Origin of the sequence: Geopsychrobacter electrodiphilus DSM 16401 (assembly GCF_000384395.1) — a bacterium.
Taxonomy (GTDB): Bacteria; Desulfobacterota; Desulfuromonadia; order Desulfuromonadales; family Geopsychrobacteraceae; genus Geopsychrobacter; species Geopsychrobacter electrodiphilus.
Genome location: NZ_ARWE01000001.1, coordinates 1670814 through 1727289 on the forward strand (window position 1 = coordinate 1670814; position 56476 = coordinate 1727289).

The following is a 56476-nucleotide window of genomic DNA, read 5'->3' on the forward strand; positions in this document are numbered from 1 at the left end:
GTGAAGACGACGACCGGGGAAGCAACTGAGCTCGGCGACATCCTGGTGCGTGAGGTTTGGTGATGCGTCTGCTGCTTCTGTTTCTTATGTTAATCTTTTGGAGTTCGATGGCTGAGGCCCGAATTATTCGAGGGCTTGAACATTGGCAAGGAGTGGTTCGGCTTTCTGAGAGCTTGCACGTTGAAAAAACCGGACGTTTGATTCTTGCACCGGGAACTCATGTCCAGTCTAACTTTGAGATAGAAGTTTCAGGTGTATTGCAGGCAACTGATGCCGCGTTCAGTGGTGAGGACTGGCCTGGTCTGGTCCTGAAAGGGACCGGTCCAGAGACCAAGCTGATGAATTGTCGCTTTTCTGGAGCACAAACTGCAATTACGGTCATTGGAGGTGCGCCCCAGTTCAGCAGGTTAACCCTTGAAAATAATCGGATCGGCATAGAATTACGTCAGAAGACGGCGGCGTTGGTCGAGAATTCGACTTTTCGCAAGAATAACCGCGTTGGCCTGTTTTTAAAGGATGGCACCACCGCAACGGTCAAAGGGAACCTTTTTACCCAGCAGGGGAAATTTGGCGCATATATTTATCGGGCAAAACCTGCAGTATTTGCGGGTAACCGGTTTACCGAAAATCCAACCGGCTTAATGATCTCTCACTATGGAAGTGATCCGTTGGTTTTTAATAATTCTTTTGAAGGGAATTCTCTTGGCATTATGGTGGATCGGTCAGCGAATCCCAGGGTTCAAAAGAATGTCTTTGATGCTAATGTAACGGCCATAAAACTTTACCGTCGCTCAGATCCCCTGATCGAAAAGAATCAATTTCAACGAAACCATCAGGCGATCCACATCAGTTTTTCTTCCTATCCCCAGATTCACTACAACGATTTTATTTCCAACGGGAAAGCGCTGGTTCTGGAATTTCAGTCTTCCACCTGGGAAACGCAAAAAGGGGCAAGTGCCCGTCAGAAACAGATATCAGGGCAAGGCGCTTTTGGTGGACAGAAACAGGGGCAGGTTACTGAAGAACAGCGTCGCGCCCGCAATCTTGATGGAACCATTGATGCACGACAAAATTGGTGGGGGACTACCGAGACGCACGAACTTTTGAAGCTGGGGGCGGCCGCGAATTTACCCTGGATCGTTGATGGGAAAGATACGCCATTTTTTGAAGAGTCCGGCCAGGAGTTCCCACTTGATCAGGTTCGCTGGAGTCCTTACGGAAGCCATGCCTATTCTTCAGAGGGTTTGCCATGAGAAAGTTTCTCTTTATTTTTGTTTGTCTCCTGTTTCTCCCGTCAGTTTTGTTGGCCGCTTCAGGGGTTAAGGGGCGGGTTGCCTGGCGCGGTGAGTTGATCCCCGGAGTGACGATAAAGGCTTATCATTCAATTGATGCAATTGCGTTAAAAAAGGTGTTTGCTGTCTCGGGACCAACGGGACAGGACGGTACTTATCAACTTGAACTTCCCCCTGGACGTTATTATCTGACCGCCGGTAATGGGTCCCAGCCTGGAGACTACTTCTGTTATTACAGTGGGGCACCGATTGTGGTTCCTGCAACAGGTTTTCGTCAGGTCGGTTTTAATCTGATCCGTATTCCCCAACCCATCGAATCACGGACAGGAAAGCGTTCAGGGCTATGGGGTGAGATCAGCTTTCAGGGTCAGCCGCTAGAGCGCACCTATCTCTATGTTTACAAGTCAACCGAAACTGACTTTAAAGGACCGGCATGGTTTCTCCAGCCTGTCGCAAAGGGAAAGTTTCGCATGTTTTTGCCCCCTGGTGACTATTGGCTCCTTGCGCGTAAGCGGATAAAAGGTGGACAGTATGGTCCGATTGAAATCGGGGATTATTTTAATTTCTACTATGGGAACCCGATCCATATTGATAAGAACCAGCAACGTAACATCCAGCTGGAGACCATTACCCGGTTGTCGATGTTGGAAGAGGACTCGAGTGCCCCATTTGTCGGCATTTCAGGTCAAGTTGTCGGTTTTAAAGGTCAGCCCGAGGCCGGATTGAGGGTTTTTGCTTATCGCAGTAATAAAATGACAGGGACCCCGGCTTATATCTCTGCAACTACCGGCGAAGATGGACAGTTCAGACTTTCGATTCCCGAAACGGGTAAGTACTGGTTGCTGGCCCGTCAGGAACTCGGTGGTCCCGCTAAAACCGGCGAGTTATACGGCAAACTGACAATGAATCATGGGGAAGCTGTGGTTTTATCAGATTCTCAAATGAGCAGAGAGGTGCGAATTAATGTTGTCCCGCATCCTTAAACTTCTGATCGGCTTGCTTTTTCTGCCAGTTTTGGTGATGGCGCAGCCCATGAAGATTGACGCAGACACCCTGTGGCAAGGGACCGTCAAGGTGACAGCCCCAGTCGAGGTAACGGCTACCGGGACACTGCGCATCGCCCCCGGGACGCATATCGAGGTATCCAATATTGCTGCGACTATCTCGGTACAGGGTCAGCTCCTAGTTGATGGAACCGCCCAAAAGCCGGTCATTTTCAAGACAGTTAAAGGTTGGCAGGGGATTAGTTTTGTAGAAGCCCGGCCTGGGAGCCGGATCAGTTTTGCAGAATTTAAAGACTGTGCTCAAGCTCTGGGAATTATCGCCACATCGCCAAAAATTAACAATAATTCATTCACTGATTGTGATGTCGCGATAAAGCTGCTGCGGGAATCGAGCGCTGAAATCATTAATAATCACTTTGTCGATAATGGCCTGGGGCTGGGGATAGAGATGCGTTCGGCGCCCAGGGTTGTCGGTAACAGTTTCAGTGGGCAAAAAAAGAGTGGCATTACTGCATCAAATAGTAGTCGCGGGCTGATCGAGAGCAACACCTTTACCAAAAATGAACAGGGTGTAAGCCTTTTACAGCAATATCCTGACAAGATCCGCAAAAATAGTTTTCTTGATAATCGGGTTGGTCTCTACTGCTATCAGACGCAAAACACTCCGGTGGTCGAGGAGAATCTTTTCGTCAATAATGAATACGCTCAGGTTAATTTTTCATTTTCCTTCCCTGTCGTTAAAAATAACCGGTTTATTAAAAACAAGACGGCTCTGCAGAACGATCAGTTCGGCTCTGCGCTGGTGGAAAATAATCTGTTTCAAAAAAACGCAACCGCTATCTTTAATAACCGCAAGTCAAATCCCAGGGTTCATTTGAACAGTTTTGTCGAGAATAAACTTGCACTGTTTGTTGATTATTCGTCCTATCCCCTTGTCCATCAGAATAATTTCGAAAAAACTGGCGAAGGTGCTCACCTTGGGATTTACCAGAGTGCCGATTGGGAAAAACGCTCAGGCTCCAAAAAGTTGGTCATGAAAAATGCTCAGGCACGCGGTAGCAAAAATGCCATGCTGGGTAAGGCCCCGACCGAGTATACCGATATTGTTGACCTTTCTGATAACTGGTGGGGTGACCAGACCAGCGCGCTCAAGAATGCGGCAAACGGTCAAAATTTAAATTTCTTTTATGATCGCAGGGATAAGCCATCAGTCGTTTATACTGACTTTGGTCCTGACAGTTATCAACTTGATATAATTAAATTCAAACCGATTCTGCTGGAGCCTGTGCCTGGGGCAGGACTCTTGCCATGAACATTATACGTGCAATACTGTTTTTACTTTGTTGTTCAGGTAGCGTCATGGCGACGCAGGTCGAAGGCCGAGTAGTTTTAAACGAAAAGCCTCTCGCCAGCATGCAGGTTCAAGCTTACTCCGATCTTGACCCCTCGGGGAAACCGCTCGGTTCTATAGCAACAACTGATACAGAGGGTTTATTCAGCCTGGACCTTCCCCCTGGTTTTGTCGCGCTTTATGCCCGTTCGAAGGATGGTCGCTACTTCGCCTTTTGTGGGCGGAATCCTCTGCAGGTCGGCTCTCTGCGGGTATGGGCTGGATTGCAGGCTGTTGAGGTGACTGATCCTGTTTTTTCAGTCTATGATGACCAGTATACGGCTTCCCTTGAGGGTGTAGTTACTTTTGAGGGTAAACCGATATCAGACGCTTTTGTTTCGCTGTATCTTGATGTCGCAGATGATCTGAAGGGCCAGGGGTATCGGCACTCGGCTGGTACCGGTGCGGATGGCTTTTTTGCTTTTGATGGCTTGCCGGAAAGTAATTACTTTTTGGTGGTGCGCAAAAGGCAGAATCTCGAACCTGTAGGGCCTTTGGTTGATGGTGATTTTATGGGTGTTTATGCAGGCAATCCGATAAGTCTGAAATCCGGGAGGACGGCCGTTGTCACTCTGCCGATGGTTGAACGTAAATCAGGCTCCCGAAAAGGAGCACTTCCTGATCGCCCAGGCCCGATCAAATTGGCGGGACGCATAGTCGATATTTCAGGGAAGCCTCTGGCCAACCTACATTTTTTTGCGTATCGCGATCCTGTGATTGGACATCAGCGACCGGACGTTTTAAGTGCACAAACAGGCGCTGACGGTCAATTTGAGGTCAGTTTCCGTGAGCCGGGTATTTACTATGTTGGTGCTCGTGAAGCATATGGCGATTCGCCCGCTCCTGGGGAACTCTTTGGTCTTTATTCCGGTCGTGCTGATCATGGGTTGCAGATTGTCGTTGGAAATAATGATCCGGTCGTGATTCAGGCGACCCCGATCCGTCTTGATTAACAGGGGAATTCTCATGTCCACTAGTAAATCCAAGCCTGCACTTGAAATTCAACTGGAGAACGATGTCGCTCAGGGCATTTACGTCAATCTTGCTGTCGTAAATCATACTGATACCGAGGTCACTCTCGATCTAATTTATGTTCAGCCGCAAGAGTTGCGGGGCACTGTTCGCTCCCGCGTGATCGTATCACCGAGGCATGCAAAACGGTTGTTACGTGCATTGCAGGAGAATCTCGACCGTTACGAGCAGACTTTTGGAGAAATTAAAATAGAAAACACCCTCATAAAGCAGGATGTCAGTCCTTACCATTGATGAAAAATCTTCTTCTAACCCTTCTGTTTTTGTCGCTGGCTGTCTCCTGCGCGCCGCTAAGACCCCTTGAAGTTTCCGATCTGGTGATTTCCGACGCGCAGGTCTGGCAGGGGGATATTTATATCTCCGGGGTTGTTCGGGTTACTCGTGAGGGAAGTTTAACCCTTTTACCCGGAACTAAACTTGTTTTTAAGCGCATGGATCTTGACGGTGATGGGATCGGTGACGCAGCACTTGTTGTTGAAGGGAGTTTTGAGGCACGAGGAACGATCGAACGGCCCATTTTACTGACCAGCGGTGAGCCTGAGCCTAAACCGGGGGATTGGAAATTTTTGTATTTTGATTATGCGCGTCAGGTCGAAATTTCACATTTGGTTTCAGAATATGCTTACAGCGGGGTCCAGATTCATTTTTGTCGCGCGCTAATTACCTCGAGTGAATTTCGTAATAATGTGGATGGGGTGCGTTTTTCGACTGCGAATATTACGCTTCGACACAGTTTTCTTCATCACAATCGGCATGGTATTCGCTTTGAAGAACGAGGAGGACGTGGGATTATACGGCAAAACAGGATCAGTAATAATCAGATCGGGGTCTTTGTCGTCACCCGTGGCGCAGGGCGGACCCATTTTGAGCAGAATGATATTGTCGAAAACCGGCCCTATCAAATAAAAATGGGCCTCGAACAAAAACACCCGCTCGACTTTCCTCGCAACTGGTGGGGAGATGTCAGCGGTCTCTCGGTTGAGACAGTTTTTGATCAGCGTAAAGATCGTGCGTTAGGCCTGGTTTCTGGGACTGAGCCCTTGAATAAGCCAGTAACGGAGTTTTAAGGAAAAGGAGTCGGTAAGGTTATGAAAATTGTGAGCTCGGTATTGGTGTTGCTCCTGTTATTGTTTTGCTCTGTCGTAAACGTTTCGGCCTGTGTCGGAAAAACGCTTAAAATTGGGACCTCCGGTACGGTTCAACAGGAGGTTCTTGCCAACATTATCGCTGAGCTGATCAGCGAACGAACCGGTACGACAGTAAAGGTGGTGCCCTTTAAGGACAGCGCTGATGCGCATGCAGCCTTGCTGAAGGCCGATATTGACATGTTTGTTGAATACACCGGAGTCAGTCAAACACAGATTCTGCAAGCACAACCGCTGAAGGATGCAACCGCCCTTTATAACTCCGTTAAGGATCGCTACAATCAGGATCTGAATCTTATCTGGCTGAAACCTTTTGGTTTTGATGCAGCGCAGAGTCTGGGCGTCTCCTTGCCGGCTGAAGCGGCCCCAGTTGTCCGCAAAGACACCCTGAAAAAGTTCCCGGCTTTGGCCCGCTTGATTAATAAACTCGGTGGTAAAATCGACTTGCAGACTATTGCGCTGTTAGAAAAGGAGTCTGCCTCGGGAGTCCAGCCGAAGCAGGTCGCTCATGGTTTTCTCAAGAACAATCGCCTGATTTAGGTATTGTCTATGCTCGACCGTCGTCAGTTTATTTTCCAGTCCTTACGCAGTGCATGCCTGGCCGCGGTGGCCGGTTCTATCCCGCAACTTATTTTGCCAAGGGCCGTCTATGCTGCTCAGGATCGCGTTCTGGTAGTGCGAACCGGGGAAGATATCCCCCAACTTGTGCGTCAGACAGTCGCCGCCCTCGGAGGGATGGAGCGTTTTGTCAAACCAGGTGAAACCGTGGTGGTCAAGCCGAATATTGGCTGGGACCGCGGGGTTGACCTGGCGGCAAATACACATCCGCTTGTCGTCAAAACGGTTGTGAGTCTTTGTCTTGAAGCTGGAGCTAAAAAGGTTCAACTTTTTGATCGCACTTGTAATGACCCACGCCGCTGTTATGTCAGTAGTGGCATTCAACAGGCCATTTCAGACCTCAATTCGATACAGGCAGAGCTTGTATATATGGACCGGCGCGCGTATAAAGAACTCGAAATTTCCCAAGGTAAGGCTATCAATCGGTGGTCATTTTATCTGCCAGCGCTTGAGGCCGATCGGCTAATTAACCTTCCGATAGCCAAACATCACTCCATTTCAACCCTGACTCTTGGAATGAAAAACCTGATGGGAGTCATTGGCGGGAATCGCGGTATGCTGCATAGCAAGATCGCCGAAGCTCTCGCGGATATCAATACCGTCATCCACTCTGATTTAACCTTGATCGATGCGACCCGTATTCTTGTAGCAAACGGACCGCAGGGCGGGCGTCTTGAGGACGTTGAAGTGAGAAACACTCTGATCGCATCGCCTCAGGTAGTGACAGCCGATGCATTTGCCTCAACCCTCTTCGGCTATCAACCAGATCAGATCGAAACGATCGTTGCTGGTTATCGGAGAGGTCTTGGCGAAATCGATCTGAGCCGGGTTCAGCGGCTCTGATGTCTCTCAGTCGTAAATGGCGAATTTTAGTTCAAAGCCTGACTTTATTGGGTTTTTGTTGGCTTTTCCTGCAAACAGAATATCGTGGGACAGACGAACTAGCCTATCCCGTCAGCCTACTCTTTCGTCTCGATCCTCTGGCTCTTGTATCCGCGTTTTTTGCTTCAGGTAAAACCGACTTTATTCTGCTATGGCCAGCATTTCTGTTGCTTGTCTTGACGATTATTTTCGGACGATTTTTTTGCGGTTGGCTCTGTCCTTTAGGTTCTTTGCTCGACTTTTTAGGGGCTCCTTTACGCCGTTCTCAAAGTCGATTCTCTGGTTGGCCGAAGTTTAAATACTACCTGCTCTCGGCTTTGACTTTAGCGAGTCTTTGCGGCCTGCAACTGTTTGGCTTGTTTGACCCTCTGAGTATCTTTTTACGTAGCCTTACATTAGCTATTAATCCGGTGTGGAACCTCCTGGCTAACACGACCTTTGATTGGCTCTATCAAGCGAAACTTCCGCTGATAAGCTCCACAGCTGATGTTGTTTATCCCTTCTTTCGTGATCATCTGCTGGCTTTCAGACAACCTGTTTTTCTGCTCACGATTTTGACAGCCTTCGTCTTTTTAGCGGTTATTCTACTCGAACGATTACAACCTCGTTTCTGGTGTCGCAATCTTTGCCCGCTCGGCGCTTTGCTCGGTCTTTGTTCGCAACCAAGCCGATTGCAACGAACTCCTCAGTCCGATTGTTCCGACTGCAAGCAATGTTCTCTTCAGTGTTACATGGGGGCATCGGCCGCAGATTCAAGTCATGCCGCAGAATGCATCCGCTGTCTCGACTGCCTCGATTTTTGCCCGAATCAGCGGGTGAAATTTCACTTCAGCAAGAGGGGGGAAAAGCGTTTTGACCTGTCTCGGCGCACCTTGCTGGCTGCTTCAGTTGGTGGGGTTATGTTAGCACCTCTCGCTGCCGCGGCACCGCTGAGCGCAAGCTATCGCAATGATTTAATCCGCCCTCCAGGGGCTACTGGAGAGTCCGAGTTTTTACGTCGTTGTATCCGTTGTGGTGAATGCATGAAGGTTTGTATTGGCGGGGCATTGCACCCGGATTTATTGCGAGGCGGGGCTTTTTCGCTTTGGTCGCCTGTGGTTGTGGCGCGACTTGGATATTGTGAATATGACTGTACCCTGTGCGGGCAGGTCTGCCCGACAGGGGCAATCAAATCGTTGGAAATTAAGCAAAAACGCCAAATAAAAATCGGTTTGGCCGTTATTGATAAAAATCGTTGTCTGCCATTTGCGCGTGGTCAGGAATGTCTGGTTTGTGAGGAGCACTGTCCCACCGGTAAAAAAGCGATCACGTTTGATCGCCACAAGGACCTTGTTGAAAGTGAAGCGCGGGACCTATTGCAACCGCGTGTGCTAAAAGAGCTCTGTATCGGATGTGGCATCTGCGAAACCCGTTGTCCTGTGGCCGGTCGTAGCGCAATTATGATTATCAGTGAAGGTGAAAGCAGAGCTCCGCAGGGCCTTTTGTGATGGCAATTAGTTCTCTGGCCTTGATTTGCGGGATCGTGAAAGAGTGCCAATCTGGGTACTTTTTGAACAAGATCTCAGGCAATGTCGGGGGTGGAGATTTGGGGAAATTCCACTCATTAAAGCTGCCGCCCTCATGAATTAAAGTGACGATATCGGTGAATAAGGGCCTGTTTCGTTCGACTATTCTGAAGTTATTGCGGGGGACAGTTTGTCTCAGGGGCAGGGGGATTGAATTGTTTCAACCCTGTTGCGGCCATTATTTTTAGCGAGATAGAGAGCTTCATCTGCCATTCTGATTAACTCATCTTCAGATTTTAATTTATCTCCTGAAACGGCGGCAACGCCTAGACTAATTGTCAACTTGAGCGGACCGAGGTTGCCGCTGAAATGGTAATTTTCAATGCGCTGGCGGATCCGGTCAGCGACCTCGGCGGCATGGGCAAGATTCGTTTCTGGAAGAACCAGGCAAAACTCCTCTCCTCCATAGCGTGCCGCCAGATCGTAGGGGCGCAAATGCTCCCTCAGCAAATCAGCGACAAGAATCAGGACCTCATCCCCGGCTTGATGACCATATTTATCATTCACGTTCTTAAAGTGATCAATGTCGCACATGATCAGGGCGCAGGGGGATAGATTCCGTTGGCAGCGGTTGAGCTCATTTTCAAGCATCTCTGTTAATGAACGTCGATTGCACAGGCGCGTCAGGGGGTCTGTTTGAGAAAGTTCAAGCAGCAGGCGATTGCTGCGGCGTAATTCATCCTGCAATGTTTTGAGTTGCAGATGTACTTTGAGCCTGGCGATAAGCTCTGCTGGTTCGAACGGTTTTATAATATAATCACTTGCGCCACTCTCGAGCCCACGGACTTTAGAAGCAACATCGTCATGGCTGGTGAGCATGATCACAGGTTTGTCATTTAAATCCTCACGAGACTGGAGCAGGGCAAGAAACTTCAAGCCATCGATTCCGGGCATTTCAATGTCACACAATATAACATCGACATGATTATTGACCAGCAGCTTGAACCCCTCAACACCGCTGTTCGCCTGCAAGACCCTTTGGAACAGGTGGTTTTGGGTTATGGTTTCCATTACTTGCTGACGAATAGCTGCAGAATCATCGATAATCAGAAGTGTGCGTTCCATATCTGGCCTTAATTTAACGTTATGCGTAAATATCAATAGGACGCGAAGAATAAATAGAGATTATTTTAATAAAAAAGTTAAGCAAAGTACGCCTAGTTAGCAGTTGCCACCTCCACCGCAATCGCAGCTGGGTTCGTCTCCGGTGAGCCAACTATGAATAATGGCACTGGCACAACCAACACCAGCGTGGACCGTTATTGCTCCAACGGGGCAGTTGCCGACGCAGGCACCGCATTCCATGCAGTTATCCAGTGCGGTGATCCAGGCTAAATCATCTTCGATCTTGAAAACGGCCCGTGGACAAACGATAGCACAAAGCCCACAACCGACGCATTTCTCCTGCTCAAGTTTGAGGGTCACAACGTTCTTTAAGTATTTTTGATGAGCCATCGTCATTATCCCTGTTTAAAAGGCGGTCCACAGCCAGAGTCCAAGTGCGATAACAACCGCAATTAACTGGCAGGGGATTGCGATTCGCATCTCTTTTTCGACTCCAGAGGGCGATGTGTAGGTCGAGGAACCGGTGAAGTTCATTGCCGCATAACTTGAGATAGCCGTCACCTGTAATAGTAACGCGATATGGATCGTGCTCCCGGCATCGGGGAGAAGACTGCCGCCCAGAAGAATGGCTATCGCCAATCCTGTCCAAATACCTTTGAGGGAGAATGCCCGGCCCGGAAGCCAGGGCAGCAGAACCGGAGTGATGACTGCTCCAGCGACAAGCCCCGAAAATCCCGTCGCGATGGCGCTACCACCACGAATCAAAGCCGCGGAGGTAGAAAAGACCTGACTACCGATGCCCCCCAGCAGCAGGAGAGCTAATGCTGTATAGAAAATTTGACGGTAAAGAATTGTAATTTCAACCGGAGTTAAAACAATGCGGTCCAAAAGAGTGAAGTTGACGCGTCTCATCGCCGGTGTCGCCTGCCGGTTGTACGTGAAAAAGGCAGGAAGATCCTGAGCCCTGACCGGGCCGTAAACAACATTGAAATCGCACCCATTTTTTACCAGATGGGCAGCAACTCCCGGGGCGCCTAACTGAGGAACGATCAGGCGTCGGTGGGTAACCAGTTTTGTGAGGTGAAATTTTTTAACGCAGCGGATAATCTCATCGGTGCCAAACGTTCCCTTGCCGGCAGCGCACCAGACGTTAATCCCTTTGGTATCAATTACCAGGATCCAGGCATTGATGCTGCCCAATGATCTACGCAGAACGTCGAAACTCAGTTTATAGTTGGCCGAAATCAGAACTTCAGCTTCCGCATCTGGTGTGCCGACGGCATAAATTCCGGGAGCGACAGCATAATGGTTACGACCAATGCCCCAACGCATGGCAATGCGTCCAAACTGATCAACCCGGTTGAGTTTGCGTGCAACGACCGGGATCTCTCCAATGGGCGTATCCAGCCAGTTTTCTATAAACCCTTCAAGCTTGTACTCTGGTTTCCTGTGATCAGCCACAGGCGGACAGCAGGATTGTTTACCGGACTTCGGGGGGCAGCAGTTTTGCACGGTGTCGGGCGCATTTACAGGACAACAGCTGTCGGTGGGTGCTACTTTTGGAGTGCAACAGTTTTCTGTTTCAGTCATGTTGCTGCCTTCAGCGGGTGGCCAGACGCTGACGCGCAGATCTCAGCATCTCTTCAGTGGTTGCCCAATCAACACATTTGTCCGTTATAGAGACCCCGTAGCGCAACTGACTTAAGTCTGCCGGAATTGATTGGTTGCCAGCCTCAAGGTTACTTTCAATCATAACCGAATTGAGGGCTGGATTGCCGGCAAGAATCTGGTCAATGACGTCACTTAAAACGGCTCCCTGACGGGTATGGTCCTTGTTAGAATTAGCGTGACTGCAGTCGACCATAATTGAAGTTGGCAGATTGCTTTTTTGGAGTAGTTCGGTAGTTTCGGCGATAGCCTCGGGATGGAAATTGGGCCCACTGTTCCCGCCGCGTAGCACGATATGGACATCCGGATTACCGCGGGTATGAACGATTGAGGTGCGCCCATCAAAGTTAATCCCGAGAAAACTGTGCTCGTGCAAAGAGGCACTCATGGCATCGGTGGCAACATTCAAGCCACCATCAGTGCCATTTTTAAATCCAACCGGAAAGGAGAGACCGCTGGCCATTTCACGATGAGTCTGTGATTCCGTTGTACGAGCGCCAATAGCGCCCCAGCTGATCATATCCGAAAGGTATTGAGGGGTGATCGGGTCGAGCATTTCACTCGCAATCGGTAAACCGAGTTCAGTGATGGCACAAAAAAGCCTGCGCGCAACTCCCAGGCCCTTTGAGATACGGTGACTGCCGTCGAGGTCTGGGTCGTTTATCAATCCCTTCCAGCCAATCGTTGTGCGTGGCTTTTCAAAATATACGCGCATCACGATGAAGATCTGATCTTCAACTTCTTTGGCCAAGACGGCCAGGCGACGGGCATATTCTATGGCAGCTCGCGGTTCATGAATTGAGCAGGGGCCAACAACTGCCATAAGACGTCGATCCTGGCCATGGAGAATGGCTTTGACCTTCTCCCGTGAAAAGTACACAAGTTGAGCACTCTTTTCCGTTAAGGGGAAGACCTGCTTCAGATCCGAGGGTGCGATAATAGGAGTCACTTTATGAATATTGAGATTGTTGGTCTGTACCATTTGGTCACTCCGTCAAGGATATGAAAATTTAAAGGCGCGACAGATTAGCTCTTTTTGTGGGTCAAAGTCAAAACTACCCGGCAGATTTTAACGGGAATAGTTGAGTCATTCCGGTCGATTCTACTATTTTTATAAGCTCAAGCTGTTGCTTCTAAATACCTGATTTGACTAAACGCTCCAATCTCAGTATAAACTCAAGGGATTACAGCAACTTTCAGTGGATGGAGTTTGATCGAATGAATACCGTTTTTATTGCTTTGGCACGACTGGTCGACCTTGTTTTCAACCTCTATATTTTTATAGTGGTTGCCCGTGCACTGGTCAGCTGGGTTAGCCCTGACCCCTATAACCCGATTGTGCGTTTTTTGCATAATGCCACAGATCCTGCGCTTTATCGGCTGCGCAAATTACTCCCTTTTTCGACTGGCGCCATCGATTTTAGTCCGATGATACTTATTTTTTTACTTTATCTTCTGCAGGGGTTTTTGGTGAACATGCTGATTAGCCTCGGCAACACCTTTTAACGCGAAATATGAGCCTGCAATGAAGATCACTCCGATAGAAATTCAGCAACATCGATTTAAAACCCGCGTCTTTGGTTATGACTCGAGCGCGGTTGATCAATTCCTTGAGATGATCGCTGATGAACTGGAGTCCCTGCATAAGCAGAATAACGAATTAAAAGAAGCTCTCGCTCGGACCCGAACGGTTCTTGACCAGATGAAGAGTCGTGAGCAGGCGCTGCAACAGACCCTGATGACCGCGCAGCAGGTGACAGAAGAGCTTAAGAATACCGCCCGAAAAGAAGCTGAGCTGGTCATGGTCGATGCCCGTATGCAGGGTGAGCAGATTGTCCGTAGCGCCGATGAAAGGCGTCTTCAGCTTATACGTGAAATCCAGGAGATTAAACGTCAGAAAATCTCTTTTGAAAGCAGTTTGCGGGCGATGGTTGATGGTCATCTTAAATTACTGGACATGGAGACCTTCACCGTTGAGGAATGCGAAGAAGATGCGCCGCTCCTCGCAACTCAACGCATGCAGCGACCCCTTGAACTTGATCGCTGATGCTAGACTGTCTTAAGGCACATGCCAAAGGAACGGTTCTTAGCCTGCATGTTCAGCCTCGTTCCAGCCGCAACCAGATCGTCGGATTGCATGGCGAAAGGCTCAAACTGAAATTAACTTCCCCTCCGGTGGAGGGTTCTGCAAACAAGTGCTGCTGTGACTATCTGGCAAAACTTTTCAAGTTGTCCAAGTCGGATATTGAGCTGATTTCTGGGGACAAGGCGCGTCAAAAGCGCATCTTGTTACATGGGCTCGATCCACAGAGTGTTGCCGTTATTTTAATGGCCGAACTTTCCAGTTCTTGACTTTTTGATGTCAGAGCCGTAACATCCCGCCGCTGTATAGAAGATTCTTGAGTCGGAGGATATTGAAATGCCCATATATGAATACGAATGTGAATCCTGCGGGATCGTTTTCGAGGCCCGTCAAAAGTTTTCTGATGCCCCACTTGTTGCCTGTCGTGAGTGTGGAGGACGGGTTAGCAAGCAGATTTCCCGCGCCGGTTTCGCTTTGAAGGGTGGCGGCTGGTATGAGCAGGGATACAATAATACCGTCCCCAGTTGCTCAGGAGGTGAGGGTGGTGGCTGTAGCGGTTGCCCCAAGTCGTCAAATGGATAATGGTCTTTTTTGATAAAAAAAGCCCCAAACAATATCAAATTGTTTGGGGCTTTTTTTATTTTAATCTGGAGTGCTGAACATCCCGGGTACAAAAGCTGCCCGAGACGCTTTACATGATGGCTGCTATCCTATATTTTTTCTAGCGTCATCCAGATTTAGGTGGTTCTACTTACTCAATATAATTAAAGGAGACGACGTGGCAGCAAAGATAATTGATGGTAAAGCGATCGCATCAAAGATGCGTGCTGCGATCAAGGCTGAATCAGCAGATTTGCGCGCAAAAGAGATCATCCCGGGTTTGGCTGTTGTTTTAGTGGGGGACGATCCCGCCAGCCGGGTTTATGTCTCAATGAAAGAGAAGGCCTGTACTGAATGCGGTATTTTCTCGGATGAATACAAGCTGCCCGCCGAAACATCTGAAGCCGACTTGCTTGCCGTAATTGAAAAGCTTAATGACGATCCGCAGATCGACGGTATTCTGGTGCAACTTCCGCTGCCAAAACATATCAATGAAAATAATATTCTTGAGGCGATTTTACCGGCTAAGGATGTCGACGGTTTTCATCCTTATAATGTCGGCCGCCTGGTAACCGGAAATCCACTGTTTAGACCCTGTACCCCTTATGGTGTTATGAAGATGTTGGAAGAGACCGGGGTTGATTTAAACGGGAAAAATGTTGTGGTTGTTGGTCGTTCTAATATCGTTGGTAAGCCAGTGGCCTTGATGTGTCTTGCCGCACATGCCACTGTGACAATCTGTCACTCTCGGACGCTTGATCTGCCGGCTAAAGTAGCAGATGCCGATATAGTGATTGCCGCCGTAGGGATTCCCGCAATGGTCAAAGGGGATTGGATCAAAGAGGGTGCTGTGGTTATTGATGTCGGGGTGAACCGGGTCGGTGACAAGAAATTGGTTGGCGATGTCGATTTTGAAGCTGCTAGTAAGCGGGCTTCGGCGATCACTCCTGTTCCTGGTGGGGTCGGTCCTATGACGATCACCATGCTACTCTTCAATACACTGGAAAGCGCCAAACGGCGCGCTAATGGCTGAGGTTGATTGACAAAATCTCTGTTGTTGAAAAAACTTCTTTGGTCCTTCATTGGTGGACTGATAGTCTGTCTTCGCAGAGTTTGATTTTTTTTTACGATTAGGAGGGTAGGTCCGCGTGAAAAAGACAGTACTGAACCAGGTACATCGCGATCTTGGAGCTCGGATGGTCGAATTCGGCGGATGGGATATGCCGGTGCAGTACACCGGGGTGATTGCTGAACATCTGGCAGTGCGCAGTGCTGCTGGTCTTTTCGATGTATCCCACATGGGTGAGTTTGAAGTCAGCGGCCCCGACGCCTTTGCTTTTTTGCAGTATGCCAGTATCAACGATCTGTCCGTGCTCGTTGATGGTCAGGTGCAGTACAGTGCCTTGTGTTATCCCGACGGCGGGATTGTCGATGATATAACGCTTTATCGGTTCGCCGCTGAAAAATATATGCTCTGTGTCAATGCTGCCAATATTGATAAGGATTTTGCCTGGCTGCAGAGCCTCGCGGCTCAAAAAAACGGTAATTTTCAATTAACTAACCGCAGTGCTGATTATGCCCAGTTAGCCCTGCAGGGCCCCACCGCCGCGGTAATCCTGAGTTCCCTGACTTCTGCTGACCTGCTTTCACTCAAGACTTATCATTTCTGCACTGCGGATGTCGCCGGGCTGTCTATGCTGATCTCACGCACGGGTTATACCGGTGAGGATGGCTTCGAACTTTATTGTCAGCCGAAAGATGCTGAATCGCTCTGGCAGAAGTTGATGGAACAGGGGACACCCTATGGGCTGGTTCCTGTCGGTTTGGGAGCCCGAGATACTCTGAGGCTTGAAAAAGCCTATGCCCTTTATGGACATGAACTGAGTGCAGAGGTTCTGCCACTTGAAGCAAGACTCGGATGGATCACCAAGTTGGAAAAGTCCGATTTTTGCGGGAGAAGTGCGCTTCTCAAAGCGAAGTCTGGAGGAATCCGCCGCCAGTTAATCGGCTTGCGTTTAACGCAACCCGGGGTCCCTCGGGAACAATATGTTGTGCGTCTTGCCGGTCGGGATGTCGGTGTCGTTACGAGCGGCACCATGTCGCCGAGTTCACGACAGGGGATTGCTCTGGCGCTGGTTGACACCAATGTTGCTGCGAGCGATGAATCTTTTTCGATTGTGATCCGTGGGCGTGAAGTCTCTGCTGAAAAAGTTAAACTCCCTTTTGTCTGATACCCCTAAATTTGCATGGAGGAGAAAATGGATTTTCCTGAAGAGTTAAAGTACACCGAAGAGCATGAATGGGTTCTGCTGGAAGGGGATCTCGTCAGTATCGGTATTACCGATTTTGCCCAGGATCAACTTGGTGATGTGGTATTTGTTGAGCTCCCAGAAGTTGGCGATCGGGTTGAACTCGGCAAAGCGTTCGGTGTAGTTGAGTCGGTCAAGGCCGTCTCGGATATCTATGCGCCGCTTGCCGGCGAGGTTGTTGAAGTGAATACTGAATTGCCTGATGCGCCGGAAATGATTAACACCTCTCCCTATGAAGACGGCTGGATGATTCGAATCAAGCCTGATGATCCCTCCGAGCTTGAAGAGTTAATGGATGCCTCCGATTACCAGGATTTTGTCGAAGAAGAGTAATGGGTCAAGACATAAACCCGGCGGTGCATGCAAGCGCCGCCGGTTTTTTTTTGCGCTACCTTCAGTGAGGAACTTTCATGCGTTATCTCCCACACAGTGACCTCGAAATTCAATCAATGCTTAAGACCATAGGTGTTGAGCAGCTTGAAGAACTGTTTATTGGTATCCCGGAAAATTGTCGTCTTCCGCGCGCTCTTGATTTGGATGGCCCACTTGCCGAAGCGGAACTGTTGCGTCGCTTTCAGAGTATGGCCGCAGCGAACGCTGCGGATGACAGTTGGAGTCAATTTTTAGGCGGTGGTTATTACGATCATCATATTCCTGCGGTTATCGATCATCTGATCAGCCGAAGTGAATTTTATACCGCTTACACCCCTTACCAACCTGAAATCAGTCAGGGGACGTTGCAGGCTATTTACGAATTCCAGACACTGATTTGCCAGTTGACGGGGCTTGATGTCGCAAATGCTTCCCTGTACGACGGCGCTTCAGCCTGTGCTGAAGCGGTCCTGATGTCGCTACGCTGTGGACGTAACCGCACCAAAATACTTCTATCGCGCGGAGTCCATCCACGCTACCGCGAGGTTATCGCGACATATGTGCGTTATTTAGACGTTGAGTTGATAGAAGTTCCACTAAGGGCTGACGGTCAAACTGATGAAAAATTGGTCGCTGAATTATTAGCTGCTGATGTCGCGGCCCTGGTGGTCGGTTATCCAAACTATCTGGGTGTGGTCGAAGAGATAGATGCCCTGGCTAAATTAGCGCACAGCTCAGGCGCACGGATGCTCGTTGCTGCTGCAGAGCCTCTGGCTATGGCGCTTTATCGTTCTCCCGGTGAACTGGGTGCTGACATTGTCGTCGGCGAAGGGCAGAGTTTCGGTCTGCCTCTCACCTATGGTGGGCCCGGTGTTGGTTTTATCGCCGCACGCCAGCAGGATATGCGTTCTCTACCGGGGCGTTTGGTCGGCGAAACGGTTGATAAAGATGGTGAACGCGGATTTGTTCTGACCCTGGCCACTCGTGAGCAGCATATCCGCCGCGAAAAGGCGACTTCAAATATTTGTTCAAATCAGGGGATCTGTGCAGTCATGGTCAGTATCTACCTTGCGCTGCTGGGGAAAAACGGGCTGCCTCAGCTGGCGCGGGATAATTATTCTCGCGCAGCCTATCTGCGCGAACAGATTGCCGCTCTTCCCGGGTATTCTCTTCCTTTTTCAGCCCCATTTTTCAATGAGTTTGTTGTTTCCTGCTCACAGCCTGCTGCCGAAGTTTTGCAGCGTCTTGAACAGCAAAAAATTCTGGCAGGAATCAGTTTGCTGGATGATTATCCCGAAATCAAGAATGGTCTGCTGATTTGCGTCACCGAGCAGAATGACAGGGCTCAGCTTGATGGACTTGTTTCTGCGCTTAATGGAGGTGCCGCATGAGTGCCATAGGCAGCAAGGGATTAATTCTCGACGAAAACCTGCTCTTCGAGCGTTCAACCGTCGGTCGCTGTGGTTATGACCTGCCAGTGCTTGATGTGCCGGCGACCCAACCCGAGAGTGGCCTGTTGCGCAATTCAATTGAGGGCTTCCCCGAACTCTCCGAAGTCGACGTGGTTCGGCATTATACGCGCTTGTCAACCTGGAATTACGGGGTTGACAGCGGTTTCTACCCCTTGGGTAGCTGTACGATGAAATATAATCCGAAAATCAATGAAGTTGTGGCGCGATTACCAGGTTTTGCTCACCTTCACCCCGCAACACCAGACCATCTGTCACAAGGATCGCTACGGTTGATGTATGAATTGCAGCAAGCCCTTTGCGAAATTTCCGGGTTCCCGGCCCTGACCCTGCAGCCTTCGGCAGGCGCTCATGGTGAATTTGCCGGGATGCTGATGGTTCATGCCTGGCATCATGCGCGAGGTAATAAACGGCACAAGGTGTTGATTCCGGATACGGCGCACGGAACAAACCCCGCCACGGCAGCGCTCTGCGGCTATGAGGTGGTGCCGATCGCATCGGATGGTGTGCTCAGCGTTGAAGCGGTGGCCACGGCTATGGATGATGATGTCGCTGCGCTGATGGTGACAAATCCGAATACCTTGGGGCTTTTTGAAACAAATATCCGAGAAATCTGTGAACTGGTCCATAGCCGAGGGGGGTTGGTCTATTGCGATGGCGCCAATCTCAACGCGCTGTTGGGTGCGTGTCGTCCGGGCGATCTGGGGATCGATGTTATGCACTTTAATCTGCATAAAACCTTTTCCACCCCTCATGGAGGCGGCGGCCCCGGTGCGGGTCCCGTTGGCGTAAGTGAGTCCCTTGAGCCCTTTTTGCCGATCCCGGTAATCGTTAAAGAGGGGACGTCATACCGGCTCGAGACCGATCGAGCACATTCGATTGGCCGCTTGCGGACCTTTGCCAGTCAGTTCGGAATTCTTGTGCGTGCTTACGCTTATCTTTTGGCAATGGGGCCTCGGGGACTTAAAAAAGCAACCCAATTGGCTGTTCTCAACGCCAACTATATCCGAGCACGTCTCGAAGGGAGTTATCATCTTCCGTACAAACAGCGGTCATTACATGAGGTCGTTTTCAGTGACGCAGGGCTACCGAACGATTGTCATACGCTGGATATCGCAAAGCGTCTTTTAGATTACGGGTATCATCCTCCGACGATTTATTTTCCTCTGGTGGTTCATGGTGCATTGATGATTGAGCCGACAGAGACTGAGAGCAAACAAGAGATCGATGAGTTTTGTGACGCGCTTATTGCCATTGCCGAAGAGGCAAAGACGAACCCTCATCTGTTACACGAGGCGCCGATCAATGCGCGAACCCGAAGACTTGACGAGACCCAGGCAGCTCGAAAACCGAAATTGAAGTGGGATAGCCGGGTTGGGTGAGGTGCCTCGATTTCAGGGCTGGCCGTAAATAAAAGACCGGCTCAGATTATATTGGAAATGCGCATATATTTTTAGCTGGTCATACTTGTAGTAGCTCGGTAACGCACCAAACGGGGCAGCGCGGTAAATGGCTTGAATCGCTTCGTAGTCGAGAATATCAGAGCCTGAACTCTCCAGGGGGAGCGCATCAAGCAGCTCCCCCTTTTTATTGACGACTATCTTGATCAGAAGGGTCCCTTGAATTCCTTTGCTCGCAGCCTCAGCCGGATAGTTCCATACAGCCTCGATCCGATCTCGGAACCTGCGGAAAAATGAGATTAATTTATCGTCCTCGCGCAGATTAAGCCAGACCTCATCGCCTTTTAGTTGAATCTCGGGGCGGTCTTGCTGCCGGTCCAGTCGTGCTTGAGTCAGGGGCGAGAGATTCGTCAAACTCTTTAAATCGGGTAAATTTATTTCTGGGCGTAGCATGGGTTTCGCTGCAGTTAGAGGGATATCTCCAGTCCGGTTGTCCTGCGGAAATGGCTGTGTCTCCTTGACCTGAGGTTGTTGTTTTTTAGGTGAAGAATGAGCTGGTTGTTCTCTTTGCGAGATGACTCGTTTCTGATCACGATGGTCGGTCGCCTTGGGGGCAGTCTCCTGCTTAACCTGCTGGTTGGCTTCGGCGATATGAGTTGCTTCTTTAGGGGGGGCTTCCGCAACTTTCAGCGGTTTCTGATCTAATTCGAGCCAATTTTTGCGTTCTTGCAGCGCAACGAGGGTCTCATCGGTTTTTTTCTCGGGGTGGGGGGTAAATAAATTATTCTGCAACACGAATCCTGCAAGTAGGTGCAGCAGCATCGATACGAGCAGGAATAAGCCAAATAAATTCGATTTTTTACGCAATGGTTTGCTGAAGTTGGTTTTCATGTTTGTCGAGTATACCCGTGTTGATATGCATCTTCCAGCGGCATTATAGCCTCTTTATGACTTAGGGGAAGATTAAGTCATTGACCCCTGAAGGGGGCTTTGGCTATAAACGACGCTATCTGGCAGAATTTGAACGTGATCATTTTTTGATGTCGCCTTTTTCAGGCATAAGGTTGAGACATTTTTAGTACGCGAACGGAGGTTAGAAAATGCATCTTGTTGACCAAATTAAAGCGAAGGCAAAACAAAACCTGCAGACCGTGGTGCTGCCTGAAGGTTATGATGACCGCATGGTGGAGGCGGCAGAGCAGATTGCGGCAGAAGGCCTGGCAATCCCTGTCCTTCTTGGAGATGTCGCAAAATTAGAGGCTAAAGCTATCGAACTTAAGGTGTCACTTGAAGGTGTCACACTGATTGACCCAACGAATTCTGCTCTGCTGGATAGCTATGCGGATGAACTGGTCGAGATTCGTAAAAAAAAGGGTTTAACCAGGGGGCAGGCGCTGGAACTTTTAACCGGCACGGATAACCTTTTTTTTGGTGCCATGATGGTGCGTAAAGGGGACGCCGGGGGGGCCGTCGCCGGTGCGTTCAATACTACCGGAGATGTATTGCGGGCAGCCTTTCAGGTCGTCGGCACCGCTCCGGGGATGAAGACCGTTTCCTCAGTCTTTCTGATGGTTACCCAAAACCCTGATTTCGGTGAAAATGGCGTACTCTGCTTTGCCGACTGCGCTGTCAATCCGAATCCTGATGCTCAGGCTCTGGCCGAGATTGCTATTAGTACCGCCTCCAGTTGCAAAAGTTTTCTGGGGGTTGAAGCTCGGGTCGGAATGCTCAGTTTCTCCACTAAAGGAAGTGCCAGTCACGAAGATAGCGACAAGGTTATAAAAGCTCTCGCGATTGTCAGGCAACTGGCCCCGAATTTAGCGATAGATGGTGAATTGCAGGCGGACGCTGCTCTTATGCCCAAGGTTGGCCAAAAGAAAGCCCCGGGCTCCCCTGTCGCGGGAAGGGCAAACACCTTGATATTTCCTACTCTGGATGCCGGGAATATCGGTTACAAGCTGGTCGAGCGGATTGCCGGTGCTGAAGCAGTTGGACCTATCATTCAGGGGTTGGCCAAGCCGGTTAATGACCTGTCACGGGGTTGCTCGGTCATCGACATTGTTAATGTTGCTGCGATAACCGCTGTGCAGGCACAAGGTTGATTTTTCGCATTTTGACGCCTGGATTTATATTCGGCGCTTTGACGTAATGGAATGGCATATTGATCATCCCCCGCTCCTACCATAGGCGGGGCTCTGTTTCGGGAAATCTGGAATGGATTTATCAACTTTGAGCTCTGTTTGAGCTTAAAAAAATATCACCTGACGAAAAGGGAGGTCTGTAAAAAACACTGTCATCTTCTTTAGTTAAGAGATTCTTTTTTTTATGGATTATGGTAATATTCGAGGCTATGGCGAATTTCTTTTGTAAAATAGGCACGGCCGATGGGCGTATCGTAGAACGGTCTTTCGACGCCTCGAGTCGTGAGGCCCTGCGTCAAAACCTCGAAGAACAGGGTTTTTTCGTCTTTCATGTACGTCGTCAATTTTTTGGCCAGACGATTGGCTCCGGACATCGGCATGGCCGCATGACAGGGGCTCGTTTTTTGTCGTTCAACCAGGAATTGTTGGTCTTGATCCGTTCGGGCTTGCCGATCCTGCAGGTGATTGAAACATTGATTGAACAGATGGAAGCCTGCAGCCTGCGAGACGTTTTAGGTGAGGTTCGAGAAGACATAAAGGCGGGGAGCGTGCTCTCCGAGTCTTTTTCCAAGTATCCCCAGATATTCAACCATCTTTATATTGCTTCGATACGCGCGGGGGAAAAAACCGGTGACCTGCCGGTAACGATCAGTCGGTTTATTGATTATCAAAAGCGGGTTGAAGTGATCCGCAACAAAATTCGTAGTGCCGCGTTTTATCCGATCATGCTGACAACGTTAGCCAGCTTTGTTTTATTTTTCATGTTGCTGTATGTGGTACCAAACTTCACCAAGATATTTGCTGATGCCAATATTGAGCTCCCCCTCTTAACTCGCTTACTAATCGCTTTTGCTGATGGTTTGTCCAGCTTCTTACCGTTGCTGATTTTATGTGTGATCATAGGGGTCTTTCTTTTCCGGCGATTTATGCGTTCAATGGGTGGTCGATATTTTATAGATCGTCTCCTTTTGCGGCTCCCCTTTTTTGGTTCATTAGCTCGTGATTATGCGATCTCCAGCTTTACCCGCACGCTTGGAACGACCCTGGCGAGCGGGACCCCCCTGGTTCCTTCCATGACCATGTCGCGCGGAACCTTGAATAATCGTTGCCTTGAGAAGGAACTGGCTGTTGCTGTCCAACGTGTTGAGGAGGGGACGTCGCTTTCAGAATCATTGACGCGTACCGAGTTCTTTCCGCCGATCGCCCTGCGCATGGTTGCCGTGGGTGAAACAACAGGGTCTTTGAATGAAATGTTGCGAGATGTTGCCGATTATTATGAGTCCGAGGTTGAGAAGCGACTGATTAAATTAACTACTATGATTGAACCAATCCTTATGATGGTTATGGGGGTTATGATTGGTTTGATTGTGTTGGCCATGTATATTCCCATCTTTCAGATGGGGCAGACGGTCAGGTAAGGACAACCACTGGCGATGAAATTCGAACGAAAAAAAATTGGGCATATCCTGGTTGAGATGGGGACAATCACTTCAGCTGAAGTCGACATGCTGCTTGAGAAGCTTCCGATTACCGGGAAAAACTTTGGTGAAACCGGGCTCGTGGAAGGGTTTTTCACTGAAGACGAGCTTGCACAGGCGCTGGCCAAACAATTTGGTTTTGAATACATTAATCTCAAAGATATTACCCTTAACCTGGACTTGATGGCGTCTCTTCCTGCCGGGTTGCCTTTGAAGAAGAAGCTGATTCCGCTTGAGCGCGTGGGCGACACATTGTCGATTGCCGTGTCAGATCCGACGGACGTTTTAATGCTTGACGCTCTGGAAATGCAGCTGGGTCTTACTCTTACGCTCAAGATTGCAGCACGCACCCAGATCGAAAAACTGCTCGAAAGGGGGGAGGGCTCTCAGAGGGTTCTGCGTGAGGCATCAGAAGACTTCAAGCTGCAGTTGATCAAGGAGACAGACAAGGGAGACGAAGTCCTTTCGATCGAAAAATTAACGGCCGATACCAGTCCAATTATTCGTCTGATTGATTCGACGCTCTACGATGCGTTGGTGAAACGTGCCAGCGATATTCATATTGAATCAACTGGTGACGGTGTCGTTATTAAATATCGGGTTGACGGTGTTCTATATCAAGCAAACGAAACTATTGATGGTCGTTTCCAATCGCCGATAATCTCGCGGATCAAGGTCATGAGCGAACTGGATATATCAGAACGGCGAGTTCCGCAGGATGGTCGCTTTAAGGTTCGTCTGGGTGATAAATCGATCGATTTTCGGGTTTCAATCATGCCAACCATTTTTGGCGAAGATGCCGTAATCCGGATTCTCGATAAAGAATCCATTGCAGCTGACATGAAGGGTCTGACCCTGGAAGTTCTGGGCTTTGAGGAGCGTGAGCGGGTAAGAGTCAGAGCCAGAATCCGTGAGCCTTACGGTATGGTGCTGGTCACCGGGCCGACCGGTAGCGGCAAAACTACGACCTTGTATGCCGCTCTTTCTGAAATTGACGCCAGCGAAGAGAAGGTTATAACGATTGAGGACCCGGTCGAATATCAAGTCAAAGGCGTTGTCCAGGTCCCGGTCAATGAGAAAAAAGGGCTGACATTTGCCAAAGGGCTGCGTTCAATTTTACGCCATGACCCTGACAAGATCATGGTCGGCGAGATTCGTGACCCAGAAACCGCCCAGATTGCGGTACAGTCTGCGTTGACCGGACACTTGGTCTTCACCACGGTTCATGCCAACAACGTGTTCGATGTCCTTGGCCGTTTTATGCACATGGGGATCGACCCCTATAGCTTTGTCTCATGTCTGAACTGTGTCATGGCTCAACGTTTGATCCGAAAGATATGTACGCATTGTCGTCATGAGGTCAGCTATAGTGATGAGCAGTTACGTGAAGCCGGACTTAATCCTGCACGTTTCGTGGGGAAAAAGCTTTATGAAGGGGCAGGCTGCAAGGAATGTAATGGCCTCGGATATCACGGCCGGAGCGCTATTGTTGAACTGCTTGAAATGAATGATATTCTGCGTGAAATGATTGTTAATAAACGTCCTGTTTCCGAGCTTAAGAAGAAAGCGTTGGAGAACGGCACGATCTTCCTTCGGCAGGCAGCAATCAACAAGCTACTTGCCGGCGAAACGACTGTTCGCGAGATTAATCGTGTGACCTTTGCGGAGGACTGAAATTATCGTGTTCGGCAGAAATTTTATCGGGCTTGAGGTCCGCCGTCAGGGTTTACGATCAGTCTCCTTGAGGCGTAAGGGGAGACGACGTGTTCTTGTCGGAGGCCAGACGCTGCGCTTCAGTGAAGAGGTCATATCTCCGACGGCCCGCGAGCTTAATGTGCTCGTACCACAGGTTTTCATAGATGGGGTCAAGGAAGTCCTGCTCCCCCTTGCAGGGCGTGAAGAGCGAATAGCCCTCTGTTTACCTGATGCGACAGGGCATATTTTTTTGCTCGATGTTGAAACCCCGTTTAAAAATCGCCAACAAGGGATCGATATAGTACGCTGGCAACTTAAAGAAAAACTACCTGATAATTATCGGAACATTGAACTTGATTTCCAGATTATTGGCGAGCGTGAGCCTGGTAGCCGTCGGGTACTGGTCTCGGTGATTGATACGCAGATCCGTAATCAGTATGAAGAACTATTGGCAGCGGCCGGGTTTTCAGTTTCCTTAATTGATTTTCAATCCCTTCAAATATACAACTGCTACCGATCCAAGGTTGATCTTGGGGCCGATTTTATTTTCGTTGCGCTTCATCAGCAGCAAATGAGCATCTTGACGGTTCAAAATGGGGTACTTGATTTTCATCGCGCCAAAGCTGGCATGACTGATGCCGAAACTGTTTTTAGAGAGATCAATCGTTCGCTGGTGACTTATCGTAGTGGACATATTGTTTTTTCTCGTTCGGTGCTTTATTTGCAATCGGATTGGGAAGATCAAAAATCTCTAAATGATGCAATCTCTTCGGCGTTTGATCGGCAGATTCAAAACTTACCCTCACCCCTTACCACTCTTTCAGGGCAGGAGAACTTGATTTTGTCCAGCGCTGAAGCTGCAGGGATGGCCGCTGCAATTGGTTCCGCCGAAAGCCTGATGTGGGATAAAGGATGAAACTGACTCTAAATCTTGCAAGTCGGAGTTATCTCAATAGACGCGCTTTAAATAGTGGATTTATTGTTTTCCTGTGCATTCTTCTGCTTTCGGTTGGTTGGGCAGCAAATACCATGATAGAGAGCAACAAAATGTTGCACCTCATTCAGCAACAGGTTCAAGAGACTCAACAAGAGCTGCTGCGGTTACAAGGAGGCCCCAGGAAAACACTTACGAGCGCTGAACGGGGTTTTCTTGAAAAGGAACACGAAATCGTTGGAGAGCTTCTTGCGCAGGACGCTTTCCGTTGGACCGCGCTTTTGGATCGCATGGAGAAATTACTCCCGGAGGGTGTCAGTCTTACGGATTTTCAGCCCAATTATAAAAAGAAAAGCCTCAGTCTTCGTGGACAGGCAGTGGATCTTAAAGCGATGCGTCTTTTTCTTGATCGTTTACTAAAGAAAAGTGAGTTTGATCAGGTTTATCTTCAAAACCATAGCCGAATTAAAGTACGTGATTATGCAGACGTAGAACGTGAAGCGATCTCCTTTTCTCTTCAGATTGAGGGGGTCTTTTGATGTTGCGTGAACAATTCATACGGGCTTTCTGGGAGGAGAATCGGCGTAAGATTTTTCTGCTTTCGGCCCTTATTTTACTGGTTTTTGCTTTTCATTTTATTCAGATCTTCTGGTTTGATCAGAAAATTGTGGAGATAAATACTCAGCTCCAGACAAATCAGAGCGAATTACAAATTGCACAGCAGCGCCTGGAAGAAGGCGGTGGTGAAAAAATTACTGGAATTGCTGAAGACCTTGAACATTTTTACCAGATTATCCCTCAGCGAAGCGGGCTCGGTAATTTTATCGGGCGGATCTACTCTTATGCTGGGGATGCCGGTATTGATATTGCTCAGATTTCATATGTGGCCAAACCGGTAGAGACAACAAAATTGCTGAGTTATACGCTTAATTTTGGGGTTAGTGGCAGCTATCCTCAATTGAAGAAATTTATATATCTGCTCGAAAATTCTCCATCAGTGCTGATACTCGATAAAATTTCCCTGAATAGCCACCATCAGGAAAAGAATGACGTTGTCGGTTTGCAAATAGAATTGAAGACGTTTTTTCAGGGAGGGGAATGATGAAAAATTCCCGAGCTCTTCTCGTCCTATTTATTCTGGGGGCTGGCTTCTCGCTGTATTACCTCTGGCAGAACATGCCGCATGAAGAACATGTCCATGCCCTGCTACAATCTGAGGCTAAAGCTGGGACAGGTAATGGTCGAGACGCTAAGCAGCAGTTTGATTTTAGTGGTGGAAGCCATCTTAAGTTTAGTCAGCCAAAAATAAATTTATTTAGGCAGTTGTTTCCACCCCCTCCAGTAAAACAAACGCCAAAAATAATTGTGGCGCCAGTGGTGCCACCCGCGCCTGTTGTTATTGTTCAGGCACCACCTCCTCCCGTACCCGTACAAAATGTCAGCTCTCCTATGCCTGGTTTTCGAGTTCTTGGCTTTTTGCAAAAAGGGGGAGAGTTAACTGCCTTTGTTTCGCTGCAGGGGAAGATTTATCTACTAAAGAAAAACCAGCAATTTGCTGGTGAGTTTCGCGTCACTGAACTTGATAGTCAGCAGATTACCATTGGACGCTTAAATGGAGCAGGGGAGGTTAAAATCCCTCTGACGGAAGCCAAAGTTAGAAATGTTTTTTCCTCAGGAAGAAACTCTCGCACAGTGGGCAGGTCGACGATGAGGGTTGTACGCCCAGTACCGGTTGAAACTTCACCATTCCTCTTGCCGACTACACCAGAGACCGAACCATCATCTTCCGGGGTTGAACCACCATCTTCCGGGGTTGAACCACCATCCCCCGGGGTTGAACCACCATCCCCCGGGGTTGAACCACCATCCCCCGGGGTTGAACCACCATCCCCCGGGGTTGAACCACCATCCCCCGGGGTTGGTGCAAACTGATATATGTGGGGTTGATAATGAACAATAGACAGCGAGGTTCAGAATTAATGAAATTTTTTTCAATGGGACTTCTGTTCCTGATGCTGACTGGTTGTGCCGGCTCTGCCGCTTTCAGCCGAGCCCAAAAACTCTATGCTGTCGGTGATTATGATAATGCTGTGCTTGCTTATGCCGAAGCCGTCGATGATAGTCCTACAATTGCGGAATATCGCATGCGCCTGCAACTTGCGCGTCAGAGTGCCTCTCTGGTTCACGAAAAAAAGGGTAGTGACCTGCTGGAGGCCAATGATTTTCAGGGCGCACTCCAGGAGTTCCAACTTTCAAAAGGTTTAGATGCCTCAAACGAAACGAGTCAGATCAAGGCGCATCAGGCTGAATTGCATATTGAAGCCGAAAAGATGGTTACTGAAGCAAAAAAAATGATGAGGGATCGCCATTTCAAGCAGGCAAATCAGTTGGTGAAAGATGCATTGGGGATATTAACTGATTATCAACCTGCACTCGATCTGCAAAAAGAACTTATGCGGCACTCTTCTACAATGATTGATGGGATTGAACTCGAAGTAACCTCGAGTGAGCCGATCACCTTAAATTTCAAAGCAGCCAATTTACCAGATGTTTTTGACATCCTGACTCAGCTGTCGGGCATTCGTTTTATTCTTGATGACGATATACGGACTCAAACCACGACACTTTTCCTTGAAAAGGCCACTTTCGCTCAGGCTTTAGAGCTTTTGCTGCGCATGAACAATCTCGATAAAAAGATCTTGAATTCCAAGACGATTATCCTCTTCCCAAACTCTAAAGCTAAACAGAAACAGTTTGGAGACCAGGTCATTCAGACTTTTTATCTATCAAATATTGATGCCAAAAAAGCGGTTAATCTCTTGCGGACCATGCTGCAAGTTCGCAAGATTTATGTTCATGAGGAATTGAATGCCATAGTTCTGCGGGATACTCCTGAGGTTATACGTCTGGCTCAAAAAATTATTGAAGCCAATGATCGCCCAACCTCCGAGGTGGTTTTTGACCTTGAGCTGGTTGAGGTCAGCCATACAAAAAATCTTAAAATCGGGGCAACGCTCCCATCAACCATTTCGGCGGGATTGAAAGTTCCCGGGGGCGCTGACGCAATTGGTTCTGTAATCACAAGCAGTTTCAATAATATGAAATTTTTATATCAGATTCCTTCGGCATCTTTCGATCTGAGCAAAAAAAATGGTGACGCTGAAATTCTGGCCAGTCCTAAAATCAGGGTTAAGAATAAGGGTAAGGCGAAAGTCCATATCGGTAGTCGTGAGCCCGTAGTCACAGTGACAACCAGCGGCACGAACGGTGATCAGCGCTCCGACAGTGTTCAGTATGTCGATGTCGGGGTCAAGCTTGACATCGAACCGACAATTCAACTGGACGACACTATCGTGACCAAGATCGGATTGGAGGTCAGCAATGTTTCGAACCGCGACACCATCAACCAAGGGACAACCGTTCTGACCATCTCGACCACGAATGCCAACACGGAACTGATCCTTAAGGATGGTGTGCAGACGATCATTGGCGGTTTGCTGCGTGATGACAATAGCAAGTCAAAAACAGGAATTCCGATACTCAGTGATATCCCCGTGTTGGGAGCTCTCTTTTCAAATTATGCCAAGGATAAAACTAAACGTGAAATTCTGCTGTCAATAACTCCGCACATCGTGCGTTCACTTAAATTACCCGAAGGTGAAACAGCTACTATCTGGTCTGGTGGCGAGGACGATCTTAGGGTTGGTCGTAATTTCGGCTCCTTCGCAGATGAGTATCTTGAGGGGCAGGGGAATACACCTATTAAAGTAGTGCCTTCACAAACCTCAACGGCTATTATTCCATTTCAACCTCAATTCTCAAGCAAGCCTGTATCTGTAAATTCAACTCCCGTATCTGGCGATAAACCGATGGACCAACCGCAGCAAATTCCAGCTCCTGTGGCGCCGGTGAAACCGATAACCAAGAGTGAACTAAAGCAGAAGACCTCATCAGTTGACTCGGGGTTGGGCGCACCTGTTCCACAAGTCGTTTTACCAGAGCTTCTGACACCACCAGTCATCACTCGACCCTCAATTTTCCTTGAGGGTGACCGGGTAGTGAAGGTCGGCAGTCATTTTGTGCTCTCCCTGTCGATTCAGGATGTAAAAAATCTTTTTAGTGCTCCACTTTATATCCGGTTCGATCCAAATTTGGTTGAATTTGTCAAAGCCTCAGAAGGGTCTTTTTTACAACAGGGCGGAGAAAAAACCATTTTTACGAGTACACCGATGTCCGATTCTGGCCGGATTGTCGTCGGACTTAAACAGGGAGCTGGTGGGAAGGGCGCTTCTGGCGGTGGTCTTTTGGCTACCCTCGAATTTAAAGCGAAGGCCGCAGGGAAGGTTTCTATCGCCCCGGAACGGATAAACTTTCGTAATCCCGCGGGAGAAAGATTGGCGGTTGATAGTCGCGGATTGATCGTCGAGGTGCAGTAGATTTTGAACTTATTCCTGAAAAGGCTCAGCTGTCGTCGCGGTCTGACTCTGCTTGAAATGGTCATTGCCATGGGGATACTTGCCATATTGGCCACTGCTATCGTCCCCTATGCTGAAATTACCGTTCAGCGAACCAAGGAGATGGAATTACGTCGTGCGTTACGCACCATACGTACCGCTCTCGATGAATATAAAGCCGATTATGACAAGGCCGTTAAAGAAAAGAAAATAATTGCGACGGTTGGTGAATCCGGTTATCCACCAGACTTAATGTCTTTGGTTGAAGGGAATGACTGGGGTGGTTTATACGAAAACAAACATAAATATCTGCGCCGCATACCGCAGGATCCATTTGATGACAATGACGAGGGTTGGGGCTTTCGCTCATATGCGGATGATTATGACTCAACGGTTTGGGGTGGAGAGGATATATACGATGTGCACTCTCAGAGTACCAAGATTGGTCTTGATGGCACCCCTTATAGTAGTTGGTAACAGATGATGAAATTTTTCAATAACAGGGGCCTTGGCCAGCATGGTTTCACCCTCATAGAACTCATGGTTGTTATGTCAATCATGGGAATTCTTGCCGCCATTGCTGTGCCGAGCTATCTCAAGCATCAATTGAAGGCTCGTGAGACTGTGCTTAGTGAAGATCTCTATCAGATGCGTCGTTCGCTTGATGGCTTTTATGCGGACAAGGGGCACTATCCCGATACTCTGGAAGACCTGATCTCTGGACATTATCTGCGAGGTTTGCCGCGTGATCCGTTTACCGGTGCTTCAGATACCTGGAAATGTGTACCACCCGAACCAACCGAAAACGGCGATTTTGTAGAGGGCGGTTGCTTTGATATTAAGAGTGGTAGTGATCAAATCGGCCAGAATGGGACCCCCTACAACCAGTGGTAATCGATGTTAGTGTTCTCCTTTATGTCTAGGCATGCGCCAGAGAAATTCTGTAATGATTCAGTTATTCAATGTCACCAAATCTTACGGCAGGGAGAGTGTTGCTCTCCGTGAGATGTCTGTACACATCGAGAAGGGTGAATTTACCTATGTAACAGGGCCTTCCGGTGCCGGGAAAACGACATTTCTCAGTATGTTATATGGTGCTTATCGTCCGACTCGTGGACAAATTCTGATTAATGGTCAAAATATTACGCGCATGCCAAGTCGTCAGATCCCTTTCTTGCGCCGTAAAATAGGGGTTGTTTTTCAGGACTTCAAATTACTGAGCAGTCGGACAGTCTACGAAAACGTCGCCTTTGCGCTCGAAGCGCAAGGGAAAAAACGTTATGAAGTGAGTAAAAAGGTCTATCAGGCGTTGAAGGAGGTGGGGTTGGAGCATCGTTTGCAAAGACGGCCTGTCGAACTTTCCGGCGGCGAACAACAGCGGATTGCTATAGCCCGGGCTCTGGTGGTGGACCCTCTGATCCTGCTGGCAGATGAGCCGAGCGGAAATCTCGATCAGGAGGTTACCCTCGAAATTATGGAGCTGTTCAAACGAGCCAACGCTCGTGGAACGACGGTTTTACTCGCAACACATGATCACAGCCTTTATAAAAGATTTCCTAAAAGGGTTCTGGGGCTTGAAGCTGGGCGATTGATTATGGATCATCAACCTTAAAACATCACCAACTATCCGTGTAGTCGTGTTGATTTATTCAAACTGCCGAAAATACTGAGGTATTTAACCTCTAAAGGTTCAGGACGTGTTGGAAAAGATTCGTTATTTTATCCTCCGAGCACTGCGTAACATGCGCCAGTGGCCGGTGTTGTGTACGGCAGCGATCTTAACAATGGCCGTTGCGTTGGCTACCATGGCCACCTTTTTTCTGGTCGTGCTCAATATTCAGGGACTGGCAACACGCTGGAGTAAAGAGGTGCAGGTTGTCGCTTATTTTGATGCCCCCCCCGCCCGTGATCTTATCGCCCCGTTGACAAGTAAGATCGAAAACCTACCGGATGTTAAACAGGTCGTCTTTGTTTCACAGGCTGAAGCGCTTAAGCGTTTTGAATCCCGCCTTGGTGATGATGCCAGTTTGCTTGAAGGAGTCAGTCAAAATGTCTTGCCCGCGTCCCTTGAGGTTACCCTTAAGGAAGGATCTCACACTCGGGAGGGGGTTGCTCGGGTTGTTGCTGAATTAAAAAAGGATAAACGCTTTAATGATTTACAATTTGGGCAGGAATGGCTGGAACGTTTTGAAAACTTTGTTGACCTGCTGAAGTTTGTCGGGTTGATCCTTGGTAGCTTTTTTATGTTTGCGGCACTTTTTATTGTCTCCAATACGATCAAACTGACGCTTTATGCACGTCGTGATGAGCTTGAAATAATGGCTCTGGTCGGCGCGACAAAAAGATTTATCCAAATCCCCTTTTTACTTGAAGGCGCCATGCAAGGGTTTGCCAGCGGTCTTCTCGCCCTTGGATTTTTGGGTCTCAGCTATAAATTATTGCTCCAGAAAAGTTTGCAATCTTTCTGGCTGACACCGATTGGATTTGACCCGGTTTTTCTTTCTGGGGACCAACAGCTTATTCTTGTCGTGTGCGGGGTATTTCTTGGGCTACTCGGGAGTCTGGCCTCTCTGCGCAAATTTGTCCGGCTATAGTCTCTATGCGTTTTCTGCTGTTGCTATCTCTCTTTTCCTGTTTTTTGTCCTTCCCCCGTTTGGTTTCGGCGGGGGAGCAGCAGGATAACCGTGCACGCCTTCAACAGATTCGGCAGCGAATCGACCAAGCTAACCAGTCGCTCAACGCTCAACATCAACAAGAACTTTCGTTGTTACGCGATCTTGTCGCCATTAATACAAGTCTGCAGGAAATTGATCGGCGCATCACCCAGCTAAAGACCGAAGGGCGACAGGCCCAAAAGAAAATTAACAATCTGCTGGAAGATATAAATCAGGGCCGACAGGCTCAGGGGGCACAAGAGGTACTACTGAAAAAACGCTTGGTTTCGCTTTATAAAGATAATAATTCAGGATTACTCAAGGTTCTGTTCTCTTCCAGCTCTCCGATGGAATTGGCCGAGCAATATACCTATCTCTCGCGTATTCTTGCCAATGACAAGGAACTGATGGCCACCTTTCGGCTGGTGTTAGAGCAGCAACAGAAGCGTTTGTCACAGCTGAAAACCTTGAAAAAGCAACAAGAGCAGCGACTCGTAGCCGAGAATAAAGAAGGTGAAGATGCACGCTCTGCTCGAAAACTGCAGGCGCAGGTTTTGCGTAAGGTTCGTCAGAATAAAACCCAGTTACACGCCGAGGTCCAGAAGTTACTGGAAAAAGCTGCGCGACTTGAGAATTTAGTCCGTGAACTGAAACCAAATCAGAGTAGTGGATCAGGCCCATTTGCTTCGCGGCAGGGGAAGCTGCCCTGGCCATTGTCTGGCGGCCTACTGGTTGGATTTGGTACCCAGAAAAATCCGGAATTCGGCACTTTGTATGAAAGTCATGGTATTGAAATATCGGCGGCTAAGGGGACCCAGGTGAAGGCTGTGGCCCCTGGTAAAGTTGCTTTTGCCAGTTGGTTCAAAGGATATGGTAACCTGTTGATCGTTTCACATCCCGGTGGCTTTCATACGCTATATGCACAGGCTGAAAAATTGCTTAAACAGGTTGGGGATTCAGTCGAACAGGGGGATGTTATCGCGGTAGCGGGTTTACCCGGGGAAGAGGGGATTTATTTTGAGATTCGCCAGAACGGTGCGCCGGTAAATCCTCTCAACTGGCTGACGCCCAGATAAGATTATTATGCTGTTTGTAGTGAAGCGAATGAGGTGATTATGACGAGCATGCGCAGATTGTTAATAGGTTTCATGTTCATGTCCTGTTTTTGGGTTCAGGTTGCGATAGCTGAACAGGTGGATTCAACTACAGCTCAGCCGGCGAGCAATGCCTATGAAGATATTGAGCTCTTTACTGATGTGCTGGCTATCATTCATCGGAGTTACGTTGAAGAGGTTAATATCCGTGACCTGATATACGGAGGCATCCGTGGCATGCTGGCAACCCTGGATCCACACAGCAGTTTTTTAACGCCTGAGCTTTACGAAGAGATGCAGGCTGATACTCACGGTGAATTTGGCGGAGTCGGGATTGAGGTGACACTTGATCAGGGTATTTTGATTGTTGTCTCTCCAATCGAAGGAACACCAGCTTCGCGGGCGGGCATTAAAGCTCTGGATCAAATTGTCCGAATTAACGGGAAATCGACCCAGGATATTGATCTGATGGATGCGGTGCGCATGATGCGTGGCGCCATTGGTGAGAAGATTTCCCTTCAGATCCGACGGGCGGGTGACGAAAAGCTTCTCAATTTTGACCTGATGCGTGAGGTCATACAGGTTCACAGTGTTAGCGGACGGACACTTGCTCCTGGTTACGGCTACGCCAGGATCAACCAGTTCCAGGAACGGACGGGGCAGGAATTAAAAGATCTGCTTGCGAAAATCAGGCTTGAAAATAAGGATCATTTTAAAGGATTAATTCTTGATCTGCGTAACAACCCTGGAGGGTTGCTGGACCAGGCTGTTGAGGTTTCGGATATGTTCTTAAGCAAGGGACTGATCGTTTACACCAAAGGGCGAGATAAAGAGAACCAGTTGCGGTTTCAGGCCTCTGCCAGTGGGACCGAGCCAGACTATCCGTTGATTCTGCTAATCAATGAAGGGAGTGCCAGCGCCTCCGAAATTGTTGCTGGAGCACTCCATGATCACGGACGAGCTCTCCTTCTCGGGGAGAAGACCTTCGGTAAAGGTTCGGTTCAGACGATCATCCCCTTGAGCGATCATTCCGGTTTGCGGTTGACGACGGCTCTTTACTATACGCCAAGTGGGACATCAATTCAGGCGCGCGGAATTACTCCAGATATTGAAGTAGCACAAATCGAACTGCCTGCAGCACCAGCAGCCAAGGGGCACTACCGTGAAAAAGATCTTGAACACCATTTTAAGGCCGAGAGCATGAAATCAAAGCCGACCGAAAATATCTCGTCCGATTCTGATCAAATCCACGATTATCAGTTAATGCGCGCCTTCGACCTGTTAAAAGGGGTAGGGTATTTTCAGCAGATCAAGGTGGGACAGACATTGTGAAGTGCTTTCTGTGTGTCGATAAATTTTTATCAGGGCGAGCAATGAGTCGTCCTGTTGTTTTGAGTAGGGGCCATGGCAAGTAAAAAGAAACCAGTGAAGAAAAAAGCCAAATCTCGCCAATATTTTCAGGGCCATGGCTTGATGCTTGCGATTGCAGCTCTGGTCAGTGGAGCCTTAACCCTGGCAGGACTGATCGTCTACTTCAATCTCAAAATACCGCCGGGAGTGACTCCACCTGCACCCAAAATTCATATTTCAACCTACGCCGATGTTGATCAACTGGTCGAAAATGAACTCCTCATGAGTAGTCATTCTGAAGGCTGGCGGCGTCTCAATAGCCCTCAAGAACTCGTGTTATTGCAGATGTATGGAGACTATCCGGAACAAATTCGCTTGATGGAACTCTCAACCCGCATCGCTCTGACAAATAGCCCGGCTCAACTGGATCTTTCCCCGCGGCAGGGCATAGTTCGTGTCTACTGGCAGGGAATTCTGCGCATGGAGTTGCGCTATCATGTCCCCGAGGAGGTAAGGCAAAAACGCCCCCGTATTGCCATTATTATGGATGATATGGGGAGCAATCATGCGGTATTTGATGCGCTGCTGTCAGTTGATTTGCCGATTACTCCAGCTATCCTGCCACTGGCCAGCTATGCGACCCGTGGTGCCGGAATCATGCAAGAAAAAAAGCGTGAATACATGATCCATCTGCCGATGGAGCCCAAAAACTACCCGTCAATCAGTCCCGGACCGGATGCGTTACTGGTTAACTTGACAACCGATGAAATCAAACAGCGCCTTCAGCAGTACATTAAATTGGTGCCAGGTGCCGTTGGTGGAAATAACCATATGGGTTCGCGATTTACGGAAGATCGACCTGCGATGCATACCGTGCTCGAAGGCCTGAAGGCTGCGGGACTCTTTTTTGTAGATAGTCGTACGATTGGAGACTCGGTCGCTTTTGACGAAGCCCGACTTATGGGTTTACAGACAGCTGAGCGCAATATTTTTCTCGACAATGAGGAGAATGTTGATTATATCGCCAAACAATTACACAAAATGGTGAAAATTGCCGAAGCGAAGGGGACCGCGATTGCGATTTGCCACCCCTATCCGCAAACGTTTCAGGCCCTGCGGCAAAATACTGGCTGGCTACATGAGCAACAAGTTGATTTTGTTTTGGTTTCTCGATTAGTCAACCGTTATTAATGCTGATCAGGGGAACACCGGGTTGCAATAAATTTCGTCTTCTGAATTTTCGGGTGTTTCGAAGTCGAGACGCGCTCGGCTGAAAACTGTCTGGAACCGTGCATAGGCGGTTTCTTGCAGAATTTCATGTGCAGGGGCCGCACAATATTTGATGAGCAGCATCCGTTTTGGATTGTTGATTGGCAGGGCGAGATCCAAAAGATGGTGTAACAGGGGCGTCCCACGGCGCATAAAACTCCGAGTCGATTTTATATCACTAACCCTCTGAAAAAGCGTTTCTCCTTGTGGATCGAGCCGAGCCAGCGAGATACGGGTCGGTTCGGGCCGTTGCATTAAAAAATATGATCGCTGGGCGGTCTCTTCGAAAATTTCTTTGACCGCCACACTGACCTCGGCCTTTTGGCTGCCATACAGGTTACCGAAAATCATCTCATAGAAGCAGTGTTCTTCAATAAATCCACAAATATCCCGAGCTGAAGATTCAATATAAAAGGCAGCTGGTAACTCTTGTGATTCAAAAGAGCGATCGCAGCAGAGACATTTGGTGAAGAGCCGCTGGCGGCGTTGCCGTTCCCTTTGGTCGTGCAATTCAGACCGGGATTCATGTACGGCCAATATTTCATTAATGCGATGTGGGCCTTTTTCCAGATATTCGAGATACGCCTGCCGTGCGAGGTGCCTGAATTGTAAATGAACTTCGGTCGCACGACCATGGGTCAAAATCGGATAAACCTTGCCTTCAGGGTTGGTGCCTAACGACTCAACCTTGGGACTTTTGGCGATAAACCCTTCAAAACAACGATACCCGCGGTTTATGGCGTAGGCCTTGAGCAGTTGGTATGAGTTTCCAAAAGGCCCTTTGTAACGGATACGTGTGTCGAGCAAGCAGGGGAGGAGGCGTAAGGGGCTATGTTTTATTCCGTGATCGCTGTAGAACCTTGCGAGATGCTGACAGTTTTCCAGGGACGGCGCGTCCTTGACTGGTACAATCACCCGATCCGCGGCAAACAGGGCATTCCGGGTATAGGGATCCAGAATTGGGCAGGTGTCGATGATCAGGATGCCACCCAGTTCTGACTGGCTGAGGATGCCAGCGAGGCTTTCATCAACCGGGGCTTCGGCATTGAAATAATTTAGATTGCTGCACGATGGGATAATCTGTACGCCGTATTCCCCCTGCACGATCAGGTCGGTCGGAGAGATCCCTTTAAAAAGATGCCCGACGTGATAGTCTGCCTGTTCGTGACTCAGACGAAACATGCGATCAACGGTAAAATGGTTATCAAAGCTGAGCAAGGTCACTTGCAGGTCTTTCGCCAGTGCTTTGAGATAGATTGCCAGGTTAGTGGCGAGAGTGGTTTTACCAACACCCCCTTTTTCACTCGATACTGTAATGACGTAGGGTCGGGCCATGTGTTTCCTCGTTGATGACCTGAAGAGCCATCTTGGTATACCATTTAAGACAGCAGATGTTTTTAAACGGGTGAAGCGGACGAGCCCCGAGGATTTCAGCTATTTTTACGGGCTCCAGCCGTCGTTGTTTATAGGGTAACGGTGAGTCCGTGTCAATGAAGCCTGACCCCTGAAGTTAAATCATAATGTCAGGTATGAATTATCAAGCCACTATAAAATAAGGGAAACATGTCATTGCCAGTGATTTCAGTTTCAAGTTTGGTTGATCTGTTGAAAGACTTGATCGAAGAGAATTTTGTAGAAGTTTTCGTCGAAGGGGAGATCTCCAATTTTTCTAAGCCAGGTTCCGGGCATTGCTATTTCACTCTTAAGGATGATCGTGGCCAGTTGCGTTGCGCGATGTTCCGCAGTCACAGTCGGCTGCTGAAATTTATACCCGAAAACGGTATGCAGGTCATTTGTCGTGGAAGGGCCTCGGTCTATCCTCAAAGGGGCGAACTTCAGTTGATTGTCGAAAGTGTTGAGCCTTCTGGAATCGGTGGGATGCAGTTGGCTTTTGAACAATTAAAGCAGAAGCTGGCGGCCGAAGGGTTGTTTGCCCAGGAGCGGAAAAAGGTTCTTCCTGAATTTCCTCAGATCATTGGGGTTGTCACCTCCGCTACCGGAGCTGCGATCCATGATATTTTGAATACTTTGCGGCGTCGTTCAAGTGGGGTGAGGGTGTTACTTCGTCCGGTCCGTGTCCAGGGGGCGGGGGCCGCAGCTGAGATCGCTGAGGCGATCGCTGATTTAAACCAGGAAGGGAGCGCGGATGTTCTAATCATCGGACGTGGCGGAGGTTCCCTTGAAGATCTCTGGGCTTTCAGTGAGGAGGTGGTTGCTCGCGCGATTTCGGCTTCGATTCTGCCGGTTGTTTCCGCTGTTGGTCACGAGGTTGATTTCAGTATTGCCGATCTGGTCGCCGATCTGCGCGCACCAACACCGACGGCAGCGGCCGAGATGGTGGTAAAAAACCGTGAAGAGGTGGAGAGTCACTGCGATCAGTTGCTGATGCGTCTTGGACGCATCATGCAAGGTCGGCTCAGCTTGATGCGCCTGCGTTTTGATGGTCTGACACGTCGTCTCGTGTCTCCAGTAGACACCCTTCATCAGCGACGGAGGCAACTGGATGAGTTCGAGCAACGTTTCAAACGATCAATTTTGCTGCGCATGCAGCAGTCTGGCCAGATGCTGCAATCCCTGGTCGAGCGGCTCGACGCTCTTTCACCGTTGCGGGTATTGGCGCGCGGTTATGCTCTGGCACGCCTGCAGCCAATGGGAACCCCACTGTTACATGTCGACCAGGTTCAGGTGGGGGATCAGATTAGTGTCCAGTTGGCTCAGGGTGAGTTGGAGGCCAGCGTCTTGGGGATAAGCTTCGAAAAAAAACCGAAATTGACTTGACCCCGGCTTCTCCCGCTGGTGATAATTAAAATTTTTATGTGTTGCGAATTGAGAGATGAAGACTGATGGCAAAAAAGAAAGGCTTTGAAACCTCGTTAAAGGCGCTGGAAGAAGCGGTATCACGCCTTGAAGAGGGTGATCTAGAACTTGAGGAGTCCCTGAAAACTTTTGAACAGGGGGTTAAGTCAGCGGCTGAGTGCCGCATGGCGCTTGAAAAGGTCGAGCTGCAGGTTGATCTTCTCCTCAAACAACAGGATGGTCGTCTGACGCGGGAGCCCTTCGATGAGTGAGGACTGGTCCCTCGACGTTTATTTGAAACACCGTCTGCAATTGGTTGAGTCAGCGCTTGACGTTTTTGTGCCGAAAACGGAAACCCTGCCGGGCAGTCTGCATGATTCGATGCGTTATTCCCTCTTTGCTGGAGGGAAGCGAATCCGCCCGGTGTTGATGTCTGCGGCTTGCGAAGCGGTAGGTGGCCAGGGCGAAGACGTATTGCCTGCGGCCGCAGCGATTGAAATGATCCACAGCTATTCACTGATCCACGATGATCTGCCGGCGATGGATGATGACGATCTGCGGCGAGGGAAGCCGACCAATCATAAGGTCTATGGTGAGGCGATCGCGATTCTGGCGGGGGATGGGCTTTTAACCGAAGCATTTATCCTGTTGTCGAATCCACAAGTTCTGCAGAACGTTACTGCACCGGCTCGGCTCGAGATTATCCACCAGCTTTCCCGTGCAGCTGGAAGCCTCGGTATGGTTGGCGGACAGGTGGTTGATATGGAGTCCGAAGGGCAGAGAATCGATCTTCCGACCCTTGAATATATCCATACACATAAAACCGGAGCGTTAATTCTCGCGGCTATAGAAATTGGTGCCATAATCGGGGGGGCAGATACCACCCAACGCTTCGCTCTGCATCGTTACGGCGAGGCGGCAGGACTGGCATTTCAGGTTGCAGATGATATCCTCGATATTATTGCTGACCAATCCCTGCTCGGCAAAAATGTTGGTAGTGATGAGGCACGCGGCAAGGCAACATATCCGGCGATCCTCGGCCTGGAAGGAGCCCGTCAACGGGCGCGAGACCTGCGTGACATGGCTCTCGCCGCGCTTGATCCTTTTGGCGAAGAGGCACGTCCCTTGCGCGAGATAGCCGCTTATATAATAAATCGTTCTTTTTAACAGGCGTTGTTTGCCTGATAGAGGTAATTGAATCTATGCATGAATTGCTCACCAATCTGACCTGTCCGGCTGATCTAAAAAAGATGGACCTTGCACAACTCGAGCAATTGGCGGCTGAACTGCGTGAGACGATTATTTCAACGGTTGCGTCCTGCGGAGGACACCTTGGGAGTTCTCTTGGGGTGGTTGAGCTGACCATTGCGATCCATAAGGTGTTTGATTCTCCCCGGGATCGGATTGTCTGGGATGTGGGTCATCAGGCCTACGTGCATAAACTGTTGACGGGGCGGCTCGAGAATTTCGGGTCACTGCGTCAACTTGATGGGCTGAGCGGTTTTCCCAAACGTAAAGAGAGTGAACACGACGCCTTTGACGTCGGACATTCAAGCACCTCGATTTCAGCGGCACTTGGAATGAGCGCTGGTATCGATATTATGGGAGGGGATGAACGGGTCATTGCCGTAATTGGCGATGGGTCGTTGACTGCCGGAATGGCCTTTGAGGCGCTGAACCACGCTGGGTCTCTGAAGAAGAAACTGATTGTCATTTTGAACGACAACGAAATGTCGATCTCTCCAAACGTCGGCGCGCTCTCATCATTTTTAAGCCGTAAAATGTCGAGTGAGCTCTTTTTACGTTTCAAAAAAGAGACCGAAAACATTCTTAACCATGTTCCCGGTTTTGGTAAGGATCTGGTAAATCTCGCCCGGCGTGCGGAAGAATCTCTCAAGGGATTTATCACCCCGGGCATGCTGTTCGAAGCCTTCGGGTTCGATTATTTCGGGCTGCTTGACGGACATAATCTTCCAGAGATGATTGCAACCTTAAAAAATGTACGGAACATTCGTGGGCCGGTCCTGTTGCACGTCGCAACCCGCAAGGGGAAGGGCTATCTGCCGGCTGAAAAAGAGCCCGCCAAGTTCCATGGGGTCGGACCGTTCGATCGTGAAACCGGGCAACTTGTACCTGGCAAGCCAGGAGCTGTCAGCTACACTAGTGTTTTTGGTAAAACCCTGAGTGAGATGGCGGAAAAAGATGAACGGATTGTCGCCATCACTGCTGCCATGCCTGCAGGGACCGGGCTCAGTGGCTTCGCCGAAGCCTTCCCCAAGCGATTCTTCGATGTGGGTATCGCCGAACAGCATGCAGTGACCTTCGCTGCGGGCCTGGCCTGCCGGGGGCTTCGGCCGGTGGTGGCGCTCTATTCGACCTTTTTGCAGCGGGCTTATGACAATGTGCTGCATGACGTCTGTTTGCAGAACCTCCCTGTCAGTTTTGCCCTTGACCGCGGAGGGCTGGTCGGAGCCGATGGTCCGACCCATCATGGCGTGTTTGACCTTTCATTTTTGCGACACATACCCAATCTGGTGTTGATGGCACCGCGCAACGAATTTGAATTGAAACGTGCAATGCTGACCGCAATTGAGTTTGATGGACCTTTCGCCTATCGCTACCCGCGGGGGAATGGTGAAGGGCTCTCTCTGGCGCAATCTGTAGAGCCTATTCCCATCGGCAAGGGGGAGATCTTGCGTGAGGGGAAAGAGGTCGCAATTATTGCCGTCGGAAGTATGGTCGGTGAAGCCTTAAAGGCGGCAGAAATACTTTCCAGGCAGGGGGTCGATCTTCTGGTGGCCGACGCGCGCTATATCAAGCCGCTTGACGGCGAAATGATTCTCGATATTGCGAATCGGGTCTCAGTGCTGCTGACTGCCGAGGAGAATGCCCTGCAAGGCGGATTCGGCTCGGCCGTTCTGGAGCTTCTGTCTGATCATGGCGTCTGTCAGCCAGTGATTCGGGTCGGTATTGCTGATCATTTTGTTGAACAGGGTACCCAGGCGGAATTGCGAGAGCGGGTTGGGATTGACGCTGTGTCTATCTGCGAGCGGATTAACGAAGCCCTGACCCAAAAGGCCAAGTCGGTCCAGATTTGAGGTTTGTTCTGGACTGCAAATTATAGAAGGGTCACCTCGCATGAGGTGACCCGTTTGTTTTTGTGAGGCATCCAGGAGTAATTTCCTTAATCGCCACAGGTTAAGTTTCGAATTTTAGTGAACTGAAAAGCTTGTCGATCTGCTTCGATACGTCAGCCTTTGCCGGGTAGGAGGTGGCATAGATGAAGAACCATTCTCCTGTCAGGTAGCCGATCAGCCCATTAAAGAGCACCTCAACGTCCTGTTGCCTGTACCGCGCGTCAAGCCGTCTGGTTCCCTGGGTTCCCGGTAATAATTGAGCGCGTTGGGAACCGCTGGGATGCTGGAATTCGTCTTCCCTGGACAGGGATTCTAGCGCGTAGTGCGCCGACAGCTCGAGACTCGCAGCGCTCGGAGGATCTTCTCCTTGTCGTAATGGGCTGAAATCAAAACTGACCCATGCACCGCTCCGGGGGTGGTAGAGTAATAATTCGTTGACAGTCAGGCGCTGTTGAGCTGCTTGCACGAGTTGCCGGTGTGTTGGGTTCTTTCCGTTGAGCCGGGCTTCCTGGCCGAGCTGAAGCGCGATCTGGTCGAGTAAGGCTTGAGGCGGTTCCGTTGGTGCTATCCAGCCGGCAGGCAGTTGCCAGCTCAGGCGGTTGCCGGCCGGCGTATTGAGGGTGGCCGCCTGGGCCGGATTGAAGCTCAACAACAATATGAGTAAGAGAAATATCCTTTTCATCAAGGTTATTTCTTGAGGCAGGACGTTAGATTATCCGCCAGCTTTTGCATGAGGTTAAACCAGTCATCCTGGCTGGAATTTGATCGATTCCCGAGCGGGTCAAGAACTCCAAGCTTCAGGTGGCCAGCGTCGGCCAATCTTTGTGCCGTGGCCGGGCTGAATTGTGGCTCACTGAAGAGACAGCGTGCTTTACTCTGGATTATTTTTTCGCGAATCTGCTGGAGTCGACGGGCGCCAGGTGCGCGATCCGCCGAAACTCGGATGGACCCGATTGGGTTCAGCCCAAATGCGTTTTCAAAGTAGGCGTAAGCATCGTGAAAAACCAGATACGGTTCCTTCTGGAGGGGTTTGAGCTGTTGCTTCAGTTTGTTTGAGAGAGTTTGGATCCGGGCTTTTAAGGCCAGCAGATTTTTCTGGTAGATTGCTTGATGGCTCGGATCGAGCCTTGTCAGGCGAGCAGCTACCAGCACACAAATCTGGAGGGCATTGTCTGGTGAGAGCCAGATATGGGGGTTGAACAGCGATTCACTGTGTCCAGGTCCTGTGTCATGCTCATCGTCATCCGCCTCCCAGAACCCCCCATGGCGTTGTGGCAGTCGTTTCAAAGATTCAATGGGAAGAAGGCGCATCTCTGCCCCCGGTTTAACCAGGCGTGAAATCGGTTGAGTCAGAAAACTTTCCAGCTCAGGGCCGACCCAGATCAACAGATCAGCCTCGGCCAGCGCGCGCGCCTGTGAAGGACGCAAACTGGCACTGTGCGGACTTCCTCCCTGGTTCAGCAAGAGTTCGGGGGTGGTGACACCTCTGGTCAGCGCGCTGACCAGAGAATAGATCGGGATGATGCTGACCACCACTTTTGGGGTCGCTAGTGCCGGGGTTGCCAGGCTGAGGAGAAGGAAAATACAAAGCAGACGCATCTGGTGAGAACTCCTGACTGAAATAGGTGCGGGACAAAGCTCAAACCTTGATGTACCCTTAACGCCAAACTTTCGTCAAGAGATGAGTAAGTCCAGCAGGTTAACAAGAGGTTATCGTATTGAAATCGATTTGTTCGCTCCCAAACCAGAGACATCCCCGCCGATTCTCTGCCATGCTGCAGCATAACAACATCACCCGCTTCGTAGATATGGGTGATTTGCAGTTATCTAAGGTGATTAATAATGGCTGAACCTCTGCTGGAGCTCGATGCCGTCTGCCTCGTACGCAATGGCCGGCATATCCTTGAGAATATCAGTATCCATATCAACCCTGGTGAAATTCTGACCCTGATCGGTCCTAATGGCGCGGGGAAGACCAGTCTACTGAAGGTCGCTCTCGGTTTGATCAGAGCCGACACCGGCCGCGTGCTTCGCAAAGCAGATCTGCGCATCGGATATGTCCCGCAAAAATTCCTTGTGCCTCGAAGTTTCCCGTTAAGTGTTGCGCGATTTATGCGTCTTCTCGGCCGTTATGATACACCTCAATTAGAAGCAGCGCTTGAGGATGTCGGGGCTGGCCATTTGCTCAACGCGAGTCTCGCCGATCTGTCGGGTGGGGAATTGCAACGTGTCCTGCTCGGGCGGGCCATATTGCGCAGACCCCATCTTATGGTTCTTGATGAAGCTGTCCAGGGGGTAGACGTCCAGGGCCAAGTCGATTTGTATCAACTGATTGGTCACCTGCGGGAACGCTATGACTGCTCTGTGTTGATGGTCTCGCATGATCTGCATCTGGTTATGGCGGCGACAGACCGTGTCATCTGCCTTAACCAGCACGTCTGCTGTACCGGCAGTCCCGAAACCGTTCAGCGTGACGCACAGTTTCTTAAACTGTTTGGGCCGGCGATTCTTCCGCATATTGCGATTTACAGTCACGACCCGCAACACCAGCATAATCTTTGTACACATCAGGGTTGCAGTTGTCCGCTCGGGCAGGGGGATCCTCATGTTTAATGATTTTATGCTGCGTGCTTTGCTGGCCGGAATCGGAGTTGCTCTTGTAGCTGGCCCTTTCGGTACTTTCGTCGTTTGGCGTCGCATGGCCTACTTTGGCGACACCCTGGCTCATTCGGCTCTCCTCGGAGTCGCTCTCGGTTTTTTGCTGCAGGTCGATCCGACTCTGGCTGTCATGGCGGTTTGTCTCCTGGTGTCACTTTTACTCTTCTTTCTGCAACGACAGCAGCGGCTTCCTTCTGACACACTGCTCGGTATCCTGTCACACAGTGCTCTCTCGCTCGGGCTCGTCGCCATTGCCTTTATGGAGAAGGTGCGCATTGACTTGTTGGCCTACCTGTTTGGAGATATCCTTGCAGTCGGCAGACAGGATCTGATGGTGATTTATGGCAGCGGATTACTAGCTCTTGTGCTGTTGCTCTTGCTTTGGAGGCCGTTACTTGCGATCACACTGCATGAAGATCTGGCACGCGTAGAAGGTGTTCGGGTTGATCTGGTTGAGCTGTCCTTTTCATGTTTGCTGGCCCTGGTTGTTGCAATCATGATGAAGGTAGTCGGGTTATTGTTAATCACCTCGCTCTTCATCCTCCCTGCAGCAACGGTGAGACGTTTCTCCAGTTCGCCAGAACAGATGGCTGGCTTCGCGGCGTTGGCCGGAGTTATTTCAGTGGGTGTCGGTCTGTATGGTTCCTGGCAGCTGGATACTCCTGCTGGTCCATCAATTGTGGTCGCCGCCGCGCTTCTTTTCGCCTTGCTGCAATTGCTGCCAGCGCGCAGAAATTGATTTTGTTATCAAGTCTTCTTTCCTCTTGCGACGGACTTGTATCCATGGCACCTTGCGCCGCAGAGGGGTTCTCACTTATGGTGAGCAGACGAGATCAACAGGGAGCTTGAAATAAATGGCACGCAAGATATTTATCGCAGCAACGGGACAAAATAGTGGTAAAACCACGACCAGCCTCTCGTTGATGCATATGGCGAAAAAAAAATACGGCAAGGTTGGGTTTATTAAGCCGATTGGGCCAAAGCCTTCGGAGCATGACGGCATTATTGCCGATAAAGATGCGGTCTTGATCGCGAAAGTCTTTGGTCTTGAGGCTGATTTGTCTCTCATGTCACCCTTTGTCCTCCACCCTGGGGATACCAAACGCGTTCTTGATGGGCAGATTTCACGGGACAAAATCCTTTTTCGCATCGCTGAAGCGATCGATAAACTTTCACGGCAGAATGACTTTTTGATTATCGAAGGAGCAGGGCACTCCGGCGTCGGCTCGGTCATCGGATGCAGCAATGCCCGTATTGCCAAACTGGCAGCGGCACCGGTCATGATGGTCACGGGTGGCGGGCTAGGCAATGTCGTCGATTCGGTGTGTATAAACATGGCGCTCTTTGAGAAGGAGCAGGTTAAAGTCAAATCGTTGCTGGTGAATAAAATTATTCCCTCTAAGCGCGATCAAACCCTGCATTATCTCAATATTGCTTTTGCTGATAGTGGTCTCGATATTATCGGGGGGTTTAACTATCAGCCTATTCTTGCCAATCCGACCTTGCGCCGAATCGCAAATGTTCTTGATATTGAACTTCACGGCGGTGATAGTGATGAAATCGGCAGTAAAATTGTTCACAATTTACAGATCGGGGCTGCTTCGACCCAGCGTGTGGCGGGCCTGCTTAAGGAATCAACGTTGTTGATCGTTAACAGCAGTCGCGATGAACTTCTGGTGACGATGGCCAATTTATATAAACTTCCGGAATATCGTGATAAACTCGCCGGGATTATCATTCCTGGTGTCGGCCCGATCAGTGCGATAACCCAGCGTATTATAGAAAATAGCGGTATTCCTTATATGCGTGCCGGGAGAACTTCCACTACTGTATTTGAAATTGTCAAGGAAGACGTTTCAAAGGTTATCGCTGAAGATACTGAAAAAATTGATCTTATTAAGAAATTAGCTGAGCAGCGGTTCGATTTTGACAAAATTGACAGCTATCTGGATTGAAATACAACCCGACACTGAGTAAATGAAAAAAAACATATTAATTTTTTTTTGGGGTTGTTATGCAGATAAAAGTTAAATTTATTGATGGGCGGATCGAGTTGGTACGGCCGAGAGAACTGCAGAACCTTATTGACGCCCGTCGAATTACCCAGTTCCGTCGTTCAGGTGGCTGGGTCGCAATTGGACAGGATTCTGTAAGAAGTACCTTGAGGGGGGTATATTCAGGGCCTGAGCGTCGTGATAATTTTGAGAACTGAGTTTTATCTTCCCAGGGAATAAATGTGATTTCTAGCTTTCAAGACAGTCTGTTTGCCACCCCCGAAAAACGTTCGGTGGTGGTTTTTGATTTTGAGACCACCGGAATGTCTCCTCAGCAGGGAGATCGGGTAATCGAAGTTGGTGCGGTGCGTCTTGAAGATGGTCAGATTGTTGATCAGTTTCAATCCTTGATTAACCCAGGTGCCTTGCTTGATCCCTTTATCAGTGATCTGACAGGGATCAGCAACGCCATGCTGGCGGAGGCTCCTTCAGCCTCGAGCATTATCCGGGATTTTTATCACTTTATCGGGTCCGATCCCATGGTCGCGCATAACGCTTCCTTTGATAAACTCTTTCTTGACGCGGAATTTTCACGTCTCGGCTACCGGATTCCCACGGCGGTAGGGTGTTCCATGTTGATTGCAAGACGCCTGTTTCCACACGCTCCGAATCACAAGTTAGGGACACTGGTCAGTTTTCTTGATTTGCCAACGACAGACCGTTTTCACCGTGCCTTGGCCGATGCCAGTATGACGGCCTTCCTCTGGACGCGCCTCGAAAGTGAACTGCGTCAACGCTACAATATTAATCCTGTCCCTTTTGATGTGTTGCAACGCCTTGGACGGATCTCCTTGAGTAATGTTGAGAGTTTCCTGCTCAAAGAAGCCCGGAAACTTGGGCATGTTTCATGTTGAAATGCTCAACAGTTGGTCATCTGATTGAACTTCTTGACCTTACATCTTCTCTTAAAAGACAAATCCAGGCTGAAATTGGTGAGGATCAAACTCCTACTTTGCTTGGCCAGCTCTGGGCTTTACCTCTTAAGCACAGTCATGCCGTGACGCGGCTGGGGTCTTATGCCTGTCGCGGTGAAAATCCCCTGGCGATTCGACTTCAGTTTGCCCAGGAGGACACTCCCCTGCGCCAAACCTTTTTGCATGAGATCGCGCATTTTCTCGATCATCAAACCAGGCAAGATCGCCGAAGCTATCACAACCCCCATGGCCCCAGTTGGCAGCGCTGGTTGACGGTGATTGCAGGGGACACAAAGAACACAGAATCCTTAGCGATGAGGACTCTCTATGCCCAGAAGCTTAAACCCGTAGCACGTTGTTTAAAATGCGGTTTTCTGCTGTATAGATTGCGTTCTTTACCAAAAGGACGGCACTGGCTTCATCGACAGTGCGGTGGTCGTCTTGAGCGGCTCTGTTAATTGAAGGTCGCCTTTCGGCAGGTAAAAATATGCAGGCTTTGATCGATGAAGTAAAAAAACATCTTCCCCGCGACCGTGAATCGCGGCGCATCTTTCATGGTCGCGGACGGGTCTTCCCCGGTTATCAGGATCTAGTAATTGATGCGTACGGTGGCTTACTTTTTGTGACCTTGTTCGCCTCACGAGCGCCTGAATGGTTGGCCGAACTGGCAGAGGTGCTGCTGGGTCAGTTCCCCAAGGTTAAATGCATTGCGGTTCAACGTCGTAACCTGAAATTGACTCCGGTCGAAATTCTATATGGGGTTTGGCCCGCTGACCCTATGGCGCATGAAGCAGGTTTGAATTTTTATCTCCGGCCACTGACAGGGCAGAATATCGGGTTTTTTATCGACATGGCGGTCGGAAGAAATCTGGTGCGAAAGACCTGTGAAGGGAAAAGAGTGCTCAATCTCTTTGCTTACAGCTGCAGCTTCTCAGTTGCTGCGATTGCCGGAGGAGCACAACAGGTCGTCAATGTTGATATGAATCGTAGCGCACTTGAGCTGGGTCGCCGCAATCATCAATTGAATGCACAAGATTTGCGTGACGTCAGTTTTTTGCCTCTTGAAATTTTTCGCAGCTTCAGCCGACTGAATAAGCTCGGACCTTTTGACCTTATAATTTGCGATCCTCCTTTCGCTCAAGGTAAAAACTTTACTGCTGAAACGCATTGGCCCAAATTGGTATCCCGTCTGGAAACATTGCTGACTCCTGGCGGTGAGGTCTTCGCCTGCCTAAACGCCCCACAACTTTCGACGGAGTATTTACGTAACATTTTCACGCGGAACCTGCCTCGGCTTACTGAAAAACACTGCCTGTATTCTGGCGAAGATTTCCCCGAATCTGACCCGGAAAGAGGGTTATCTCTGCAGTATTTTGTGTCAGAAACGGGTTGAAATGGAACTTTCCCCCTTTACCCATAAGTTTCTTCTTTATTATCAAAATAGCCATTATTGTGATATTGTTGAATGATAAAGGGGCATTTTATGGAAGAAATTGAAGTAATCTACAACGATGGGATGTTCGGTTTTGTAAAACCTGCGGAGCTCAATCACCTGATTGAGACCGCTGGCATTGTCAAATTTATGCGCGGAGACTCCTGGATTTATTTAGGGGTTGATGCGACGCGATCAGGACAGCCATCGAGACCTCAATTCAGGGACCGTCGTGCTGGTCTCTAACCCTGTGTCCCGCATCGACGCACTTTTCACGGGTATCAGTGCTCGGGAAATGAATGGTTGAACGCTGTTAACATATTTTCAACTCCGCCATCTTCTAGAATAGTATAACGATCAGGCTTGATCCTCTCAGCTGCCTTAATCGCCGCAATCAGGATGTCTCGTTTAATTCCACACGCAAGCAAACCTGCCGTATCACAAGGCAGTCCGACCGTTGCGTAGGTTTGACGTAAGCTCTCCTGATATTCGTCATGCGCGTAACTTGAAATAAGCGCACCGACCGCGACCAGTTCTCCGTGAGTCGCTGCGGATTGAAAGCCTGTCAGCTCGTTGTAGGCATGGTATAGTTTATGCTCGAACCCGCTGGCTGGGCGGCTTGAGCCGTAACGACTCATCGCTTCGGCACTTGCCATCAAAGAGCAGGCCAGAACTTCAAGAAAATGGTCATCGTAAAAGAAATCCCGCCCCGATTGTAGCTCTTTAATGACCAGCTTTGCTCCACAAACCGCCTGGAACCCCAGGTAACTTTCATAGCGTTCCATCTTCTTTCTGTCTGCCAGCTGCCAGTCAAGCACTGCCGTCAGATTCGACAGCAGATCTCCGATTCCACTGCGGATTCTTCGCTGGTATCCCGGGTCATCGGACTTGACAAGATTAATATCTACCACTACCGCCAGGGGGGTGTTGGCGCAGAGTGTCATCGTGCCATCCAGACCAAGATTCAGTACCGCAAAGGGCGAGGCAAATCCATCGTTAGCCAGAGAAGTAGGGATTGAGACAAAAGGGAGATTTAATTTATATGCGGCATATTTTGCGACATCAATGACGCTTCCCCCACCAACTCCATAAATAATGTCGAACCTTTTTTCACCGCATTTAACCCCCCCAAACTTTTGGTCATATCGGCCGGCAGAAATCTCACAATCAAATTCGAGACAGTTGAATCGTTTTAGCCCAAGATCAAGAATCCTCTCAATTTCACTAAAACTGTTACTTGAAACTGTCAGGGGGGTGGTTTGTATCCCGATCTTTTTAAAGTCACTGACAATCTGATCTCCTGCTATGTTGCGGGTGATTTTATCAAAGATGATCAGGGGGGTGCTGAACGAGAGTCCTGGGATATCGCGTTGAAGGCGCTGGCCGATGAAAGAGGGAAGTGAGCCAATGTCGTTGCCGACCTCCTCAATGACCGGGATCGTAAATTGTTTAGGTATTTTGGGGGAGAGGTACCCTTTATATACGCCGTTAACACGGTTAAGGCATTGGTCAATCGTTTTATAGAGAAATTTCATTACATACGATCCTGGTCTCCCAGTGTTCGTCTACTGGGTGAAGTGATCAAGCGCTGCGGCAGGGTGAATTATCTACAAGGGATTAAATAATACCTGATTATTTTAGAGAAAAGGGGAGAAAAGTTTGGCTGCGGCGTCCAGTAATTTGATGCCCAGGCTGCGGTCTTGAATCTCGTTCAGGGTGAGGGGCCTCGATATTTTACGAGCTAAATCAAAATGTTGGCAGAGGCTTCCGACTAACTCCGGATCATAGACTTCCAGGTTAAATTCGAAATTCAACCTGAAACTGCGTGGGTCGAGGTTGGTAGATCCCACCAGCGCGTAGACGTTATCGACGATCAGCAATTTGCTGTGGACAAAGGGTGGGGGCTGATAATAGATCTTGACCTTATATTGCAGTAATTCGGCGAGGTAGGCGCGCGTTGCCCAGCCGACATAAGGGAGATTATTATCAATCGGAAGAAAAAGTTCTACCTCTACGCCGCGCAAGACGGCAGTGTTAATTGCATAAACTAGTGGACGTTCAGGGATAAAATACGGGGTCATGATGCGGAGACTTTTGCGCGAACAACTGATCGCACCGTTGATGATCCATCTGAGCTTTTCGAAATCTTCATTCGGCCCGGCACTGATGCCGCGACAAAAAGCGTTCCCATGGGTCAGAAGCAAGCCTGGAGTCAGGGTTGCCGGAAGTTGTTCGCCGGTCGAAAAGCTCCAATCTTCAGCAAAGGCATCTTCAAGATGACTGACCGTTGGGCCTTCAAGTTTAAAGTGAACATCGGTGACCTTTTTTTTCCGCTTCAGATCTTCCGCGAGGTGTCGATCTCCGATATTCATCCCCCCGGTAAATCCGATGCGTCCGTCGACAGTCAGGATCTTGCGATGTCCACGCAGGTTCAGATGAAACCCGCGCGCCAGCAGAGAAAAGGGGAGAAAGCGCGCCACCCTTATCCCCTTTTGCCGCATCAGTCGTCGTGCCAAAGGAAAAGAATACCTTTCCCCCAGGGCATCAATCAGGACTCTGACCCTTACACCACGATTATTGGCGTCTGCCAGCGCGGCAATAAAGCTCCTTCCTGTTTTGTTGGAATCGAAGATATAAGTGGAGAGATAGATGGATTCTTGGGCTTGACGTATTGCCTCGAGCATAACTGGATAGGCCTGCTCACCGTTGTAGAGGGGGGTGATCTGGTTACCAGGCAGCAGCGCCCTGCGTGTCACGTTGTCTGACAATGTCAGGAGGGACGCAAAGTTTTCCTGAGAGAAGGGGCTCGCTTGTGAAAGAGGTGCCGACCAATTGCAGAGCTCCGGTGACAAGGAGCTATCACGTTCAAGAATTTGCCAGGTCTGATTACGGGTCCTGATACGATTGACCCCGAAAATCCAGTAAATCAACGGCCCGAGGCCCGGAATGGTGATACTGACCATCATCCAGCCGAAAGTTGAACGCGGGTCGCGTTTATTCAACATGGCATGCCCGGCAGCAAGCAAGGCGACGATGGAAAGGAGCAATGTTAAAACGGGTACGTACATGGAATCCCAATGCAGGATTAACTTAAATATTTCTCCAATGATACTTGATAGCGCTTAAAAGTAAAGTCGGTTTAATTGAATGGTTTTTGTTTTGAATAGAAAGCTGTTTTATGGTATCGAAGTGTAAATATATGTAGAAATATGCGTTATAGTTTGCTGGCGATGGTCAGGTAACCATCTGGCTATCAATACAAAAAGAAATAATGGTTTATTGGATTGTGGGTAAGTGAAGAACACCAACAGAGGGAAGGAGAATTAACTATGTGCAGGTCTGTTCTTAAGGTTTTTTTGACGGGTATGTGCTGCAGTCTGGTGATGTTGATTTTGGCGACAGGTACGGTTCAGGCTGCTGGTTTTGCCCTGATGGAGCAGACCGTCAAGGGTCTGGGTAATGCCTTTGCTGGGGGGGCGGCATCCGCCGAAGATGCCACAACGGTTTATTTAAATCCTGCAGGAATGACACTCTTGAGCGGGCAGCAAATCAGTACCGGGCTGCATGTCATTAAAACAAGTTTTAAATTTTCCAACAGTGGATCGACGCATGCGTTACAGCCAATTACCGGAGAAGGATTGACCGGATATAATGGTGGAAATGCCGGGACCTGGAACTTTGTTCCCAACCTGTATTATGTCAATAAACTGAATGATTCCTGGGCCGTCGGGCTGGGGATTAATGTCCCGTTCGGTTTGACCACCGATTGGGGTGAGGGCTGGGTTGGGCGCTACTACGCCGTCAAATCATCGATTATGACCCTCAACATCAACCCAAGTGTTGCGTACCAGGTCAATGAAAAACTCAGTATCGGTGCTGGTGTAAGTGTCATGTACATGAAAGGAGAGTTCTCTCAGGCCGTCGATTACGGGACAATCTTTAACCTGCTAGGTGGTAACCCGCAGCGCGATGACGGCAAGGTGACTCTGAACGCCGATGACTGGGGCTATGGTTATAATCTTGGCGTGCTCTATCAGTTTAACCATACGACGCGCGTGGGGATCAGTTATCGTTCCCAGGTTGATCAAAATCTGACCGGCGACGCCAACTATACCTTCAACAACGAAGTAACCAAAAATAAGGTGGCCGCTATGATTGCTGCCAGTCCATACTCCACCTGGTTTCAGGATGGCGGCGCCGGGTCAAGTGTCACTCTGCCGGATTCGGCCACCATCAGTCTTTTCCATCAACTCAATCCGAAGCTTGCTTTAATGGCGGATATTGGGTGGGCCGGATGGTCATCCTTGCCGGAACTGCGCATTGTCTTTGATTCGAGTCAGCCTGATAGTACCACGACTCTCAACTGGAAAGATGCCTGGCGTTTCGGTGCCGGTGCGACCTACCAGTATTCAGATAAGCTCAAGTTGCGCTGCGGGGCCATGTACGATCAGACTCCGATCCCTGGCCCGGAATATCGCACCCCACGGTTACCTGACCAGGATCGTCTCTGGACAAATCTTGGCGCGAGCTATGCGATGACCAAACAGATGAGCTTTGATTTTGGTTATTCTCATCTGTTTATGCTGGGCAATGGCGATATCAATCAAGCTGCCACCGGCGAAAATGCGACACGCGGTGGGTTGACGGGCACATTTGATAATACCGGAAACATCTTCAGCGCCCAAATTAACTACAACTGGTGAGTTTACTGAAAATTAAATTTTTGTGGATCGACAATAAGGAGCAGAAAATGAATGTACGTATCTCACATCTGTGGTTGTTGGTTGTCTTTGGCCTGTTGTTGCTGGGCGGTTGCGGTAGTGATAACAATGCAACAAACACTGCGGGGAGCGACCCCCGTATAACCAATGGCGGCACGGCGACCGTTTTTGCGCGCTTCGATGCTTCCACCCTGCCTTTGCCAAATGATGTTGCCTGGGCGGCCAATAACCCCGCTTACTGTCCAAATGGCCAAGTTTGTTTACCGCCAGCTGTTGGTGATTCAGCAGAGATGGCTGGATTAAAACAATTAGTCAACGCCCAGGCGATACCAGGACTTTCGCCGAACATGTTTCTCACCTTGCCACTGACTGGGGCCGTTGACAGTTCGACTTTGAATCTTCTGGTTTTCCGGATTGATGACTCAGCTCTACTGACTGATTTGTTTGCTGCGGCTCAGGCTCAGCCGCCAAACCCTGCCGCAATAGGCGCTGCTCTGGCGGCCCTTGATTATCGGACTCAGACTGATTTTGTCATTGTTAACGATCTTACTTCCGGAGTCGTTAAGCTGCTACCCAAAACTCCTTTTGTCCCGGGTGCGGGGTACGCAGTTGTTGCAAAACAGGGTCTGATGGATAGTAATGGCTATGAGGCGGTTTCCTCATTCACGATGACCGCACTTAAGTCGCAAACTCCCTTCGCGGCGGATTCCCCCTATGCCAGCTTTGAAGCACTGCGTGCAGCCTTTAACGATGGTCCCACTGCACTTTTCACTATTGTCGGCGGGGTAACGAATGTTCTCTCCGGGGGGGCGGCTCCCTGGACGCGTTCCGACGTGTTGGTAATGTGGACCTTTCATACCGCAGCCGACACCCTCTCCCTGACCCCGACAACTCCGGGTGCAGATACCGTCGCTTATCCAGACGGTGTTATCGACCCCTTTAACCTGACCACGGCAGCCTTGAAAGCGGGTAGCGTCGGGTTTACTACCAACGCACTGGCCTGGACTAACCCGACAACGGGTGCCTCCTCTGTAACCCCGGTCGGAATTCCCGCTGCGGCGATGTTGACCGGAACCGGTATCCCGACGGATGCCGGCTGGAACATCTATGCCGGTAACTTTCAGAGTCCTCTGCTGGATGGAAGCGGGACGACGACTGTTACCTTCCGCCTCACTGTTCCAACTTCCGGAACGGCGCCTTATCCGGTCGTTGTTTTTCAGCACGGGATTACTTCCAGCAAGGATGCTGCCTTGCCAATTGCTAACACCCTCGCAGCCGCTGGCTATGCGACCTTGGCGATTGATGCCATCTATCATGGGGAGCGGACAACCCCAGGGGCTGCCTCAGGCGACGGATTCTTCACCTCTAACCTGTTGGAAGATAGAGCCAATATTTACCAGGCAGCTATCGATTTATGGGAGACGGTCGACGTGATTACGGCCGGGATTGATATCGATCCAGGTACCAACCCCGGGTTTGATTTGGATTCTACAGAAATTGAATTTGTCGCTCATTCGCTCGGGTCAATCATCGGGTCTGCTTTCCTGTCTCAGGAAACACGGGTCAATAAGATGGTTCTTTCCAGTCCCTCGGCGATGCTGGTAAGCGTATTGGATGAAACTTCACTGCAGAGCATGCAGGCACTGGTTTCTTCTCTTGGTTACACTCCGGGAACAACGTCGTATTATGTGTTCCTCAATCTGGCTCAGTGGCTGCTTGATCCAGCTGATGGGACCTATATGGGGATCGGGGCTAATTCAACAGATAACCTTTTAGCCCTTTCTGCTTATGCAGATCCGAT

General features: G+C 49.4%; 58 protein-coding genes (2 of these 58 only partly in view). 48 read left to right on the forward strand and 10 right to left on the reverse strand.

Features of this window, described 5'->3' with window-relative positions; translation table 11 throughout:
- The 10 genes in view from D888_RS0107905 to D888_RS21040 are tightly spaced (at most 44 nt apart) and all read left to right on the forward strand, a layout consistent with a single transcriptional unit that may run on beyond the window.
- On the forward strand, positions 1-63 hold the end of the coding sequence (locus D888_RS0107905) for a hypothetical protein (RefSeq protein WP_156826967.1). It extends 990 nt beyond the left edge of the window; only the last 63 of its 1053 coding nucleotides appear in the window; its start codon lies off the left edge, out of view; it ends in the stop codon at positions 61-63.
- A 44-nt stretch (positions 64-107) separates the two neighbouring features.
- On the forward strand, positions 108-1253 hold the full coding sequence (locus D888_RS0107910) for a right-handed parallel beta-helix repeat-containing protein (protein WP_169513275.1): 1146 nt from the start codon (positions 108-110) through the stop codon (positions 1251-1253).
- Positions 1250-2275: a carboxypeptidase regulatory-like domain-containing protein gene (locus D888_RS0107915; protein WP_020676012.1), complete on the forward strand. Its 1026-nt coding sequence runs from the start codon at positions 1250-1252 to the stop codon at positions 2273-2275. The genes D888_RS0107910 and D888_RS0107915 overlap by 4 nt, the downstream gene beginning before the upstream one ends.
- Complete coding sequence (locus tag D888_RS0107920) at positions 2256-3608, forward strand: NosD domain-containing protein (protein WP_020676013.1); 1353 nt, start codon at positions 2256-2258, stop codon at positions 3606-3608. The genes D888_RS0107915 and D888_RS0107920 overlap by 20 nt, the downstream gene beginning before the upstream one ends.
- On the forward strand, positions 3605-4639 hold the full coding sequence (locus D888_RS0107925) for an MSCRAMM family protein (protein ID WP_156826968.1): 1035 nt from the start codon (positions 3605-3607) through the stop codon (positions 4637-4639). The genes D888_RS0107920 and D888_RS0107925 overlap by 4 nt, the downstream gene beginning before the upstream one ends.
- A gap of 13 nt (positions 4640-4652) precedes the next feature.
- Complete coding sequence (locus tag D888_RS21035) at positions 4653-4952, forward strand: DUF3467 domain-containing protein (RefSeq protein ID WP_020676015.1); 300 nt, start codon at positions 4653-4655, stop codon at positions 4950-4952.
- The gene (locus D888_RS0107935; protein ID WP_020676016.1) at positions 4952-5785 is read left to right on the forward strand and encodes a right-handed parallel beta-helix repeat-containing protein; all 834 of its coding nucleotides are present in this window, start codon (positions 4952-4954) and stop codon (positions 5783-5785) included. Before D888_RS21035 ends, D888_RS0107935 begins: the two co-directional genes overlap by 1 nt.
- A 21-nt stretch (positions 5786-5806) precedes the next feature.
- A complete protein-coding gene (locus tag D888_RS0107940) occupies positions 5807-6403 on the forward strand; it encodes a glycine betaine ABC transporter substrate-binding protein (protein WP_020676017.1) in 597 nt (198 codons plus the stop codon).
- Positions 6404-6412: 9 nt separating this feature from the next.
- Positions 6413-7324: a DUF362 domain-containing protein gene (locus D888_RS0107945; protein ID WP_020676018.1), complete on the forward strand. Its 912-nt coding sequence runs from the start codon at positions 6413-6415 to the stop codon at positions 7322-7324.
- Positions 7324-8850, forward strand: coding sequence for a 4Fe-4S binding protein (locus D888_RS21040; protein WP_020676019.1), 1527 nt, complete (start codon positions 7324-7326; stop codon positions 8848-8850). The genes D888_RS0107945 and D888_RS21040 overlap by 1 nt, the downstream gene beginning before the upstream one ends.
- Positions 8851-9063: 213 nt before the next feature.
- Here D888_RS21040 and D888_RS0107955 read toward each other — a convergent pair whose 3' ends face one another.
- The 4 genes from D888_RS0107955 to D888_RS0107970 all read right to left on the reverse strand — a co-directional run bounded on the left by D888_RS0107955 (position 9064) and on the right by D888_RS0107970 (position 12643).
- Entirely contained in the window at positions 9064-9993 is a 930-nt protein-coding gene (locus D888_RS0107955) for a diguanylate cyclase (protein ID WP_020676020.1), read from the reverse strand.
- A 96-nt stretch (positions 9994-10089) separates the two neighbouring features.
- Positions 10090-10383: a mercury methylation ferredoxin HgcB gene (gene hgcB / locus D888_RS0107960; protein ID WP_020676021.1), complete on the reverse strand. Its 294-nt coding sequence runs from the start codon at positions 10381-10383 to the stop codon at positions 10090-10092.
- Between the two features lie 15 nt (positions 10384-10398).
- On the reverse strand, positions 10399-11583 hold the full coding sequence (hgcA, locus tag D888_RS0107965; RefSeq protein ID WP_020676022.1) for a mercury methylation corrinoid protein HgcA: 1185 nt from the start codon (positions 11581-11583) through the stop codon (positions 10399-10401).
- Positions 11584-11593: 10 nt separating this feature from the next.
- Positions 11594-12643: a 3-deoxy-7-phosphoheptulonate synthase gene (locus D888_RS0107970; RefSeq protein ID WP_020676023.1), complete on the reverse strand. Its 1050-nt coding sequence runs from the start codon at positions 12641-12643 to the stop codon at positions 11594-11596.
- 236 nt (positions 12644-12879) lie between these two features.
- Between D888_RS0107970 and D888_RS0107975 the strand changes: the two genes are divergently transcribed.
- The 9 genes from D888_RS0107975 (at position 12880) to gcvPB (ending at position 19876) form a co-directional block, all read left to right on the forward strand.
- Positions 12880-13167 carry a YggT family protein gene (locus D888_RS0107975; protein WP_020676024.1) on the forward strand — a complete coding sequence of 96 codons (288 nt, stop codon included), beginning with the start codon at positions 12880-12882 and terminating at the stop codon, positions 13165-13167.
- Between the two features lie 19 nt (positions 13168-13186).
- Complete coding sequence (locus D888_RS0107980; protein WP_020676025.1) at positions 13187-13708, forward strand: DivIVA domain-containing protein; 522 nt, start codon at positions 13187-13189, stop codon at positions 13706-13708.
- On the forward strand, positions 13708-14013 hold the full coding sequence (locus D888_RS0107985; protein ID WP_020676026.1) for a DUF167 domain-containing protein: 306 nt from the start codon (positions 13708-13710) through the stop codon (positions 14011-14013). Before D888_RS0107980 ends, D888_RS0107985 begins: the two co-directional genes overlap by 1 nt.
- Positions 14014-14080: 67 nt before the next feature.
- A complete protein-coding gene (locus tag D888_RS23585) occupies positions 14081-14326 on the forward strand; it encodes an FmdB family zinc ribbon protein (protein WP_083928811.1) in 246 nt (81 codons plus the stop codon).
- Positions 14327-14522: 196 nt separating this feature from the next.
- Entirely contained in the window at positions 14523-15377 is an 855-nt protein-coding gene (gene folD / locus D888_RS0107990; RefSeq protein WP_020676027.1) for a bifunctional methylenetetrahydrofolate dehydrogenase/methenyltetrahydrofolate cyclohydrolase FolD, read from the forward strand.
- A 115-nt stretch (positions 15378-15492) separates the two neighbouring features.
- Complete coding sequence (gene gcvT / locus D888_RS0107995) at positions 15493-16575, forward strand: glycine cleavage system aminomethyltransferase GcvT (protein WP_033423235.1); 1083 nt, start codon at positions 15493-15495, stop codon at positions 16573-16575.
- A gap of 27 nt (positions 16576-16602) precedes the next feature.
- A complete protein-coding gene (gcvH, locus tag D888_RS0108000; RefSeq protein ID WP_020676029.1) occupies positions 16603-16986 on the forward strand; it encodes a glycine cleavage system protein GcvH in 384 nt (127 codons plus the stop codon).
- A gap of 77 nt (positions 16987-17063) precedes the next feature.
- Positions 17064-18416: an aminomethyl-transferring glycine dehydrogenase subunit GcvPA gene (gcvPA, locus tag D888_RS0108005; protein ID WP_020676030.1), complete on the forward strand. Its 1353-nt coding sequence runs from the start codon at positions 17064-17066 to the stop codon at positions 18414-18416.
- A complete protein-coding gene (gene gcvPB / locus D888_RS0108010) occupies positions 18413-19876 on the forward strand; it encodes an aminomethyl-transferring glycine dehydrogenase subunit GcvPB (RefSeq protein WP_020676031.1) in 1464 nt (487 codons plus the stop codon). Before gcvPA ends, gcvPB begins: the two co-directional genes overlap by 4 nt.
- A 12-nt stretch (positions 19877-19888) precedes the next feature.
- On the opposite strand, the gene D888_RS0108015 is transcribed toward gcvPB, so the two are convergent.
- Positions 19889-20785, reverse strand: coding sequence for an energy transducer TonB (locus D888_RS0108015; RefSeq protein WP_020676032.1), 897 nt, complete (start codon positions 20783-20785; stop codon positions 19889-19891).
- Between the two features lie 209 nt (positions 20786-20994).
- Between D888_RS0108015 and pta the strand changes: the two genes are divergently transcribed.
- From pta to D888_RS23015, 15 genes are all read left to right on the forward strand, one after another.
- Positions 20995-21996, forward strand: a complete 1002-nt coding sequence (pta, locus tag D888_RS0108020; RefSeq protein WP_020676033.1) for a phosphate acetyltransferase — start codon at positions 20995-20997, stop codon at positions 21994-21996.
- 248 nt (positions 21997-22244) lie between these two features.
- On the forward strand, positions 22245-23453 hold the full coding sequence (locus D888_RS0108025) for a type II secretion system F family protein (protein ID WP_020676034.1): 1209 nt from the start codon (positions 22245-22247) through the stop codon (positions 23451-23453).
- Positions 23454-23468: 15 nt separating this feature from the next.
- Positions 23469-25187 carry a GspE/PulE family protein gene (locus D888_RS0108030; RefSeq protein ID WP_020676035.1) on the forward strand — a complete coding sequence of 573 codons (1719 nt, stop codon included), beginning with the start codon at positions 23469-23471 and terminating at the stop codon, positions 25185-25187.
- Positions 25188-25347: 160 nt separating this feature from the next.
- Positions 25348-26124: a type IV pilus biogenesis protein PilM gene (locus D888_RS0108035; RefSeq protein WP_156826971.1), complete on the forward strand. Its 777-nt coding sequence runs from the start codon at positions 25348-25350 to the stop codon at positions 26122-26124.
- Positions 26121-26681: a PilN domain-containing protein gene (locus tag D888_RS0108040; RefSeq protein WP_020676037.1), complete on the forward strand. Its 561-nt coding sequence runs from the start codon at positions 26121-26123 to the stop codon at positions 26679-26681. The genes D888_RS0108035 and D888_RS0108040 overlap by 4 nt, the downstream gene beginning before the upstream one ends.
- Positions 26681-27244 (forward strand): type 4a pilus biogenesis protein PilO, encoded by a 564-nt coding sequence (pilO, locus tag D888_RS0108045; RefSeq protein WP_020676038.1) that lies wholly within the window; start codon positions 26681-26683, stop codon positions 27242-27244. The genes D888_RS0108040 and pilO overlap by 1 nt, the downstream gene beginning before the upstream one ends.
- A complete protein-coding gene (locus D888_RS0108050; protein ID WP_156826973.1) occupies positions 27241-28074 on the forward strand; it encodes a hypothetical protein in 834 nt (277 codons plus the stop codon). Before pilO ends, D888_RS0108050 begins: the two co-directional genes overlap by 4 nt.
- A 17-nt stretch (positions 28075-28091) precedes the next feature.
- Positions 28092-30578 carry a secretin N-terminal domain-containing protein gene (locus tag D888_RS0108055; protein WP_083928812.1) on the forward strand — a complete coding sequence of 829 codons (2487 nt, stop codon included), beginning with the start codon at positions 28092-28094 and terminating at the stop codon, positions 30576-30578.
- Positions 30579-30581: 3 nt separating this feature from the next.
- Positions 30582-31073, forward strand: coding sequence for a type II secretion system protein (locus D888_RS0108060; protein ID WP_020676041.1), 492 nt, complete (start codon positions 30582-30584; stop codon positions 31071-31073).
- A 3-nt stretch (positions 31074-31076) separates the two neighbouring features.
- Positions 31077-31490: a prepilin-type N-terminal cleavage/methylation domain-containing protein gene (locus D888_RS0108065; protein ID WP_026362288.1), complete on the forward strand. Its 414-nt coding sequence runs from the start codon at positions 31077-31079 to the stop codon at positions 31488-31490.
- A 52-nt stretch (positions 31491-31542) separates the two neighbouring features.
- Complete coding sequence (gene ftsE / locus D888_RS0108070) at positions 31543-32208, forward strand: cell division ATP-binding protein FtsE (RefSeq protein ID WP_020676043.1); 666 nt, start codon at positions 31543-31545, stop codon at positions 32206-32208.
- A gap of 85 nt (positions 32209-32293) precedes the next feature.
- Positions 32294-33190 (forward strand): permease-like cell division protein FtsX, encoded by an 897-nt coding sequence (gene ftsX / locus D888_RS0108075; protein WP_020676044.1) that lies wholly within the window; start codon positions 32294-32296, stop codon positions 33188-33190.
- Between the two features lie 5 nt (positions 33191-33195).
- The gene (locus D888_RS23010; RefSeq protein WP_020676045.1) at positions 33196-34326 is read left to right on the forward strand and encodes a murein hydrolase activator EnvC family protein; all 1131 of its coding nucleotides are present in this window, start codon (positions 33196-33198) and stop codon (positions 34324-34326) included.
- A 78-nt stretch (positions 34327-34404) separates the two neighbouring features.
- Positions 34405-35676, forward strand: coding sequence for a S41 family peptidase (locus D888_RS0108085; RefSeq protein ID WP_245555001.1), 1272 nt, complete (start codon positions 34405-34407; stop codon positions 35674-35676).
- 72 nt (positions 35677-35748) lie between these two features.
- Complete coding sequence (locus D888_RS23015) at positions 35749-36885, forward strand: divergent polysaccharide deacetylase family protein (protein ID WP_020676047.1); 1137 nt, start codon at positions 35749-35751, stop codon at positions 36883-36885.
- Positions 36886-36891: 6 nt separating this feature from the next.
- Here D888_RS23015 and D888_RS21055 read toward each other — a convergent pair whose 3' ends face one another.
- Positions 36892-38298: a ParA family protein gene (locus D888_RS21055; RefSeq protein WP_020676048.1), complete on the reverse strand. Its 1407-nt coding sequence runs from the start codon at positions 38296-38298 to the stop codon at positions 36892-36894.
- Positions 38299-38526: 228 nt separating this feature from the next.
- Here D888_RS21055 and xseA point away from each other — a divergent pair, with 228 nt between their 5' ends.
- The 4 genes from xseA (at position 38527) to dxs (ending at position 42857) form a co-directional block, all read left to right on the forward strand.
- The gene (gene xseA / locus D888_RS21060) at positions 38527-39741 is read left to right on the forward strand and encodes an exodeoxyribonuclease VII large subunit (RefSeq protein ID WP_020676050.1); all 1215 of its coding nucleotides are present in this window, start codon (positions 38527-38529) and stop codon (positions 39739-39741) included.
- Positions 39742-39806: 65 nt separating this feature from the next.
- Complete coding sequence (gene xseB, locus D888_RS0108110; RefSeq protein ID WP_020676051.1) at positions 39807-40031, forward strand: exodeoxyribonuclease VII small subunit; 225 nt, start codon at positions 39807-39809, stop codon at positions 40029-40031.
- Entirely contained in the window at positions 40024-40926 is a 903-nt protein-coding gene (locus D888_RS0108115) for a polyprenyl synthetase family protein (protein WP_020676052.1), read from the forward strand. Before xseB ends, D888_RS0108115 begins: the two co-directional genes overlap by 8 nt.
- 35 nt (positions 40927-40961) lie before the next feature.
- Positions 40962-42857, forward strand: coding sequence for a 1-deoxy-D-xylulose-5-phosphate synthase (gene dxs / locus D888_RS0108120; RefSeq protein WP_020676053.1), 1896 nt, complete (start codon positions 40962-40964; stop codon positions 42855-42857).
- A gap of 100 nt (positions 42858-42957) precedes the next feature.
- Here the strand turns inward: dxs and D888_RS0108125 are convergent, their stop codons facing one another.
- Both D888_RS0108125 and D888_RS0108130 read right to left on the reverse strand, forming a co-directional pair.
- The gene (locus tag D888_RS0108125; RefSeq protein WP_020676054.1) at positions 42958-43578 is read right to left on the reverse strand and encodes a hypothetical protein; all 621 of its coding nucleotides are present in this window, start codon (positions 43576-43578) and stop codon (positions 42958-42960) included.
- Between the two features lie 5 nt (positions 43579-43583).
- Complete coding sequence (locus tag D888_RS0108130) at positions 43584-44495, reverse strand: zinc ABC transporter substrate-binding protein (RefSeq protein WP_020676055.1); 912 nt, start codon at positions 44493-44495, stop codon at positions 43584-43586.
- A 243-nt stretch (positions 44496-44738) separates the two neighbouring features.
- Between D888_RS0108130 and D888_RS0108135 the strand changes: the two genes are divergently transcribed.
- From D888_RS0108135 to D888_RS21065, 8 genes are all read left to right on the forward strand, one after another.
- Positions 44739-45509: an ATP-binding cassette domain-containing protein gene (locus tag D888_RS0108135; RefSeq protein WP_020676056.1), complete on the forward strand. Its 771-nt coding sequence runs from the start codon at positions 44739-44741 to the stop codon at positions 45507-45509.
- Positions 45502-46293 (forward strand): zinc ABC transporter permease subunit ZnuB, encoded by a 792-nt coding sequence (znuB, locus tag D888_RS0108140; RefSeq protein ID WP_020676057.1) that lies wholly within the window; start codon positions 45502-45504, stop codon positions 46291-46293. The genes D888_RS0108135 and znuB overlap by 8 nt, the downstream gene beginning before the upstream one ends.
- A gap of 115 nt (positions 46294-46408) precedes the next feature.
- On the forward strand, positions 46409-47509 hold the full coding sequence (locus D888_RS0108145) for a phosphotransacetylase family protein (protein WP_020676058.1): 1101 nt from the start codon (positions 46409-46411) through the stop codon (positions 47507-47509).
- 59 nt (positions 47510-47568) lie between these two features.
- Positions 47569-47766 carry a GSU3473 family protein gene (locus D888_RS24965; RefSeq protein WP_425402574.1) on the forward strand — a complete coding sequence of 66 codons (198 nt, stop codon included), beginning with the start codon at positions 47569-47571 and terminating at the stop codon, positions 47764-47766.
- A 24-nt stretch (positions 47767-47790) separates the two neighbouring features.
- Positions 47791-48462, forward strand: coding sequence for a 3'-5' exonuclease (locus D888_RS0108150; RefSeq protein WP_020676059.1), 672 nt, complete (start codon positions 47791-47793; stop codon positions 48460-48462).
- Positions 48456-48980: a SprT-like domain-containing protein gene (locus D888_RS23590; protein ID WP_083928813.1), complete on the forward strand. Its 525-nt coding sequence runs from the start codon at positions 48456-48458 to the stop codon at positions 48978-48980. The genes D888_RS0108150 and D888_RS23590 overlap by 7 nt, the downstream gene beginning before the upstream one ends.
- Positions 48981-49009: 29 nt before the next feature.
- Positions 49010-49915, forward strand: a complete 906-nt coding sequence (locus tag D888_RS0108160; protein ID WP_020676061.1) for a class I SAM-dependent methyltransferase — start codon at positions 49010-49012, stop codon at positions 49913-49915.
- A gap of 90 nt (positions 49916-50005) precedes the next feature.
- Entirely contained in the window at positions 50006-50200 is a 195-nt protein-coding gene (locus tag D888_RS21065; RefSeq protein ID WP_020676062.1) for a GSU3473 family protein, read from the forward strand.
- Between the two features lie 35 nt (positions 50201-50235).
- Here the strand turns inward: D888_RS21065 and D888_RS23020 are convergent, their stop codons facing one another.
- Positions 50236-51489: an iron-containing alcohol dehydrogenase gene (locus D888_RS23020; RefSeq protein WP_020676063.1), complete on the reverse strand. Its 1254-nt coding sequence runs from the start codon at positions 51487-51489 to the stop codon at positions 50236-50238.
- A 102-nt stretch (positions 51490-51591) separates the two neighbouring features.
- Entirely contained in the window at positions 51592-53022 is a 1431-nt protein-coding gene (gene cls / locus D888_RS0108175) for a cardiolipin synthase (protein WP_020676064.1), read from the reverse strand.
- A gap of 261 nt (positions 53023-53283) precedes the next feature.
- On the opposite strand from cls, the gene D888_RS0108180 reads away from it, so the two are divergent.
- Together D888_RS0108180 and D888_RS0108185 are read left to right on the forward strand one after the other, a co-directional pair.
- Positions 53284-54657: an OmpP1/FadL family transporter gene (locus tag D888_RS0108180; RefSeq protein ID WP_020676065.1), complete on the forward strand. Its 1374-nt coding sequence runs from the start codon at positions 53284-53286 to the stop codon at positions 54655-54657.
- A 47-nt stretch (positions 54658-54704) separates the two neighbouring features.
- On the forward strand, positions 54705-56476 hold the 5' portion of the coding sequence (locus tag D888_RS0108185; RefSeq protein ID WP_020676066.1) for an alpha/beta fold hydrolase. The gene runs 307 nt beyond the window's last position; 1772 of the gene's 2079 nt are visible here — the first part of the coding sequence; it begins with the start codon at positions 54705-54707; the stop codon falls past the right edge of the window.

What these genes read in the sequence shown, in the direction of transcription:
- D888_RS0107910 (WP_169513275.1), top strand. Translation starts at nt 108, where the DNA reads ATGGCTGAGGCCCGAATTATTCGAGGGCTTGAACATTGGCAAGGAGTG.
- D888_RS0107915 (WP_020676012.1), top strand. Translation starts at nt 1,250, where the DNA reads ATGAGAAAGTTTCTCTTTATTTTTGTTTGTCTCCTGTTTCTCCCGTCA.
- D888_RS0107920 (WP_020676013.1), top strand. Translation starts at nt 2,256, where the DNA reads ATGTTGTCCCGCATCCTTAAACTTCTGATCGGCTTGCTTTTTCTGCCA.
- D888_RS0107925 (WP_156826968.1), top strand. Translation starts at nt 3,605, where the DNA reads ATGAACATTATACGTGCAATACTGTTTTTACTTTGTTGTTCAGGTAGC.
- D888_RS21035 (WP_020676015.1), top strand. Translation starts at nt 4,653, where the DNA reads ATGTCCACTAGTAAATCCAAGCCTGCACTTGAAATTCAACTGGAGAAC.
- D888_RS0107935 (WP_020676016.1), top strand. Translation starts at nt 4,952, where the DNA reads ATGAAAAATCTTCTTCTAACCCTTCTGTTTTTGTCGCTGGCTGTCTCC.
- D888_RS0107940 (WP_020676017.1), top strand. Translation starts at nt 5,807, where the DNA reads ATGAAAATTGTGAGCTCGGTATTGGTGTTGCTCCTGTTATTGTTTTGC.
- D888_RS0107945 (WP_020676018.1), top strand. Translation starts at nt 6,413, where the DNA reads ATGCTCGACCGTCGTCAGTTTATTTTCCAGTCCTTACGCAGTGCATGC.
- D888_RS21040 (WP_020676019.1), top strand. Translation starts at nt 7,324, where the DNA reads ATGTCTCTCAGTCGTAAATGGCGAATTTTAGTTCAAAGCCTGACTTTA.
- D888_RS0107955 (WP_020676020.1), bottom strand. Translation starts at nt 9,993, where the DNA reads ATGGAACGCACACTTCTGATTATCGATGATTCTGCAGCTATTCGTCAG.
- hgcB (WP_020676021.1), bottom strand. Translation starts at nt 10,383, where the DNA reads ATGGCTCATCAAAAATACTTAAAGAACGTTGTGACCCTCAAACTTGAG.
- hgcA (WP_020676022.1), bottom strand. Translation starts at nt 11,583, where the DNA reads ATGACTGAAACAGAAAACTGTTGCACTCCAAAAGTAGCACCCACCGAC.
- D888_RS0107970 (WP_020676023.1), bottom strand. Translation starts at nt 12,643, where the DNA reads ATGGTACAGACCAACAATCTCAATATTCATAAAGTGACTCCTATTATC.
- D888_RS0107975 (WP_020676024.1), top strand. Translation starts at nt 12,880, where the DNA reads ATGAATACCGTTTTTATTGCTTTGGCACGACTGGTCGACCTTGTTTTC.
- D888_RS0107980 (WP_020676025.1), top strand. Translation starts at nt 13,187, where the DNA reads ATGAAGATCACTCCGATAGAAATTCAGCAACATCGATTTAAAACCCGC.
- D888_RS0107985 (WP_020676026.1), top strand. Translation starts at nt 13,708, where the DNA reads ATGCTAGACTGTCTTAAGGCACATGCCAAAGGAACGGTTCTTAGCCTG.
- D888_RS23585 (WP_083928811.1), top strand. Translation starts at nt 14,081, where the DNA reads ATGCCCATATATGAATACGAATGTGAATCCTGCGGGATCGTTTTCGAG.
- gcvH (WP_020676029.1), top strand. Translation starts at nt 16,603, where the DNA reads ATGGATTTTCCTGAAGAGTTAAAGTACACCGAAGAGCATGAATGGGTT.
- gcvPA (WP_020676030.1), top strand. Translation starts at nt 17,064, where the DNA reads ATGCGTTATCTCCCACACAGTGACCTCGAAATTCAATCAATGCTTAAG.
- gcvPB (WP_020676031.1), top strand. Translation starts at nt 18,413, where the DNA reads ATGAGTGCCATAGGCAGCAAGGGATTAATTCTCGACGAAAACCTGCTC.
- D888_RS0108015 (WP_020676032.1), bottom strand. Translation starts at nt 20,785, where the DNA reads ATGAAAACCAACTTCAGCAAACCATTGCGTAAAAAATCGAATTTATTT.
- pta (WP_020676033.1), top strand. Translation starts at nt 20,995, where the DNA reads ATGCATCTTGTTGACCAAATTAAAGCGAAGGCAAAACAAAACCTGCAG.
- D888_RS0108025 (WP_020676034.1), top strand. Translation starts at nt 22,245, where the DNA reads ATGGCGAATTTCTTTTGTAAAATAGGCACGGCCGATGGGCGTATCGTA.
- D888_RS0108030 (WP_020676035.1), top strand. Translation starts at nt 23,469, where the DNA reads ATGAAATTCGAACGAAAAAAAATTGGGCATATCCTGGTTGAGATGGGG.
- D888_RS0108040 (WP_020676037.1), top strand. Translation starts at nt 26,121, where the DNA reads ATGAAACTGACTCTAAATCTTGCAAGTCGGAGTTATCTCAATAGACGC.
- pilO (WP_020676038.1), top strand. Translation starts at nt 26,681, where the DNA reads ATGTTGCGTGAACAATTCATACGGGCTTTCTGGGAGGAGAATCGGCGT.
- D888_RS0108050 (WP_156826973.1), top strand. Translation starts at nt 27,241, where the DNA reads ATGATGAAAAATTCCCGAGCTCTTCTCGTCCTATTTATTCTGGGGGCT.
- D888_RS0108055 (WP_083928812.1), top strand. Translation starts at nt 28,092, where the DNA reads ATGAACAATAGACAGCGAGGTTCAGAATTAATGAAATTTTTTTCAATG.
- D888_RS0108065 (WP_026362288.1), top strand. Translation starts at nt 31,077, where the DNA reads ATGATGAAATTTTTCAATAACAGGGGCCTTGGCCAGCATGGTTTCACC.
- ftsE (WP_020676043.1), top strand. Translation starts at nt 31,543, where the DNA reads ATGATTCAGTTATTCAATGTCACCAAATCTTACGGCAGGGAGAGTGTT.
- D888_RS23010 (WP_020676045.1), top strand. Translation starts at nt 33,196, where the DNA reads ATGCGTTTTCTGCTGTTGCTATCTCTCTTTTCCTGTTTTTTGTCCTTC.
- D888_RS0108085 (WP_245555001.1), top strand. Translation starts at nt 34,405, where the DNA reads ATGTCCTGTTTTTGGGTTCAGGTTGCGATAGCTGAACAGGTGGATTCA.
- D888_RS23015 (WP_020676047.1), top strand. Translation starts at nt 35,749, where the DNA reads ATGGCAAGTAAAAAGAAACCAGTGAAGAAAAAAGCCAAATCTCGCCAA.
- D888_RS21055 (WP_020676048.1), bottom strand. Translation starts at nt 38,298, where the DNA reads ATGGCCCGACCCTACGTCATTACAGTATCGAGTGAAAAAGGGGGTGTT.
- xseA (WP_020676050.1), top strand. Translation starts at nt 38,527, where the DNA reads ATGTCATTGCCAGTGATTTCAGTTTCAAGTTTGGTTGATCTGTTGAAA.
- xseB (WP_020676051.1), top strand. Translation starts at nt 39,807, where the DNA reads ATGGCAAAAAAGAAAGGCTTTGAAACCTCGTTAAAGGCGCTGGAAGAA.
- D888_RS0108115 (WP_020676052.1), top strand. Translation starts at nt 40,024, where the DNA reads ATGAGTGAGGACTGGTCCCTCGACGTTTATTTGAAACACCGTCTGCAA.
- dxs (WP_020676053.1), top strand. Translation starts at nt 40,962, where the DNA reads ATGCATGAATTGCTCACCAATCTGACCTGTCCGGCTGATCTAAAAAAG.
- D888_RS0108125 (WP_020676054.1), bottom strand. Translation starts at nt 43,578, where the DNA reads ATGAAAAGGATATTTCTCTTACTCATATTGTTGTTGAGCTTCAATCCG.
- D888_RS0108130 (WP_020676055.1), bottom strand. Translation starts at nt 44,495, where the DNA reads ATGCGTCTGCTTTGTATTTTCCTTCTCCTCAGCCTGGCAACCCCGGCA.
- D888_RS0108135 (WP_020676056.1), top strand. Translation starts at nt 44,739, where the DNA reads ATGGCTGAACCTCTGCTGGAGCTCGATGCCGTCTGCCTCGTACGCAAT.
- znuB (WP_020676057.1), top strand. Translation starts at nt 45,502, where the DNA reads ATGTTTAATGATTTTATGCTGCGTGCTTTGCTGGCCGGAATCGGAGTT.
- D888_RS0108145 (WP_020676058.1), top strand. Translation starts at nt 46,409, where the DNA reads ATGGCACGCAAGATATTTATCGCAGCAACGGGACAAAATAGTGGTAAA.
- D888_RS24965 (WP_425402574.1), top strand. Translation starts at nt 47,569, where the DNA reads ATGCAGATAAAAGTTAAATTTATTGATGGGCGGATCGAGTTGGTACGG.
- D888_RS23590 (WP_083928813.1), top strand. Translation starts at nt 48,456, where the DNA reads ATGTTGAAATGCTCAACAGTTGGTCATCTGATTGAACTTCTTGACCTT.
- D888_RS0108160 (WP_020676061.1), top strand. Translation starts at nt 49,010, where the DNA reads ATGCAGGCTTTGATCGATGAAGTAAAAAAACATCTTCCCCGCGACCGT.
- D888_RS21065 (WP_020676062.1), top strand. Translation starts at nt 50,006, where the DNA reads ATGGAAGAAATTGAAGTAATCTACAACGATGGGATGTTCGGTTTTGTA.
- D888_RS23020 (WP_020676063.1), bottom strand. Translation starts at nt 51,489, where the DNA reads ATGAAATTTCTCTATAAAACGATTGACCAATGCCTTAACCGTGTTAAC.
- cls (WP_020676064.1), bottom strand. Translation starts at nt 53,022, where the DNA reads ATGTACGTACCCGTTTTAACATTGCTCCTTTCCATCGTCGCCTTGCTT.
- D888_RS0108180 (WP_020676065.1), top strand. Translation starts at nt 53,284, where the DNA reads ATGTGCAGGTCTGTTCTTAAGGTTTTTTTGACGGGTATGTGCTGCAGT.